We start from the raw sequence: 55,395 nt of genomic DNA, 5'->3' as shown, positions 1-55,395 counted from the left end.
CCGGGTCCGGGCCACCGGCCCCGGCAAGCGGCTCGGCTCCCTCCTGGTCAACCCGGGCGGCCCCGGCGGCTCCGCGGTCGGCTACGTCCAGGGGTACGCGGGCATCGGGTACCCGGCCCCGGTCCGGGCGCGGTACGACATCGTGGGCGTGGACCCGCGGGGCGTGGCCCGCAGCGAACCGGTCGAGTGCCTGACCGGCAAGCGGATGGACGCGTACACGCAGGTCGACCAGACGCCTGACGACGCGGCCGAGCAGCAGGCGCTCGCGGACGCCTTCAAGGAGTTCGCGGCGGCCTGCCGGCAGAAGTCGGGCAAGGTGCTCGCGCACGTGTCCACGGTGGAGGCGGCCCGCGACATGGACATCGTCCGGGCGGCCCTGGGCGACCAGAAGCTGACGTACGTGGGCGCCTCGTACGGCACCTTCCTCGGCGCCACCTACGCCGAGCTGTTCCCCGCCCGGGTCGGGCGGTTCGTCCTCGACGGGGCCATGGACCCGTCGCTGACCGCCGAGCAGCTCAACCGGGACCAGACCGCCGGCTTCGAGACCGCGATCAACACCTTCGCCGCCGACTGCGTGAAGAAGACCGACTGTCCCCTCGGCACCACCTCCACCGCGGCGGCCCTCGACACGCTCCGGCGCTTCTTCCGCGACACCGACGCCAAGCCGGTGCCGACCGGCGAGAGCCGCCCGCTCGGCGAATCGCTGGCCACCACCGGGGTGATCGCCGCGATGTACGACGAGGCCGCCTGGCCCGAGCTGCGCGAGGCCCTCACCCGGGCGATGGGCGGCGAGGGCTCCGCGCTGCTCGCCCTCGCCGACAGCTACTACGAGCGCGAGCCGGACGGCACGTACGCCAACCTGATGTCCGCCAACGCGGCCGTGAACTGCCTCGACCTGCCGCCCGCCTTCCCCGGCGGCCCGGCGGCCGTCGTCAAGGACGTGCCGGCCTTCGAGAAGGCGTCCTCCGTCTTCGGCCGCAACCTCGCCTGGGCCGCCCTCAACTGCACCTACTGGCCCACCCCGGCCACCGGGCACGCCCACCGCATCACCGCCGGGGGCGCCGCCCCCATCGTCGTCGTCGGCACCACCCGCGACCCCGCCACCCCCTACAAGTGGGCCCGCTCGCTGGCCGACCAGCTCTCCTCCGGCACCCTCCTCACCTACGAGGGCGACGGCCACACCGCGTACGGGCGCGGCAGCGACTGCATCGACACCGCCGTCAACACCTACCTCCTCGACGGCACCCCGCCGGCCGACGGGAAGCGCTGCTCATAGCCTCTTCGCCGTCCCGGAGCGGGCCGGATCCGGGGGTGGTCGGAGCACCCCCGGAACCTGTGTAGACTTGGCGACGCTGCTGCACCCACCATGGGAACGCAGGGCGCGCCGCCTTAGCTCAGTTGGCCAGAGCAACGCACTCGTAATGCGTAGGTCTCGGGTTCGAATCCCGAAGGCGGCTCTAATGGAGACCCAGGACAGACGACTTCTGTCCTGGGTCTTTTCCTTTTGCGGAGCTTCCGCCTGGCATATGACCAAGAGTTGTCAAAGAACACCGGACAGTGCCCACGTTTCCTGGTCATAGCGACCTGATCAGGAGAGTCTCGTGGGTGTACTGGCAACGTATCGAGACGTCGCGGGCTCGCTCGCGGGTGGGCGGCAAGCTTCCCGATGAGGGTGCCTGCTGTTTCCCGTGCGTCCAGGTGCGTGCCACACGATGAGCAGGCCGCCGGGGGGCGGCAGGAGGGGAGCACATCCTGTACACCATCAGCAGACCGTCGCCGAAGGCCCCGTCGGGCCCGCCGGCTAAGGCGCAGAAGGCGCAGAAGGCACCGCCGCCGCCGAAGACCGCGGCGGCGCCGGCCGAACCGGACGACCTCGCTCCGGCGGGGCGCCGGCGCTCCACGGCGAAGGACCGACGACGCACGGAGCTGCGGGACTTCCTGGTCAACCGGCGTGGCCGGCTGACGCCCGAGGACGTGGGGATCCCGAACTACGGGCGCCGGAGGACGCCCGGCTTAAGGCGGGAGGAGGTCGCCTTCCTGGCAGGGGTCAGCGCCTCCTGGTACCAGTGGCTCGAACAGGGCCGGGACATCTCGGTGTCCCCGCAGGTGCTCGACGCCATCGCACGAGCGCTCCGCCTCGAACAGGCGGAGCGCAGTTACCTCTATGTGCTGGCCGGCCTGAACCCGCCGGTGGCCCTCGGTTCCGAGCCGCTCGAACTGGATGTCATGCTGGCGCGCCTTGTGGAGAACAACTCTCCGTACCCCGCCTTCGTCGTCGACCCGTACTGGAACCTGGTCATCGCCAACGAGGCGACGTACGACATCCTCGGGTACCGCAGGACCTACCGGAACTCCCTGGTGGCCTTCTTCACCAGTTCCCGGCTGCGTGAGCGCATCGTGAACTGGAACGAGCTGGCACCGTGGATCGCGGCGCAGTACCGGTACGGAATGATCAACCGGCCGCAGGACCTGGGATACGAGATCGTCGTCGGCGAACTCATGAAGAAGAGCCCGGAGTTCGCCGAACTGTGGTCGCGGCACGACGTGCGGGCCGAGGGCGTGAACTTCAAGATCCTCGACCATCCCGAGCTGGGAGAGCTGCACTTCGATGTCGCCCGCATGCGCATCCCCCAGTTCCCCGACCTGCTGATCGTCCTCTACACGCCACGGCCCGAGCGGGAGACGGGCGTGGACACCCAGGGGATCATCCAGCGGGCGGTCAACGCCTGATAAACGCAAGTGCCGGCGGTGTGCCCCTGGGCTAGAGGGGCACACCGCCGGCACGTCTGTGTCAGCCGTTGAGCGTGGCCATCATCGGGGCCGGGTAGCGGTCGCCGACGGCGGTTCCCGGGGCGAAGACCGCGGACAGCTCCTCGGCCTCCGCGTCGCTCAGGGCGATGTCCAGCGCCGCCGTGTTCTCGTCGACGCGCTCCGGGCGGGTGGTGCCGGGGATCGGCACGACCGACTCGCCGGCGCGCAGCACCCAGGCCAGCGCGACCTGAGCGGCCGTCACGCCCCGCTCGGTGGCGATCTCCTGGAGCCGGCCGAGCAGCTTGCGGTTGGCCGCGAGGTTGTCGCCCTGGAAGCGCGGGGCGATGCGCCGGAAGTCGTTGTCGGCCAGGCTGTCGACCGAGGAGATGGCGCCCGTGAGGAAGCCGCGGCCGAGCGGGGAGTACGGCACGAAGCCGATGCCCAGCTCCGCGAGGGTCGCCAGGACCCCGTCCTCCTCGGCGTCCCGCGTCCACAGCGAGTACTCGGACTGCACCGCGGTGATCGGGTGCACCGCGTGGGCGCGCCGGATCGTCGCCGCCGAGGCCTCGCACAGGCCGAGGTAGCGTACCTTGCCCTCGGCCACCAGCTCGGCCATCGCCCCGACGGTCTCCTCGACCGGGACGTTCGGGTCGACGCGGTGCTGGTAGTAGAGGTCGATGTAGTCGGTGCCGAGCCGCTTCAGCGAGCCCTCGACGGCCCAGCGCACGGTCTCGGGGCGGCCGTCCGGGATCCGCGGCGGGGTCTCGCGGGAGTACGTGCCGAACTTGGTGGCCACGACGAACTTGTCGCGGCGGCCGGCGATCGCCCGCCCGATCAGCGTCTCGTTGGTCTCCGGGCCGTAGTGGTCCGAGGAGTCGAGGAAGTCGACCCCGAGGTCGAGGGCCCGCTCGATGGTGGCGATCGAGCGCGACTCCTCGACGGAGCCGTACCCGAAGGTCATGCCCATGCAACCGAGGCCGACCGCCGAGACGTTCAGGCCCTGGCTTCCGAGCTGCGTCCTGCGCATTGTCTTCCCTGCTTCCTGCTGTGTGTGCGTGTGGGGGGATCAGATGGTGACGGGGGTGCCGTCGAATCGGGTGAAGGAGAGGCTGCCGCCCTCGTTGAACAGCGGCTTCTGGGCGCGCATCACCTCAAGGGCGATCGTCTCGCCCAGCCGGAACGCCTCGGTGTTGTCGCTGCGGTAGTGGACGCCCGCGGAGGCACGGCCCGAACCGATGTTGGCCGCCAGCTTGTTGAGCTCGCCGCCGATGGTCAGGGAGTCCTTGTCGGCGCCGGTGTACGGCACGAGGGACGTGCCGTCCGCGCTCGGCACGACCGGGTCGGTCAGCACGTACGACTCGTTGAACCACGCCTTGAGCACGGTCGTGCACGCGCCGGCGACGGTGCCGTGGCCGCTCTGGTACGACGGGCTCATCGGCGAGCCCTCGGGGAAGGACTGGGGCAGCAGGTACGAACCGTGCTTGGCCAGGGTCCGGTCCAGCGCCTCGGACTTCAGGATCTCCTCGGGGAGCAGTCCCTCGTAGCGTCCCGGGTTGCGCCGCAGGTGCACCTCGATGCGTCCGCCGAACGCCTCGGGGCGGAGCCGCCGGTGGACGTAGAACTGCTGGTACTCGGTGTGCTTGATGGCCCGGACGGCGACCTCGGCGAGGAGCGAGACCAGGTGCGGCGTGCCGAAGGTGGGGAAGCCCATCTGGTTCTTGGATGCCAGATAGGGGTTGCCCGGGTCCTGGGCCTTCGCCTGCGGCAGCGCCAGCATGATCAGCGCGGCGTTGAGGTACGCCTGGTAGAGGACGTCGAAGTGCGTGTAGTGCGCCATGTCGCGCGGGGTCTGCACATAGCGGGTGCGGACGAAGTCCCGCTGGGTGGCGCGCGCGGCGCCGCGCTGGAGCGCGAGCCACTCCCCGAACTCGGTGCCGTAGTCCACGCCCGGCTGGACGGTGTCGTGCAGCTGCGGCACGCGCAGGGTGCCGTACTGGACGGTCTGGAGCAGGAACTGCGAGACGAACGGTCCGGTCAGGTCGGCCGGGGTGTTCCCGCGGAAGAGCGAGTGCGGGGTGACCTTGCCGTCCTGCTTGGGCATCCGGCTGTCGGAGTACGTCGACAGGTCGGCGGCCGCGGCGGCGGCCAGCGCCGAGTCCTCGAAGTCGGTGAACCGCACGTCGCGCAGCAGCGCCAGCCAGTACAGCTCGGCCATCTCGGCAGCGGCGTGGGCGCTGTTCACCCGGGGCGCGGGCGGGACGACCAGCTTGGCGTAGTCGGGCCCGGCGAGGTCGTACGCGAGACCGCCCTGCGGGCCGAGCTGCTTGCGCTCGCCCGCCATGGGGATCGCGTCGAAGTCGGCGGGGTTGCCGCTCGTGAGGGCCTTGAGCATCAGGGCGTAGGCCGGGACGTCGACCTCACCGATGTCGTTGTGCGGCAGCCCCTTCGAGTAGTTGCCGATCCGGCCGGGCAGGGACGACTCGTCGCCGTTCACCGGGTGGTCCGGCAGCGTCGTCGGATAGTCCCGCTCGGCTGCCTGCCGGCGCAGCGTACGGCCGATCCGCGTCCGCTCGCTCAGCTGCGCCTTGTCGGCGACGGCTTCCTCGGCCGCGTACGAGGGGGAGGAGAGGCCCGCCTCCGCCGCCGTGAGGCCGAGGGCGGCGGACAGGGCCGCGGTGGACCTGAGGAGGGTTCTACGGTGCATCGGTGTTCCCGTTTCTCACGTGTGCGTACGTGTCTGGGGCGCTTCAGGCCCGCTCGGTCTCGAGGCGGAAGTCCTGGGCGTCGTAGTCGCGCTTGCCGAGTTCGAGGGCGCGCTCGATGCTCATCACGGGAGTGAGGCCGAGGACGGCGGTGATCTTCTCCATGCGCTCGGGCATGGTGCCGCTGACCCGGTACAGGGGGATCCCGAAGTCCTCGACGGTCTCCAGGAGCATCCGGTCGATCGTGTCGCGGAAGCCCTTGTTCATGGGGCGGTGACCGTCCGAGGTGATCTCCAGCTCGTGCTCGAGGTGGATGAACACGTCGTAGGTCTGGCGCACGTGCGCGCGGAACGCCTTGCCGTACTCCTCGACGACCTCGCCGAAGAAGCGCATCTCGTCGGTGGTCTCGGGGGCCAGGCCGCCCTCGTTGGCGGCGGTGGCGCTGGGGTTCATGCCGTGGGCCACGCGGGCGGCACCGTAGAGCCACTCCTGGAGGGAGGAGCCGTCGGACAGGAACGTGTCGCCGAGCTTGGCCTCCTCGACCGCCCGGCCGCAGTGGCGGCGCAGCATCAGGTGCAGGAACTCGGCCGGGGTGACCTCGGCGAGCGCCTTGCCGGGTACGGCCTCCGGCAGGATCTCGCGGATCGTCCTGGCGAGGGTGCGCGGCACACCCAGGTAGTGCGAGAGGGCCATGACCGTGGAGGTCTTGCCAGCCGAGTAGGTGCCGGAAACGGAGATCTTCATGTCAGGCCTTCAGGGTGGGCTGGTCGGCAGCGAACGCGGCGGCATTCGACGGGAGTTCATGGGCGAAGGAGCACTGCATCTCGTAGCCGCCCAGGAGCGAGCTGACCGTGACGTCGCGCCACAGTCCGCCGCGCAGCGGCACGAGCCACTTCTCGGTGAAGGCGGCGTGGGCGGTCGTGGGCTCGGCCGCGAGACGGTCGGGTCCGACGGCGGTCAGGACCGTCTGCTGCATCCACAGGGTGTTGCTGTCGCTGCGGCTGATTCCGTCGAGCTCGTACAGGAGCACCTGGATGAGCTGCAGGTTCGTGACGAAGCAGTCGATGGGCGAGAGGCCGGCCGCCAGCAGGTCGCCGTCCAGGCCGTCGACGACGGCCTCGTAGCCCGGCAGGCTCCGTGTGGTGACGGTCGCGGTGGCGGTGGAGGCCTCCACGTCGGCCCGGACGTCCTCGATCGTGTGCTCGCGCAGCTTGAAGCCCTCGCCGTAGTAGCGGCGGGCGGACGAGCCGAGGATCGCGTCGAGCGAGGCGTACTCGCCGTCCTCGGAGACCTGGACGGGCGACGCGTGCTCGATCTCGTACCGGGCCGTCATCACGCCCACGTGCGCGGTGAAGGTCGACACGTGGCCGCCCTCGGCGGCGGGGTCCTTGCGGGTGCGGCGGAGCTCGGCTCCCGCGGACAGGCCGGTCAGGTCCTCCTGCGGGGTGGTGCCCGCCTTCAGGGTGATCTTCCGGACCCGGGCCCGGCGCCGCTGCCCGGCGTCGAGCCGGTGGGCGTGGACCAGGTACGCCTCGCACAGCTGGAGTCCGAGCACCAGCATGTCGACGGTGCTGACGTGCGGGAAGAGGTCGGTCGACGCCTTCTTCTTCGACCAGTCACGCGGGTAGGAGAGCGAGACGACGGCGCTGACTCCGGGCCGGTCGCCGGTGGTGACGCGGACGCCGTCGACGGCGTATTCGGCCCGTCGGTAGCCGGCCGAGAAGAAGCGGGTCTCGGAGGGGCCGAGGTAGTCCTCGACGGAGGGCAGGCGCAGCAGGGTCGGGGTGGACATGACTCAGGCCTCCTTGCGGGCTCTCAGCGCCTGCTCGTACGCCTGGACCAGGGCGCCGACGGTGCGCAGGGTCACGAAGCCCTCGCCCTCGCCGTCGCCGAAGGGGTCGACGCCGACCTTGCTCTCCAGGCGGATGATGAGCCGGGCGAAGGCGAGCGAGTTGAGGCCGAGGGCGCTCAGCTCGGTCTCGGCGGTGACGTCGCCGAGGTCGTCGGCGACGTCCTCGTCCAGGACCGCGGTGATCTCGCCGACGACCACGTTCTGTACGTCAAGGGTCAGCATGTGATTCCTCCATCGATGACGAGCCGCTGGCCGGTGACGAAACCGGCCTGCGGCGAGGCGAGAAAGAGCACGGCGTCGGCGATCTCCTCACGGTCGCCGAGACGGCCGAGCGGGGTGCGGCGCTGGATGCGCTCGCGGTACTCCGGGGTGACCACCTCGGTCATGTCCGAGTCGAAGAAGCCCGGCACGACCGTGTTGACCCGGATGCCGGCGGGGCCCAGCTCGCGGGCGAGGCTGTGGGTCAGGCCGTCCAGGCCCGCCTTCGCGGCGCTGTAGGCGGCCACGCCGCGGTAGCCGCGGACGGCGTTGACCGACGAGACGTTGATGATCTGGCCGCCGCCCGAGGCCACCATGGACCGGGCGACCGTCTGGGCCAGGGCCACGGGCGAGGTCAGGTTGGCGGTGATGAGGGCTTCGACCTGCCGTGGCGGCATCGTCACGAACAGGCCCTGGTCGAGCACGCCCGCGTTGTTCACCAGCAGGTCGACCTGGCCGAAGTGCCGGATCGCGGCCTTGGCGGCCGCCCGCACGGTGTCGGGCTGCTGCAGGTCGGCCTCGGTCCAGAAGAACCGGTCGGGCTCGGCCTTCAGGGTGTCCTCGACGAACTCGCCCGCGCTCCGGCTGAAGGTGGCGACCTTCCAGCCCTCCGCGAGCAGCCGGGTGACCAGGGTCCGGCCGAGGCCGCGGCTGCCGCCGCTGACCAGCGCCACGCCGCTCATGCCGCGCTCCTGGTCTTCTTGAAGCGGTCCGAGTGCTGCTCGGCCTCGGAGACACGGACGACGAGAGGCACCTTGTAGGCCTCCAGACGGGCGGCGCAGTGCTCCTGCACGCGGGCCGCGACGGTCTCCTCGTCCTCCGGGCGCACGAGCTTGACCGTGGCCTGGACGATCATGCCGGTCACCGCGTTGCGCCGGCCGGAGACGGTGACGTCCGCGATGTTGTCCACCTCGAGCACGGCGTTCTCGACCTCGGCCGGGTAGACCTTCTCGCCGCCCACGTTGATGATCTCCGAGCGGCGGCCGAGGATCTTCAGGTACTCGCCCTCGCACACCACCACGTCCTGGGTGTTGAAGTAGCCCTCCTCGTCGAAGGGGGCGGGGGCGTTGAGGTAGCCGAGCATGGCCATCTCGGAGCGGACCCACAGCACGTCGTCGACGATCTTGTAGTCGAAGCCGCTGCCGCTGCCGAGCTTGACCCACAGCGAGGAGTCGTCCTTCGACTTGGTCGGCAGGATGCCCAGCTCGGACAGGCCGTAGGTCTGCTTCAGGCGGACGTCGGGCAGAGCGTCGTGGAAGGCGCGCAGCGTCTGCTCGGGCATCGGCTCGGTCCCGTACGAGACCAGGCGCAGCGAGGAGGCGTCGTGCCGCCGGACGGCTCCGGAGACCAGGGCCATGGTGAGGAAGGTCGGCGTGGTGGGCAGCACCTCCACGCGGTGCGCCTCGATCGCCGCGAAGACGCTGTCCGGGGTGCGCTCGGCGACGGTGACGACCGCACCTCCGTGCACCAGGGTGTGCAGCAGGGTGTTGATGCCGCCGATGTGGTCGAGGTTGAGGAAGGAGAGCGTGCGCGCGGAGCGTCCGCCCTGGTAGCGGGCGAGGACCTTGGTGAAGTCCAGGACCGATGCCTTGCTGCGCCCCGTGGTGCCCGAGCTGAAGAGGACGAGGCCGGGCCGCTCCTCGCGGCGCAGCGCGGCGAACAGCTCGTGGCTCGCCGAGCGTCCGGTCGCGGTGATGCTCAGGCCCGCGTCGGTCCCGTCGAGGGCGATGACCGTCTCGACTTCGGCGATCTCGTGGAACTCGGCGCGCTTGGCGTCCGGCAGCGTGACCAGCGGGACGATGATCGCGCCGGCCTCGATGAGGGCGACGAGCGCGGCGCAGGCCTGCGGCGAGTACGCCGACTCCAGCGCGACGACCTGCCCGGCACGGACGCCGTGCTCGTCGAGCCGGGCTCGCCACTGCTCGACGGCGGTCAGAAGGGACCGGTAACTCGTGGTCTGACCATGGAAGATGATCGCCTCTCGGTCGCCGTGCGACCGCAGCGCCTCTGTCAGTGACTGGATCATGCCTTGATCGTGAAGCCACCCAGAACAGAGAGAAAGGTGGCCGCTGGTCCTGGTGTTACGGCCACCAGCCAGTGGCTCCGTCCAGGACCTAGGTTGAACCGACTGTTCCCTTACGACACTTCTCGATCAGGAGCGCCGCCATGCGTGCGATCAGCCAGCAGAACGTCTACGGAGGCCCTGAGGTTCTCAAGGAGATCGAACTGCCGGTGCCGAAGCCGGGGCCCGGTCAGGTCCTCGTACGCGTCCGGGCCGCGGGCATCAACCCCACCGACTGGAAGGGCCGGGCCCGGAAGGGCTGGTTCGAGCAGCCCCCGCGGGTGCTCGGCTGGGACCTCTCCGGCACGGTGGAGGAGGTGGGCTTCGGAGTGGCCCTCTTCCAGCCCGGCGACGAGGTGTTCGGCATGCTGCCGTACCCGCACGGGGTGGGCTCGCACGCCGAGTACGCCGTCGGCCCGGCCCGCGCCTTCGCCCGCAAGCCGGACGGGATCGACCACATCCAGGCGGCCGCGCTGCCGCTGGCCGCCCTCACGGCCTACCAGGCCCTGGTGGACACCGCCGACGTCCAGCCCGGACAGCACGTGCTGGTCCACGCCGCCGCCGGCGGCGTCGGTCACCTCGCCGTGCAGCTGGCCAAGCACCTCGGCGCCCGCGTCACCGGTACGGCCAGCGCCGCCAAGCACGACTTCGTGCGCTCGCTCGGCGCGGACGACGTGATCGACTACCGCGCCGGGGACTTCCGCGACGCCGTCCGGGACGTCGACACGGCGCTGGTGCCGCTGATCGACGACACCCGGATCCGCACGGTGGACGTGCTGCGCCGTGGCGGCACCCTGGTGGCGCTCCTGCCGGGCGCCACTGAGGACGAGCTCGACGCGGCCGCCCGCCGTGGCGTCCGCTACGCGGCGATGCTGGTGGAGCACGACCACACGGGCATGAAGGCCATCGCCGACCTGGCCGGCAAGGGAGTGCTGCGCGCCCATGTGCAGGAGGTCATCCCGCTGTCCGAGGCCGCCCGCGCGCACGCACTGGGCGAAGAGGGCCATGTGACGGGCAAGTTGGTGCTGGTTCCCTGACCGGTCGGGGCGCGTCCCCGGGCGTCCCGAGTGCCCGGCGACGCTACGGCGCCGGGTCGATGCCCGGCTGGCCGAAGGTGTCCGGGACCGGGAGGGTGGCCCAGTGGCCGACCGGCCAGGCGAGGACGACGGCGCGGCCGACGACGTCGCTGACCGGCACCATGCCGCCGTGCGGGTCGGTCTGGTGGTAGCGGGAGTCCAGTGAGGACTGGCGGTGGTCGCCCATCACCCAGATCTCGCCGCTGGGCACCTTGACCTTGAACTGGCCGGGGGCGTCCGGGCTGCACGGCGTGTTGCCGGGGAACACGTACGGCTCGTCGAGCGGCTTGCCGTTGACCTTCAGCGGGCCGGAGCCGGCGCACTCGACGGTGTCGCCGGCGACGCCGATGACGCGCTTGATCAGGTGCTGCTCGCCGGCCGCGGGCATCAGACCGATGAAGCCGAGGAACTTCTGGGCCGCGTTGGGCTCCGCCACCGGGCGGCCCGCGAGCCAGCCGGCCGGGTCGCGGAAGACGACGACCTCGCCCCGCTCGGGCTCGGAGCCGAACCACGGGGTGAGCTTGTCGACGAGGACGCGGTCGTCCTGCTGCAGGGTGTTCTGCATGGAGCCCGAGGGGATCAGGAACGCCTGGAGCAGGAAGGTCTTGATCAGGAAGGCCAGGGCCAGGGCGAGGGCGACCAGGACCGGCAGCTCCTGCCACAGCGGGCGCTTCTTCTTCCCGTTCTTCCTGTCGTTCTCCTGGGCTCCGGGCCCGTCGCCGCCGGACGCGGGGCCGGGCTCCTGGCCGGCTCCCTCGCCGGGCTCGCCCTCCGGGCGCTCCCGCTCGGACCGCGCGTCGATCACCACGTCCCCCACGTCCACCGCTCCTGACTCCGTCGAACCCGTGTCGACGGCGGCGAAAACTCCTGCCGTCAAACGGGACCTTATGCCGGATGATGCCGTCGAGGGCGCCCACGGGCCCACTGTCACCACGTTCGAGTGACCCGGCGGGCCCCGGTCTTTGTTTCTCACGGAGGGGAATGGCATGAGCGGGGACGGCGGGGAGTTCGAGGTCACCGAGCGGACGCGGCTGCGGCGGATGCGGGAGAAGGGCAGCCACGCGCGGGCGGACCTGGACGCGGTGCTCGGGGCGGGGTTCCTCTGTCATCTCGGGGTGGTCGTGGACGGGGCGCCGATGGTGGTGCCGACGGTGTACGGGGTCGACGGGGACCGGTTCTACGTGCACGGCTCGGTCGCGAGCCGGAGCCTGGTGCAGGCGCCCGACGGCGTGGTCTGCGTGAACGTGACGCACGTCGACGGACTGGTGCTCGCGCGGTCGGTGTTCGAGCACGGCGTGAACTACCGCAGCGCGATGATCTACGGCGTGCCGCGGATCGTCACCGACCCGGAGGAGAAGCTGCGCGGCCTGCGGGCGCTGACCGAGCAGTCCTCGCCGGGGCAGTGGGAGTACGTACGGCAGCCCAGCCGCAAGGAGCTGGCGGCGACGGCGCTCGTGGCGCTCGACCTGACCGAGGCGTCCGTGAAGATCGCGACCGGCTTCCCGGACGACGGGGACGGGCCCGACGCCGAGCTGGGGGTGTGGGCCGGGGTGCTGCCGATGGTCACGCGCTTCGGCGAGCCCGTGGCCGACCCGCTGCTCCCGGCCGGCATCGAGCCGCCCGCGCACATCGCCGAGCGGGCCGGGACGGTCTACGGGGCCTAGCCTGCGTCGTCCTTGGCCGGTGTCCTCGGGCTTCGCCGGCGTCCTGCCTGGCCGGTGTCCTCGGGCTTCGCCGGCGTCCTGCCTGGCCGGTGTCCTCGGGCTTCGCCGGCGTCCTGCCTGGCCGGTGTCCTCGGGTTCCACCGGCGTCCTGCCTAGCCGGCGTCCTCGGACTCCTTGTCCGCCGGATGTTGCTCCATCGGGGTGAGCTCCAGCCGGGCCAGGTGCTCCTCGTCCGACAGGGCGTCCACGGCCGTGATCCGGTCGTCCAGGACGGTGAAGCGGAAGGCCGTCTCCGGGCGTCCGTCCGGTGCCGCCCGCAGCAGGCCCGCCGCGCCGTCCACCAGGGCCGGCAGGGTCGCCCGTACGCGCTCGGCGAGGGCCCGGGCCACCGGCCGCGCCCCGTGCGCGGGCGCCGTGGCGGGGCCGTCCGAGCGCAGCACCACGTCCGGGTCGAGGAGGGCGCGCAGGGCCGCGTGGTCGCCGCTGCGGGCCGCGGAGCGGAAGGCCAGGACGACCTCGCGCTGGCGCGCCGGGTCCGGGGCGGGCATCTCCTCGGTGCCCTCGAGGCGGTGCCGGGCTCGGGCGGCGAGGCGGCGGGTGGCGGCGGGCGCGCGCTCGACGACCGGGGCGATGTCGTCGTACGGGATCGAGAACTCGTCGTGCAGGACGAAGGCGACCCGCTCGGAGGGCGTGAGGACGTCGAGGGCGTCCCGCTCGGCGCCCGGCGGCAGCGAGCGGTCCCACGGATCCCGGAGGACCGGGCGCCGCGCCTCGCGCGAGCGCAGCAGGTCCAGGCAGGTCCGGGCGACGTCCTGGGGCGTCGCCCCCATCCGTACCGCCTGCCGGGCCTCGCCGGGCGAGCCGAGGAGGCGGCCGGCCATGGCCGCCCGTACGTCGGCGGGCGCGGTCGTGCCGGCGTCCGGCGCGTTCACCGTGGTCCCCGTCCCGGGTCAGTCGTCGCCGTGGCCCGGGCCGCCGCTGCCGAAGCCGCCGCTGGAGATGCCGCCCCACTTGCGCTTCTCCTCGGTGGGCGGCTCGGCCTGGGTCTCGCCGCCGTCCTTCAGCTGGTACGGCATGAGCCGGTGCTCGCCGTCGGTCTGCGGCATCTCCTTGGGCTTGCGGTACTCGGACGACTCGCCGGGCAGCCCGGCGTCCTCCGGCCGGTGCGGCTGGGCCTCCGGGTCAGGCGGCGGGAGCTCCTTGTTCTTGACCCTGATGCCGTACGCGAAAGCGCCGATGAGGACGGCGACCACGATCAGACCGCCCAGGACCTGGGCGAGGCCGGACTGCCAGACACCGGCCGCCGTGGTGACCGGAGCGGATGCCACGAGGAAAGTGTTCATACGGTCATGAATACCCCTTTTCTGGCGGTATGGACAATCGCGATCCGGCTGCGCTCGCGGGATCTCGTCGGACCTCGCGGGATTCGCTGAAACGCGCTGAAACATTTCCCGGGGGTCGTCGCGTCAGTGAGGTGTGAGCGCGAAACCAGCGCACACGAGCGAACTCGTGACAGCGACGGAGGGGAGGGACATGAGACAGTCCCGCGCGGACGGGTTCCTGGAGTTCGCCTCCGCACGATCGGGGCATCTCTTCCGCTCGGCATGCCTGCTGACCAGTGGCGACACACATCTCGCCGAGGACCTGACGCAGGAGACGCTGGGCCGGATGTACGCGCTGTGGGGGCGCGCCCACCGGATCGGCAACCCGGCCGGCTACGCACAGACCGTGCTCGTACGGACCTTCCTGAGCCACCGCAGGCGCCGCTCGGCCACCGAGCGCCCCCTCGGTGAGCTCCCCGACCGGGCCCCCGACAACGGTGAGGACCCCGCCCTGCGGATCGCCCTGCTCGACGCCCTCGCCGGGCTCGCGCCCAGGGACCGGGCGGTGGTGGTGCTCCGCTACTGGGAGGACCGCAGCATCGAGGAGACGGCGCACGCCCTGCACGTCAGCTCCGCGGCGGTGCGCACCCGCTCCTCGCGCGCCCTGGCGAAGCTGCGGGAGCGGCTCGGCGGCAGCCTGGTCGAGCTCGCCGCCCGCTGACCCCCTGACCTCTTCTTTTTTCACTCACGGACCGGAACGGTGATTCCGCCATGCCTCAGCACGAGGAGCACGACGTGACGAACGGACGATTCGAGGACGAACTGGGCGCTGTCCTGCGCCGCACCGGCGAGGGCTTCGTCGCCGACGACCGCCGCGAACTCGCCGCCGGCGGCCTCGCCCGCGGCCGCCGCCGGGTGGTGCGCCGCCGCATCGCCACGGCCGGCGGCGCGCTCGCGCTCGCCGCGATCGGCGTGGGCGGGGTGTACGGGGGCTCGCTCCTCGGCGGCTCCGGCGGCTCCGGCGGCATCGAGCAGGTCTCGGTGGCCGGCCCGAAGCCCGCCACCGGTGACAGCGCACAGGGCAGCGGCCAGAAGGGCGGAGCCGTCCCCGAGATGCCGCAGATCCCGGTCGCCGAGCTCGCCGCCGTCCTCAAGGCCAACGCCCCGGCCGGCCAGTGGACGATCGACAACGAGAGCGGCACCGGCCCCGGCCTCGTCACCGGCGTCTACGACGACGGCAAGGGCAAGGCGGGCGTCTCCGTCAGCCTGGGCCGCGTGGCCCCGGGCGGCGAGGCGGGCGCGGACTTCGTGACCTGCCCGGACAAGGTCTACGTCCCGTACGACGCCTGCACCAGCCGACGGCTGCCCGGCGGCGACCGGCTGATGGTCTTCCAGGGCTACGAGTACCCGGACAAGCGGGTCCTCACCAAGAACTGGCGGGCGGTGCTGCTCACCAAGGACGGCTTCGTCGTCGACGCGAGCGAGTACAACGCGCCGACCGAGAAGGACTCGGAGATCAGCCGCGAGACCCCGCCGTTCGACGCCGCGCAGCTGAAGACCCTGGTCACGGCCGAGGGCTGGCGCCCGCTGCTCAAGCAGTTCCCGGTGCCGAAGAAGCCGCAGCGCGCTCCCGGCCAGGCCTCCGGCGACGCGATCACCGAGCCGGGCGGCGCCCAGGTCCAGGCGACCCTGATCTCCCTGCTGCCCAAGGGGCAGGGCCTGAAGGTCGTCGACAAGGGTGGCCAGGGCGGCTACGTCGTCCTCGACGACGGCAAGGGCCGCAGCCTCGTCCAGATCAACGTCCAGCCCGGCATGAACGACGTCCGCGGGGACCTCTTCTCCGGCAGCGATGTCACGACCGAGGCCGACGGCACGGTCGTGAAGCTGGCGAAGCGGCCCGGTGAGAAGGGCGGCGAGGGCGTCGTCTGGTGGAGCGCCGACACCATGGGCAAGGACGGCTTCCGGGTCGTGATCTCGGCCTTCAACTCCGGCACCCAGCACGACGCCGCCACGCGCGCCGAGCCGGCGCTGACGACGGAGCAGCTGAAGACGATCGCGCTCAGCCCGAAGTGGCGGGCGCTCGTCAGGAAGTAGCGCCCGAAGCGGCTGCTGAACGTGTGGGTCCGGGCCTCGGCGGAGGCCCGGGCCCACACCCGCGCCGCCCCCTCACGTCTCACTTCGCGTCACTTCGCGTCGGAGTACCGCTCCACGGTCGCCGTCGTGAACGGGAAGCGCACCGGCGTCTGTCCGAACGCGATCCGGCCCGCCTCGTCGCCCGCCGCCCGGATCGCCTCCGTCACCGCCCCGGCCTCCTCCGCCGGGCAGTGCACGATCACCTCGTCGTGCTGGAAGAAGACCAGCTCCGCCCGCATCCCGGCGGTGGCGCGGCGCAGCGCCGCCAGCATCAGCAGGGCCCAGTCGGCGGCGCTGCCCTGGACGACGAAGTTACGGGTGAAGCGGCCGCGGGCGCGGGCGTCGGTCGACGCGTACCCCGGGACGTATCCGTCGGGCCCGTCCGCGCCCTCGACGCCGTCTGCCCGGCCCTGCGGCAGGCCCGCCTCCCCGTCCTCGTCCGCGCCCGCCGCCCGCGGGCTGGTGCGGCCGAGCCAGGTGCGGACGAGCCGGCCCTCCTCGCCGGCCCGGGCCGCGTCGTCCACATAGGCCACCGCGCGCGGGAAACGGCGGCGCAGGGCGGCCAGGTTCTTCAGGCCGTCGCCGCTGGTCTGCCCGTAGATCGCGCCGAGCAGCGCCAGCTTGGCGTGGTCGCGGTCGCCGGAGAAGGCACGGTCGGACAGCCGGGTGTAGAGGTCGTCGGGGTGCCCCGCGACCTCCATCAGGCCCGGGTCGCGGGAGATCGCGGCCAGCACCCGCGGCTCCATCTGGTCGGCGTCCGCGACGACGAGCCGCCAGCCCTCGTCGGCGACCACGGCCTGCCGGATGACCTTGGGGATCTGCAGCGCGCCGCCGCCGTTGGTGGTCCAGCGGCCGCTGACCGTGCCGCCCGGCAGGTACTCGGGCCGGAAGCGCCCGTCCCGGACCCACTCGGCCAGCCAGGACCAGCCGTGCGCGGTCCAGATCCGGTACAGCTTCTTGTACGCGAGGAGCGGGGCGACCGCCGGATGGTCGACCTTCTCCATCTCCCAGCGCCGGGTGGACCGCACCCGGATCCCCGCCTGCGCGAAGGCCCGTACGACGTCGGCCGGCAGGTCGGGGCGGACCCGGCGGCCGAAGGCGGCCGACACCTCGTCCGCCAGTTCCGCGAGCCGGCGCGGCTCGCCGCCGCCCGCGTACCGCTCGCCGAGCAGCCCGTGCAGCACCTCCCGGTGCACGTCGGCCCGCCAGGGCAGCCCGGCGCGGTACATCTCGGCGGCGACCAGCATGCCTGCCGACTCGGCGGCCGTGAGCAGCCGCATCCGGCCCGGATGGGCGGTCCGGTCATGGCGCCGCTGCTGCTCCGCGTACACCTCCAGGAGCGCCTCGAAGGGCAGCGGGGCGGCCGCCGCCGGCTCGAAGAGCGAGTCCTGCGCGGCCGGGCCGCCGGCGGGGCGCTGGGGCGGGTCGGGCGGCACCGGCGCGTTCCGCAGCCGAGCCCAGGCGGCGGCGGCCGAGCGGGGTTCGCCGAGCCGCCCCTCGTGGCCGAGCAGCAGCTGCTCGGCGTCCTCGATGTCGTAACACCGCTCGACCCGCACGCCCGCGGCGAGCAGCCGCGGATACACCTCCCCCGTGCTCCGCCACACCCAGCGCCCGACCTGGGGCCGCGCCCGCACCGCCGCCACCAGGTCCGGCTCGCGCCGCACCGCCCCGGCGGGCAGCCCGTCGCCCCCGAGCGGCACGAGCAGCGCCCCGTCCCCCTCCGGCTCGGGCGCCACTGCCCACTTCTCGTTCACAGGTGCGAGTCTGGCACCCGCCACTGACAATCGGCCGTTGTGCCCCGCTAAGGGCCTTATGCCGCCTTGTGGAAGAGGGCGGCCGCCTCGCCGCGGGAGGCGACGCCCAGCTTGGTGAGGATCTTGGCCACGTGGAACTTCACCGTGGACTCGCTGATGTGCAGCTCCTGCGCGATCTGCCGGTTGCGGTGGCCGAGGGCCAGCTGGGTCAGCACCTGGATCTCGCGCTCACCGAGGTCGCGCAGCGGGTTCAGGGTGGTGGCGGCCGGGGCGTCCGGCAGGGCGAGCGGGACGGTGGCGGTGATCGTGGTGCCCCAGTGGGGGACCGCGTCGAGGTCCAGGCGGCCGCCGAGCACCTCCAGGCGGTCGGAGATGCTGCCCGCGCCGAGCGGGCAGGCGTCGAGCAGCCCGGGGCCGTCGTCGCGGACGGTGGCCCGGATCTCGTGCTCGGTCAGCGTCCAGCCGACGTGGACGCGGCTGACCGCGTCCTGGTCCAGGACGACCAGGAGCAGCGCGCGGACCACGGCCCGCACGCCGTGCGCCACGTCGGCCGGCAGCGTCCGGGTGGCGTCCGGACCCTCGGGCGGGCCGAGTTCGAGCCGTACCGGGGTGTGCCGGAGCATCGGACGCAGCCCGTCCGCGAGCCTCGCGAACGCCTCGAAGGCCGGCTCCTCGGCGATCGTCCGGTCCCGCCGCGCCTCGGCCCGCAGCTCGATCAGCGCCGACACCGCGAGGTCGGTCGCGGTCGCCCGGGCCGCCGCGTCGTCCATGGCCCGGCTGCGCAGCACCCCGAGCACCCCGGACAGCGCCGCCGCGTGCGCCGTGGTCAGCTCGGCGATCACCCGGGCCCGGGTGTCGGCCGCCGCCCGCGAACGGGCCAGCGCACCCGGCATCGCCTCGCTCGCGAACCGGTCGAAGTGGCTGGTCACCAGGTCCCACAGGTGCTGGGCCAGGGCGAGTTCGGCCGCACCGGCCGCTTCGGCGCCCTCGTCCCGTACGAGCACCAGGACCGAGCCGCGGTGCGTGGCGTCGCTCCGCACCGCCACCACCTCCCGCTCCGCCCCGCCGACGCTCGCCCGCCCCTGCCACGGCCGGCCGGCGCGGCCCGCGGCGAGCAGTGGCGCCAACTCGGCCGCCGTGACCGGGACATCGGGGTCGTCGGTGTGCTTGAACGGGGAGTGCGCGCAGTGCGTGGACAGTTCGGCCGCCGACCGGTGCGGGATCAGCGGGGCGAGCACCTCGGACAGTCGCGGCAGGATCCCGCCCAGCGGCTGCCGGATGATGTCGTGGGCGGCCAACAGGGCGCCGGTCGCGGTGAGTTCCATGAGAACAAGGGTAGGGGCGCGGGCCGGCGGACGGCTGTCCTTTCGGCCAGGTGCGACTGGCCGTTCGGATGGCGGGAACAAAGAGGCGCCCGGAGCAAGCTGATCACATCGAAACGACGGACGAACGGACGAGGGGCCGGCCAGGCCGATCGGCCCGGCGCGTCCGATGACTCTCTGGGGGAGCGGAATCATGGAAGCGATCGTGTACGACGAGTTCGGCGGCGCCGACGTGCTGCGTCACGAGACCGGGGTGGCCGTGCCGGAGCCCGGTCCGGGCGAGGTGCGGGTGAAGGTGGCGGCCGTCGGCGTCAACCCGGTGGACTGGAAGCGGCGTTACGGCTGGGTGGAGCAGTTCTACCCGACCACCTTCCCGGCCGTGCCGGGCCTGGAGTTCGCGGGCACGGTGGACGCGCTCGGCGAGGGCGTGACCGGACTCGCCGTCGGCGACGAGGTGTTCGGCTGGACGAAGACCGGTGCCTACGCCGAGTACGCCATCGCCGACAACATCGTCCCCAAGCCCGCCGAGCTCTCCTGGGAGACGGCCGCGAGCCTTCCGGTCGCCGGCGAGACCGCCCAGCGCGTCCTCGACCTGCTCGGTGTCCGGGCCGGCGAGACCCTGCTCCTGCACGGAGCGGCGGGCGCGGTCGGCGCGGTGGCCGCGCAGCTCGCGGTCGCGGCCGGGCTGACCGTGATCGGCACGGCCTCGGAGCGCAACCACGGCTTCCTGCGCGACCTCGGCGTGACCCCGGTGACGTACGGCGACGGACTCGCCGACCGGGTCCGCGCGGCCGCCCCGCAGGGCGTCGACGCGGTCTTCGACGCGGCCGGCCACGACACGCTGCCGGTCTCCATCGAGCTCCTCGGCGGCGAGAAGTCCCGCATCGTCACCATCGCCGCCCCCGACGCCGCCGAGCACGGCATCGTCTTCTCCGGCGTGACCGCAGAGCCGGCCACCGTCCGCGGCTGGCTGACCGACCAGGCCCGCCTGGTCGTCGAGGGCCGGCTCCGCCAGGACATCGCGGAGGTGTTCCCGCTGAAGGAGGCCGCGCGGGCCCAGGAGCTCAGCGAGACGGGTCACGTGCGCGGCAAGCTGCTCCTGGTGCCGTAGGGCGCCGGGAGGGGCGCGGCGCGGAAGGGGCCTGGGTGCTGCCGGTACGGGGGTCCGGCAGGCCCGGGCCGCTTTCGCGGTGTGGCGGGCGGCCCGCGGGGTTAGCCTCGCCAGGTGACCGAGAGCCCCGCCCTTCCCTCCGCTCCCTCCTCTCCCTGCGCCGACCGCATCAAGATCTGGTTCCGCTTCGTGCCCCGTGAGGGCTGGCTGCCGCAGGACACCGAGGGGATGTGGGCCGAGCCGGTGGGCACGGACACCGCCCGGGTGGTCAACGTGCCCTTCCTGCAGGACGGCGTGGCCGAGGGAGACGTCGTGCGGTACCGGACGGACGAGGAGGGACTGCACTGGGCCACCGGCCGGGTGGCCGCCTCCGGGAACGTCACGGTCCGTGTCCTGCCCGTGCGGTCCGGCCCGCTCGGGCCGAGCGCCCGCGCGGTGCACGAGCGGCTGCGGCCGTTCGGGCTCGGCGGGGAGTCGTTCAGCGAGGAGTTCCCGCTGGTCGCCCTGACCGTGCCGGTCGACGCCCCGATGGCGGAGATCAAGGCGCTCCTGGACCGCGGCACGGCGGACGGCTGGTGGCACTGGGAGACCGGCTGCGGGACGGACGCCTGGCACGCGGCCTGAGCCCTTCGGGCCCTCCGGCAACGGGCGGGACGGAACGGGGACCCGGCTCCGACCCCGGTCCACGTTCCGTCCCGATGTACCAGCCTCACCCCTGAGCGGGTCGGCCGCACGCGGAGAGCGGGACCGGACGGCTCGCGAGGCCGCTCACGAGGTCGCTCACGAGTTCGGTATCCACAGGCTGTGGACGGCGGGCTGTGGACAGCGCCCTCGCGATCCCTACCCCTGCCGCACGGCCGAGACGAACACCTCCAGGCCGTCCCGCGGCTCCCGACCGCCGAGCAGTTCCCGCAGGTCGCTCCGCACCCCGCTGCCGTCCAGGAAGCCGAACGCGATCGCCGCGTACGTGCTCGCCAGCATCGGCACCTGGAACGGCCGGGCCCCCGACTCCGCGATCGCGGCCCGTGCCTCCGCGAGCGTCACCGGCTCGTACGTGTACGGGGCGCCGAGCGCCGCCGCCAGTTCGGCGCCGCCGAGCGCCCGCTCGCCGACGAGTTCGTAGACGCGGCCCGCGTGGGGCGCGGGGTCGGTGGCGACGGAGGCGGCGATGTCGGCGAGGTCGGCGCGGGCGACGACGGCGAGCCGGCCGTCGCCGAGCGGACCGGTGATCCGGTGGTCGGCGCCGGGCGCGGCGATCCAGGTCAGGAACTCGGCGTAGAGCCCGTTTCGCAGGATCGTCCAGTCCAGGCCGGACCGGCGGAGCCGCCGCTCGGTCCAGCGGTGCGCCAGCGCGTACGTCAGATGGTCGCCGTCGCCGGAGAGGCTGGTGTAGACGACATGACGGACCGCGGCCCGCTCGGCGGCGGAGATCGCGGCTTCGTGGCGGGCGACGACGACGTCGTCCTCCCCGTACCCCGCCGAGATCAGCAGCAGGGTGTCGACGCCGGCGAAGGCGTCCGGGAGCGTCGCCGGGTCGTCGAAGTCGACGAGCCGGGTCCCGGGCAGTCCGGCGCGGGTGCCGAGGACGACGTCGTCGCGGCCGGCGAGCCGCTCGGCGACGAGCGAGCCGAGCGCGCCGGAGACACCGGTGACGAGCAGCATGGATTCCCCCTGGGTGGATGCGAGAAGGCGGCGAGGCGCCCACGGCCTGCGACCTGCGACCATCGTGTACGGACGGGGCACGAGCGCGTAAGGAGGCACATTGATGTCGGAGGGGCACACCGGCGTAACCACCGACCCGGTCGTCAGCTGCGCCGAGGACTGCGGTGTGCGGGACGTCCAGGACCGTCTCGGCGACAAGTGGACCGTCCACGTCGTCGTGGAACTGGCCGCCGGGCCGCGCCGGTTCAGGGAGCTGCAGCGGCTCGTCACCGGCGTCTCGCAGCGCATGCTGACCTTCACGCTGCGCCGCCTGGAGCGCGACGGTCTCGTCTCGCGGCACGTCTACCCGACGACCCCGCCGCAGGTCGAGTACGCCCTCACCGAGACCGGGCACAGCATGACGCACCTGATCAAGCAGCTGGTCGACTGGTCCCTCGACCATCGCGCGACGATCGCCCGCTCGCGCGAGGAGTTCGACGCGAGGAACCCGGCATGAGTGGCAAGAGCACCGTCGAGAACGCATTCACGGCGCTGTACGCCGACGACGAGCACGCCGTCGACACGGCGGCGTCGCTGCTCGCCGCCGACCGCGGCGCGGACGCCGAACTGGCCCGGCGCGGCGAGGAGTTCCTCCGCACCCTCTGGTCCCGGGGCTGGCAGCCGGCCGACGTCGTGCGGATGGCCCGCCGTGAACTCGCCGACGAGCACACGCGGATCCTCGTCGGTCTCGTCCGCGCCGAGACGGCCCGTTACGAGCGCCTTCCGCACCGCTGGCAGGCGCAGCTCGACGCCCTCGACGCGCTCGACGCCGCCGCCGGCCGGCCGGCGCCGGACCGCTTCTCGTACGCGACCGCCGTCCTGGAGCTGTACCGGCTGCTCGTCCGGCTGCCGCGGCTCGACGCCGTCGGGCCGGCGCCGGGGGAGGCGCTGCCGCCGGCCGTCGCCGGTGAGCCCAAGCTCCTGACCAGGATCAGGGCGCTGCTCGCGAAGGCGGAGGCGACGACGTACGCCGAGGAGGCCGAGGCGCTGACCGCGAAGGCGCAGGAGCTGATGGCCCGGCACAGCCTGGACGAGGCGACGCTGGCGGCGGGCGCGCCGTCGCCGGAGACGCCGGGGGCGGTACGGATCGGGGTCGACGCGCCGTACGAGCAGGCCAAGGCGATCCTCCTGGACGCGGTCGCGACGGCGAACCACTGCCGGGCCGTGTGGAACGAGTCCTTCGGCTTCTCGACCGTCGTCGGCTTCGAGGCCGACCTCGAACCGGTCGAGCTGCTCTACACCTCGCTCCTCGTCCAGGGCACCGCGGCGATGACCCGCGCCGAGGCGGAGCAGCGGGCCGGCGGCCGCAAGCGCACCAAGTCCTTCCGGCAGTCCTTCCTGCTCGCCTACGCCAACCGGCTCGGCGCCCGCCTCGCCGCCACCAGCCGCCGGGTCGCCGCCGAGGCCCCGACGCTCCTCCCGGCCCTCGCCTCCCGCGAGGTCGCGGTGACCGCCCGTACCGACGAGCTCTTCCCGGAGACCCGGACCAGCCGAGTGCGGGCCGCCTGGGACGAGGCGGGCTGGACGCACGGCACGTCGGCGGCGGACCGGGCCGGACTGCGGGCACCGGGAAGCCGGGGCGAGATCCGCGGATAGGGCCCCCACCAGGGCGGAATGCCGGTTTCGCCCCGCATCGCGGCTACGCTCACACCCATGAGCTGGCTCCGGGCGCTGAAGGAGACCGCCCGCTCGGGGCTCAGGGTCGAGCGGCAGCGGCTGGAGCCCGCCGTCGCGGCGCGCGGGGCGCTCGGGCTCGCGCTCGTCGTCGGGGTGTCGCTCACATGGTTCGGGCCCGCGGTGGCCGCGTCGTCCGCGTTCGGGGCGTACCAGGCGGCGATCGCGACCTTCCAGCGTTCGTACCGGCCGCGCCCCACCCTCGCGACGGCGTCCGGCGCGAGCCTCGCGGTCTCCACCTTCCTGGGCTATCTGACCGGTGCCCACATCGTCGCCTTCCTGATCCTCCTCGGGCTGTGGACGTTCCTCGCGGGGCTCTCCTGGGCCGTGGGGCCGACCGTCGGCATCATCGCCTCGTCGAACGTGGCGATCATGCTGGTGACCGTCACGCTCCCGACCTCGGTCGCCGCGGCCGCCGGCCACGCCGCGGTGATCGCGCTGGGCGGCCTCGTGCAGGCCGCGCTGATCGTCGCGCTGCCGATCCGCCGCTGGGGCGCCCAGCGGGACGCGCTCGCCGACGCGCTCGCGGCCGAGGCGGACTACGCGCGGCGGCTGTGCGAGAACCCGACCGCGCCCTTCGACCCCGTACCACTGATGACGGCCCGCAGCGCCGCCGCCGTCACCGCGCGCCAGGCCCGCCGCCGCCCCGCCGAGCTGCACGGCGCGCGCGGGCTCGCCGAGCGGATCCGCCCGGTGCTCGCCTCGCTCGCCGACCCCGCGGTCGGCGCGCCCGCCGAGGGCCCGGAGCGCGACCGGGTGCGGGAGCTGCTCGCCGCGGCCGGGGAGATCCTGGACGCCGCCGCGCACGCCATCCGGCACGGCGAACCGGTCGAGCTGCCGCCCGCCGCCCTCGCCGTGCTCCGCACCCCCGACACCGGCGCGATCCTGTCCGGCGCCCCGCGCCGCGCCGCCGTCCGGCTCGCCGCGCTGCTCGAAGACGTCGTGGAGACGGCGGAGCCGCGCACCGAGACCGAGCTCGCGAAGGAACCGGCCGTGGCCGCCGCCCGCAGCCGGCCCGGCCTGCTCCGGCTGGTGCCGGTGGCGCTCGGCACGATGCGGGCCGAGCTGCGGCACGAGTCGCCGGTCCTGCGCCACGCGATCCGGGTCACGGCGGTGGCGACCGCCGGCTACGGCCTCGGCACCGCCCTCCCGCTCGGCCACGGCTACTGGGCGCCCCTGGCCTCCGTGATGGTGATGCGCCCCGACTTCACACAGACGTACGCCCGCTCCGTCGCCCGCTTCGGCGGCACCCTCGTCGGCGTGGCCCTCGCGACGGGCATCGTCCAGGCCGCGCACCCCGGCACGTACCTCTCCGCCGCGCTCGCCGTCGGATGCGCCTTCGCCATGTACCTCCTCATGCGGACGGGCTACGCCGCCGGCCAGGTCTTCGTCGCCGCCTACGTCGTCTTCCTGCTCGGCATGGAGGGCGCGGGCGTCACCCAGACCGTCCGCGAACGCGTCCTCCTCACCCTCCTCGGCGGACTCCTCGCGATGCTGGCGTACGCCGTCTACCCGGCCTGGGAGACCCCGCGGCTGCGCGGCCGGCTCGCCGACTGGCTGAAGGCGGACGGGCGGTACGCGGCCGCCGTCGTCGCCCACTACGCCGAACCGGCCGGCCCCGCCGCCTCCGACGTCCGCGAGGCGCTGCTCGCCACCCGTGCCGCCCGGATCGCCTGGCAGGACGGCGTGGCCCGGGCCACCCACGAGCCGGTGCGCCACCGGGGCCTGTCCCGCGCGGCGGCGGACGACGCCGAACACGCGCTCGCCCAGTTCAGCCGCGTCGCCATGCTCCTGGAGGCCCACCTCCCCGAACGCGGCGCCGAGGCCGTCCCGGCCGCCGCCGCCCTCGCGGAGGCGCTGCGCCGCGCGACGGAACGCGGCGCGAAGGCCGTACGGGAACGCAGGGCGCCGCGCTGGGACGAGCTGCGCGAGACGGTCGCGGCCTGGGCGCGGGGGGAGGGGGCGCCGGACCACTTCCTGCTGCGGAAGGGGGCGGTGCTGCTGCTCGACGCGCTCGACGGGCTGACGGAGGCGCTCGGGCACTGAGGGGCCACCGAGATCGCCGGCCGTCCGTGTCATCCATGCGGGCCGTGGCGGGAGTTGGAAGAGGTGAGGGGCCCTCACCGGAATTCCAGACCCCAGGAGCACTCGTATGAAGAAGCAGTTCGTGGCCGCCGCCGTGGTCGCGGTCGCCACGTTGACCGCCACGCCGGCCCTCGCGGCCACCTCCGTCACGCATGCCGCGGCCTTCGCCACGCATGCCGCCCCCGCCGCCCGGTCCGTGACCGTGGCGCCCGCTCCCGCCGTCCAGGTCGTCCGGTCCGGCGAGCGCGTCGATGCCGGCGGCGGCTGGACGGTGTGGCTGACGCCCGAGGGCAAGCACTGGACCGGCCCGGACGGCTTCGAGAACTTCCGCAGCGTCGTCGACGGCAACATCGACCCGTCCCAGCCCGGCGTCAGCCACCAGTCCGAGGGCGACGCCACCCGCACCTTCCACTCCGGGCTCTACTACGGAACCAGGAAGGCCGGGAAGGTCGTCCTGACCGGTGCGGACGGCCGCAAGACCGCCGCGACCCTCCTCGAACTGCCGGGCCGCCCCGGCTGGGGCGTCTGGTACGTCACCCTGCCCGCCCACCGGGACGGCACGTCCGACGGCGTCCGCGTCACGCTGTACGACCGCGACGGGCGCCTGCTGGCCGAGCTCCCGCCGTTCTGACGCACGTGTACGCGACTCCGGGCACCCGCACGGCCCGGGACGGACAGGCAGGGCCCGGCACGGGGCGGGCCCTGCCCCTGTCCACCAAAACGAGCACGAGGTCCGTCACCGTGGCGCACGCACCCGCCTCCCACGCCGGCGGCGACAGCGACGACGGCTTCGCCGAGTTCGCCGTCGCCGCCTGGCCGCGCCTGGTGCGCACGGCGCAGCTCCTGACGGGCGACTTCCACGAGGCCGAGGACCTGGTGCAGACGACCCTCGCCAAGGTGTACGGGCGCTGGCGGCGCGTCCCGCGCGAGGAGATCGACCTGTACGTGCGGCGCGCGCTGGTGAACAACAACCTCAGCCGGTTACGCCGCAAGCGGGTCGCGCACCTGCTGACCCCGGTCCTCCCGGAGCCGCTGCGGCACGCGTACGCGGGGCACGCCGACGCGGTGGAACAACGCACCGCGCTGATGGGCGCGTTGGCGGACCTGCCGGCACGGCAGCGGGCGGTGATGGTGCTGCGCTACTGGGAGGACCTGAGCGAGCAGGAGATCGCGACGGTCCTCGACTGCTCGATCGGTACGGTCAAGACGCACGCCCGGCGCGGTCTCGCGGCCCTGCGGAACCACCCGGGCCTCACCACCCCCACGAACCCCACAGCCCCCACCGGAGTGCGACGATGAAGGACGACGAGCTCCGCGACCTGTTCGCGCACGCCGTGCGGGACGTCACCCCGGGCCCGGTGCCGCTGGCGGCCGTCCGGCGCCGGGGGCGGGCGCTGCGGCGCCGCCGCACGGTGACGGTCGCGGCGCTCGCGGTGCTGGCGGTCTCGGGCGTCACGACCGTGACGGCCCTGTTCCTGCCGGGTCCCGACCGCCCGGTCGAGCGCCGGGCGGCGGCCGCCTCGCCCTCGCCCGCCCCGGTCAGGGCCACCCCGTCCGCCACGCCCGTCCGGGTCGTACGGCCCGGGGAGCGGGTGGCCGCGGGCCGGGGCTGGACGGTGTGGCTGACGTCCGAGGGCAAGTTCTGGAAGGGGCCCGACGGCATCGAGAACTCCCGCAGCGTCACGGACGGCAACCTGGACACGGCCCGTCCGGGCATCTCGTACCAGTCCGAGGGCAACGCCTCCGGCGCCTTCCACTCCGGCCTCTACTACGGCACCCGCGACGCCGGCCGGGTCGAACTCCGCGGCCCGGACGGCCGCACGACCACCGCGGCCCTGCTCGAACTCCCGGGCCGCCCGGGCTGGGGCGTCTGGTACGTCCACAGCGCCGTCACCGGCCCGACCGTCGTGCTCTACGACCGGAAGGGCGCCCGCCTCGCCGACCTCCCCGGAACACCGACCGGTCGGTAACACGTTGAGTCGCGTAGTCGCTACGCCACCCCTCGTGCACGTGCATCTGCCCGTGCGTCTGCTCATGCAGAGGCATATGAACACAGCTATGATCCGAGGAAGTTGACACCTGCACCAATGACTCGGGGAGCTACCAGTGCACCACGCGCACCACGCGTACAACGGCATGGCGGCCACGGAGCTTCGCGGTGTCGTGTGGCAGAAGAGCCGGGCCAGCAACTCCCAGGGCGCCTGCGTGGAGTTCGCGAAGCTGCCGGGCGGAAACGTCGCCGTGCGCAACTCGCGCCACCCCGACGGCCCCGCGCTCGTCTACACGCCCGCCGAGATAGAGGCGATGCTCGCGGGCGTGAAGGCCGGGGAGTTCGACCACCTGGTGTGAGAGGAAACGTACGAGAGGGCCCCGGTGGCGATCGCCACCGGGGCCCTCTCCGTATGTCCGGGTGTCCGCGCGCTACTCCGGGCCCAGCCGGAACAGCGCCCACACCACCTTGCCGTGCAGCGTCCCCGCGAGCGGGTGCCAGCCCCAGCTGTCGCTGAACGACTCGACCAGGAACAGGCCGCGGCCCGACTCGGCCGCGAAGTCCTCGCCGCCCTCGCGGGCCTCCGGGCTCTCCCGGCTGGGGTCGCGCACGGCGCACACCAGGCGCGAGGCCCAGCGCATGAGGTGCAGCCGCACGGGCGGGTTCTGGCCGTCTTCCGGCGCCGGCTCGGGGCCGGACGGCACGGCGTGCCGCAGCGCGTTCGTGACCAGCTCGGACACCACCAGCGCCACGTCGTCGAAGCGCTCGTCGAGGTCCCAGTTGCGGAGCGTCTGGCTGGTGAACTTCCGGGCGCCGCGCACCGCTTCGTAACGCGGCGGGAGCGCGCAGGAGGCCGAGTTGGAGACGCTCGCGGGATCGATCGGCGGAAGCCCCTGCCTTAACGGCTCGAGCATGGTCGATGTGTTCGTCCCCATGCGAGGCACTCCCGGGAATCGCGACGTGTGGTGCGACAACTGGTGCGACAACGGTGCGGCAACACGAGCGAGTACGCGGCTGCGCGGGCACCATGGTTCCGAATGCGCCGAAGGGATGCAAGGGCAGATGCACGTGCATGCGCCGGACCTGTCCTGCCACGTGCCGATTCTGTGCATAAGTCGTCCACCCCTTCTGCTGAAGCTGCCCGGAACCGGTCCCCTATCCGTAATCGAATGTGTACGCGCTGAAGCGTTTAGTGGCAGAATCCGGGGCTCAGCGGGGACTCGGCGCGGACTCGGCGGGGACTCCACGGGGGCTCGACAGCGAAAAGGGCATCAGGGCAGCACCGTGAAGGGGAGGCTGGAGCCGTGACGGCAGGCGAATCGAGCGGGGCGAGCGGGAGCGTGGTGCGCCGCATCCTGCTGGGCTCCCAGTTGAGGCGACTGCGCGAATCGCGCGGCATCACCCGGGAAGCCGCCGGCTATTCGATCCGGGCGTCCGAATCCAAGATCAGCCGTATGGAGTTGGGAAGGGTGAGCTTCAAGGCCAGGGACGTCGAGGATCTGCTCACGCTCTACGGAGTCACCGAGGACAGCGAGCGCGGCGCGCTGCTCGGACTGGCCCGCGAGGCCAACCTGGCCGGCTGGTGGCACAGTTACGGCGACGTCCTGCCGGGCTGGTTCCAGACGTACATCGGTCTGGAGGGCGCCGCCTCCCTCATCCGCATCTACGAAGTCCAGTTCGTCCACGGCCTGTTGCAGACCGAGGCGTACGCCCACGCCGTCGTCACCCGCGGCATGCCCGACGCCCCGCACGCCGAGATCGAGCGCCGGGTCGCGCTCCGCCTGGAGCGCCAGAAGGTCCTCGTCTCCGAGAACGCCCCCCACGTCCACGCCGTCCTCGACGAGGCCTCGCTGCGCCGCCCGTACGGCGACCGGGCCGTGATGCAGGGCCAGTTGCGGCACCTCATCGAGATCTCCGAGCATCCCAACGTCACGCTCCAGGTCATGCCCTTCAGCTTCGGCGGCCACGCGGGCGAGAGCGGCGCCTTCACGATGCTCAGCTTCCCCGAGTCCGATCTGTCCGACGTCGTCTACCTGGAGCAGCTGACCGGCGCCCTCTACCTCGACAAGCGCGAGGAGGTCGCCCAGTACGGCCGGGTGCTCGAGCGGCTCGCCGAGGACAGCCCGGATCCCGCGGAAAGCCGTGATCTTCTCCGAGGACTCCTCCAACTCTCCTGATACGTCAGTACGATGACGGCACATCAGTGAGACGGCTGTGACTGTGGCTGCGTAGAGCCGCGTACGGCTACGTACCGCGGCGGAGCCGTCTCTTGCCGATTTGCCGACGTCCGCCACCGCGGGCGGGTAAGGGGTCTCGTTCCATGACGACGCCGACGTCCTACTTCACCGAACTGGCGCACCAGTACATCGACGGCGAGTGGAAGCCGGGCAGCGGCTCGTGGGACATCATCGACTTCAACCCGTACACCGGGGAGAAGCTGGCCGCGATCACCGTCGCCACCGCCGACGAGGTCGACCACGCCTACCGGGCCGCCGAGCGCGCCCAGGCCGAGTGGGCCGAGACCAACCCGTACACCCGCCGGCTCGTCTTCGAGCGGGCGCTGCGGATCGTCGAGGACCGCGAGCAGGAGCTCGCCGAGGTCATCGTCGCCGAGCTGGGCGGCACCCGCCTCAAGGCGGCCTTCGAGCTGCACCTCGCCAAGGAGTTCCTGCGCGAGGCGATCCAGCTGGCGCTGCGCCCCGAGGGCCGCATCCTGCCCTCGCCCGTCGACGGCAAGGAGAACCGCGTCTACCGCCTGCCGGTCGGCGTCGTCGGCGTCATCTCGCCGTTCAACTTCCCCTTCCTCCTCTCCCTCAAGTCGGTCGCCCCGGCGCTCGCCCTCGGCAACGCCGTCGTCCTCAAGCCGCACCAGAACACCCCGATCTGCGGCGGCACCCTCGTCGCCAAGGTCCTGGAGGAGGCCGGCTTGCCGGCCGGGCTGCTCAACGTCGTCGTCACCGACATCGCCGAGATCGGCGACGCGCTGCTCACCCACCCGGTCCCGAAGGTCATCTCCTTCACCGGCTCCGACCGCACCGGCCGCCACGTCGCCACCGTCTGCGCCCAGCACTTCAAGCACGCCGTGCTCGAACTCGGCGGCAACAGCGCCCTGATCGTCCTCGACGACGCCGACGTCGACTACGCCGTCGACGCGGCCGTCTTCAGCCGCTTCGTGCACCAGGGGCAGGTCTGCATGGCCGCCAACCGGATCCTGGTGGACCGCAGCGTCGCGGAGGAGTTCACCGAGAAGTTCGTCGCCAAGGTGAAGACCCTGCGGGTCGGCGACCCGGCCGACCCGGCCACCCACATCGGCCCGCTCATCAACCACCAGCAGGCCGAGGCGGTCGCCGCGGTCGTCGAGGAGACCGTCGCCGGCGGCGCGACCGCGCTGCTGCGCGGCTCGGTCGAGGGCAGCCTGGTCTCCCCGACCGTGCTCACCGGCATCGCCGCCGACGCGCCCGTCCTCAGCCAGGAGATCTTCGGCCCGGTGGCCCTGGTCCTCCCGTTCGACGGCGAGGACGAGGCCGTACGGATCGCCAACGACACCCCGTACGGGCTCAGCGGCGCCGTGCACACCGGCGACATCGAGCGCGGTGTCCGGGTCGCCAAGCGCATCCACACCGGCATGATCCACATCAACGACGGCACCGTGCACGACGAGCCGATCGTGCCCTTCGGCGGCGAGAAGCGATCGGGCATCGGGCGGCTGAACGGCGAGGCGATGATCGAGGCGTTCACGACGCAGAAGTGGATCTCGATCCAGCACGGCCGCAGCCGGTTCCCGTTCTAGCCATTCGGAGTCCCCCGGACGCATTAGGACAGCATCTGACCTAGTGGCTCCGTAAGTTGGTCGGTGTCGGGGAAACCCGGCACCGACCAACTTACGGAGGGTGGACAACATGGTGGCTCTTGTTCCCGCGGAGCAGCCCGGCGACGAGCGCGGCGCGTTCCTCAACTTCCTGCGGGCCCAGCGCGAGGCGATCGTCCGCGCGTCCCTCGGCCTCACCGAGGAGCAGGCGGCGAGCCGCCCCAGCGCCAGCGAGCTCAGCCTGTCCGGCCTGATCAAGCACGTCGCCGAGGCCGAGCTCAACTGGCTGTTCATGGCCCGGCAGCAGCCGAACCCGCGCCGGCGCGACGAGTCGACCTGGCACGAGAGCTTCAAGCTCGTGGGCGACGAGACCGTCGAGGAGACGGTCGCCTTCATGGCGGACGTGGCGAAGCAGACGGAGGAGTTCGTCCGGACCGTGCCCAGCCTGGACGACACCTTCCCGCTGCCCGAGGCGCCCTGGTTCCCGAAGGAAGGGCGGGTCTCGATCCGCTGGATGCTGCTGCACCTGGTCCAGGAGCTGGGCCGGCACGCCGGCCACGCGGACATCATCCGGGAGTCCCTGGACGGCAAGGGCTCCTTCGAGCTGATCGAGCTGGAGAAGAAGTCCTCCTAGCCGGTCCGTGACCCGGGCCCCCTAGGCTCGGGGCATGTCAGCGATCCGACTCCTCGTCCTCGGCGCGGTCAAGCAGCACGGCCGCGCCCATGGCTACCAGGTGCGCAACGACCTGGAGTACTGGGGCGCGCACGAGTGGTCCCACGCCAAGCCCGGCTCGATCTACCACGCGCTCAAGCAGATGGCGAAGCAGGGACTGCTGCGGGCCTTCGAGAGCGCGCCGAGCACGGCCGGCGGGCCGCCGCGCGTCGAGTACGAGATCACGGACGCCGGCCGCGAGGAGTACCTGCGGCTGCTGCGCGTGGCCCTGTCCTCGTACGAGCAGGGTCTGGACGTGCGCGCGGCCGGCATCGGCTTCATGGTCGACCTGCCGCGCGCGGAGGTCGTGGAGCTGCTGCGGGCCCGGGTGCGCGCCCTGGACGAGTGGCAGGCCCGGGTCACCGGTTACTACACCCCGGAGGGCGGGCTCGAGCAGCTCGGCCACATCGGCGAGCTCATGCGCCTCTGGGTGTTCTCGGCGGACGCGGGCCGGGCCTGGGCGACCGGGCTGATCGAGCGGCTTGAGGCGGGGGCGTACGTGTTCGCGGGCGAGGGCGGGGAGCCGTTCGTCGGCGTCCTCGCGGACGGCCAGGAGAACCCGTACGCCTGACGCGTGCGCTCCTCAGTGGTGGAAGGAGGTCGCGGCCTCCTTGTCGTGGGTGAACGGGCGCGGCTGGCGGCGCAGTTCGGGGAGCAGCAGCTGCAGGTCCTCGACGAGGAGGTGTGCCAGGTCGGCGGAGAAGCCGTTGCGGCAGACGATCCGCAGCACCGACAGGTCCTCCCGGTTCTTCGGGAAGGTGTACGCGGGGACCAGCCAGCCGTGTTCGCGCAGCCGCCGTGAGACGTCGAAGACGTCGAAGGCGGTCACGTCGTCGGCGGTGGTGAAGGCGAAGACGGGCAGCTGGTCGCCGTGGGTGAGGAGCCGGAAGTCGCCCATGGCCTCGATCCGTTCGGCGAGGCCGCGGGCCACGTCCCGGCTGGTCTGCTGGACCGTCCGGTAGCCCTCCCGGCCGAGCCGCAGGAAGCTGTAGTACTGGGCGACGACCTGGGCGCCGGGGCGGGAGAAGTTGAGGGCGAAGGTGGGCATGTCGCCGCCCAGGTAGTTGACCCGGAAGACCAGCTCCTCGGGGAGTTCGGCGGGCGAGCGCCACAGCGCCCAGCCGACGCCCGGGTACACCAGGCCGTACTTGTGGCCGGAGGTGTTGATCGAGGAGACCCGGGGCAGCCGGAAGTCCCACACCAGCTGGTCGTCGAGGAAGGGCGCGACCATGGCGCCGGAGGCGCCGTCGACGTGCACGGGGACGTCGAGGCCGGTGCGTTCCTGGAGTTCGTCGAGGGCGGCGCAGATCTCGGCGACGGGCTCGTAGGAGCCGTCGAAGGTCGAGCCGAGGACGGCGACGACGCCGATGGTGTTCTCGTCGCAGAGCGCGGCGGCGGAGGCCGCGTCCAGGTGGAAGCGCTCGCCGTCCATGGGGACGAGCCGGGGTTCGACCTCCCAGAAGTTGCAGAACTTCTCCCAGCACACCTGCACGTTGACGCCCATGACCAGGTTGGGGCGGGCCCCCGGGTAGCGGTCGGCGTTCCGCTTCGTCCAGCGGCGCTTGAGGGCCATGCCGGCGAGCATGCAGGCCTCGCTGGAGCCGGTGGTGGAGCAGCCGACCGCGGTCGCCGGGTCCGGTGCGTTCCACAGGTGGGCGAGCATCGAGACGCAGCGGCGCTCCAACTCGGCCGTGCGCGGGTACTCGTCCTTGTCGATCATGTTCTTGTCCCGGCACTCGCCCATCAGCACCCCGGCCTGCGGCTCCATCCAGGTGGTGACGAAGGTGGCCAGGTTGAGCCGGGAGTTGCCGTCCAGCATCAGCTCGTCGTGCACCAGCTGGTAGGCGCTCATCGGCGGCAGCGGCCCGTCGGGCAGCCGGTGGATCGGCGGGGCCTCCGTCATGCCGCCGACCGGGTTGGCCTCGCCGTAGAACGGGTTGAAGGCGAGGCGGCGGAAGGGTTCGGTCTCCTTCTCGTCGGGACCCTTGTGCAGCGCCACGGTGGATTCCTTCCTCGGGGGGCTTGGGTTCAGTGCACGGCGTTGCCGTGCTGGTCGAGTTCCATCTCCGGGCGGCCGGTGACGACCAGCCAGGCGGGCAGGGAGGCAAGGACGAGCAGCGCGACCATCGGTTGCGAGGCGGCGATGACGGCCGCGACGAAGAGGCTCACCCAGCCCTGGCGGGTGTGGGCGAGCAGGATGCCGAGGACGGCCGAGGCGACGGCGACCGTGGGGTGGATCTCGGGGACGAGCGCCTGGGCGAGCAGTCCGAACGAGGCTCCGATGAAGACGGCGGGGAAGACCCGGCCGCCGACGAAGCCGCACGAGGCGGCGACGAGCAGGGCTGCCGACTTCACCAGGGCCAGCTTGGCCAGTTCGCCCGAGTCGTAGGAGCCGATCGACTGGACGAGCTCCTTGGTCTCCGTCAGTCCCTTGAAGAGGGTCAGCTGTCCGCCGAGCGCGCCGAGCAGGCCGAGCACGAGACCGCCGAGCGGCAGCATCAGCATGGGGTGCCTCAGGCGCTGGAACGCCCGGTGGACATGGGGGAAGGCGTAGCCGGAGAGCAGTCCGAAGACGGCGGCGAGGGTGGCGACCACGAGGGCGGCGAGGAGGTCCTCGTAACCGGGGTCGTCCAGCGGGGGCAGTCCCATGTCGAAACTGGGATGGGAGAAGAGCTGGGTGGTCATGGCGCCGGCACCGGCGGCGAGCAGCGGGGCGAACAGGCGGTCCCACAGCGCGACGCCGGACGGCTGGGAGGGCTGGGGCGGCTGGGGCGACTGGGACGGCCGGGTGGCCAGCGCCTCGGAGAGGACGAGCGCGGCGGCCACCGGGGTGCCGAACAGGGCCCCGAAGGTGCCGGCGGTGGCCAGGGAGACCCAGAAGACGCCCGGTACGGCAGGCCGGAGCGTCTTGCCCGCCCAGAAGGTGAGGGCGATGGCGGCGGCGATGGTCGGGTACTCCGGGCCGAGACTGACGCCGCCGGCCAGCCCGAGGGTGCTGGCGGCCAGCAGGCCGGGGACCACGCCCGGCGGGACCGGCGGCCCGCCGAGCCCGCCCTCGGCCGGGTCGGGGCCCGCGTGCCCGTACACCTTCCAGACGACGAGGCCGACCGCGATGCCGGTCGCGGTGAGCATGGCGATGATCCAGAGCGAGGAGTACCGGCCGATGCCCAGCGCGTCCGGAAGGGTGTGCCAGAGCAGGTGCTCGAGCTGGTCGGCGATTCCGCTGATCCCGAGGAACAGCAGGGCCGAGCCCACCCCCACCACGAGGGCGGGCATGATCTGGGGCAGCAGGACCTGCAGCGGCGCCTCGCGGGCGGAAGTCTCGGTGGCCACGAGCCCCACCATAAGTGGGCAAATGCCGCATGACATCCCGAGATTCGGGGCGTCCGAAGAACCGGGCCCGGGCCGGACTTGCACCTCACGTCGCGTCAGGACCCAGGCTGGAGCGCGACCGACGAAGGAAGAGGGGGAGCCGGATGGGCTACGCCGTGGGACGGGTCGCCGGGTTCGCCGGGGTCACGGTGCGCACCCTGCACCACTACGACGCGATCGGGCTGCTCTCACCGAGCGGCCGCAACGCGGCGGGCCACCGCCGCTACGACGACGCCGACCTCGACCGGCTCCAGCAGATCCTGTTCTACCGGGAGCTCGGCTTCCCCCTCGAAGAGGTCGCCGTCCTCCTCGACGACCCGGCCGCCGACCCGCAGGAGCACCTGCGGCGCCAGCACCGGCTGCTCACGGCGCGGATCGGGGAACTGCAGCGGATGGCGGCGGCCGTCGAACACGCCATGGAGGCGAGACGCATGGGCATCAACCTCACGCCCGAGGAGAAGTTCGAGGTGTTCGGCGACAAGGACCCCGAGCGGTACGCGGAGGAGTCCGAGCGCCGCTGGGGCGGCACCCACACCCACGCCGCGACGCAGGCCCGCGTCGCCGGCTACACCAAGGACGACTGGCAGCGGATGAAGGACGAGATCGACGCCTGGGGCGCCGCCTACGGCGCCCTGATGGACACCGGCGCGGCCCCGGACTCCACGGCCGCCATGGACCTCGCCGAGGCCCACCGCGCCCACATCACCCACTGGTTCTTCGACTGCCACCCGAAGATCCACCAGGGCCTCGCCGAGAGCTACGTCTCCGACGAGAACTACCGCGCCTTCTACGACTCGCTCCACGAGGGCCTGGCCGAGCACCTGCGCGCGGCCGTCCACGCGAACGCCCGCCGGCTCGCGCAGACCTCGGCAGAACCGCGGACCTCGCGGACCTCGGAGACCTCGAAGCCCTCGTAAACGCTGTCAGGCGCGCGGCGCGATGACCGCGGCCGTGCCGTACGCGCACACCTCCGTGCCCACGTCGGCGGCCTCCGTGACGTCGAACCTGAACATCAGGACCGCGTTCGCGCCGCGCGCCCGCGCCTGCTCCACCAGCCGCTCCATCGCCTGGTTCCGGGTCTCCACCAGGGTCTTCGTCAGACCCTTCAGCTCCCCACCCACCAGCGACTTCAGCCCGGCGCCGATCTGGCTGCCGATGTGCCGCGAGCGGACGGTCAGGCCGAAGACCTCGCCGATCACCTGCTTCACCTCGAAGCCCGGCACGTCGTTGGTCGTGACCACCAGCACATCCGACTGGCCCGACTGGCCGCCGCCGTAATCCTCGATGCCCATGCGCATCCACCTCCTGATTCCTGATGATCAGCCTGGCGCGGGCGGCGGCGGCGCGCATCCGGGACGGACCCGGACGGGCCCCCGAGAAGTCCGGGCCCCGACCCGTAAGGGCCCCCGCCGGGGGAGCGTGGAACCCGGGGCGTTCACTCCACGTTGATAGCTTGGGGCGGCCGTCCCGTACGACAATCCCCTTGCACGCCCCCCGCCCCCACCGACCGCAGGAGCCCGGAACCCCGTGAACACGCTTGCCCTCGGACCGAGCTGGCTGGATCCGGACTACCTGATCCAGACCTTCGGCCTGATCGGTGTCCTCGTCATCGTCTTCGCCGAGTCCGGCCTGCTCATCGGCTTCTTCCTGCCCGGTGACTCGCTGCTCTTCACCACCGGCCTCCTGGTCACCACCAACAAGCTGGACTACCCGCTGTGGGCGGTGTGCGCGCTCGTGGTCCTGGCGGCCGTGCTCGGCGACCAGGTGGGCTACCTCTTCGGCCGCAAGGTCGGCCCGTCCCTCTTCAAGCGCCCCGACTCCAAGCTCTTCAAGCAGGAGAACGTGGAGAAGGCGCACGCCTTCTTCGAGAAGCACGGCCCCAAGTCGCTGATCCTGGCCCGCTTCGTGCCGATCGTCCGCACCTTCACGCCGATCATCGCCGGCGTCAGCCGGATGAACTACCGCTCCTTCATCACCTTCAACGTCATCGGCGGCCTCCTGTGGGGCGCCGGCGTGACGCTGCTCGGCTCCGCGCTCGGCAAGATCGAGTTCGTCCACAAGCACATCGAGCTGATCCTCGTCGCGATCGTGCTCATCTCCGTGATCCCGGTCGCCATCGAGCTGCTGCGCGCCCGCGCCCAGTCCAAGAAGAACCCGGACCAGAACGCCCACGGCGACCACGACGCCCCCGGCACCCCGGCCCGCGGCCGCCACGCCAAGCGGTAGGAGCGCCCGCTCCAAGCCGGCTGGAAGCCGCGCGTACGCTTGTCAGCCCGCCGGGCCGCCGCGCGCGGCGCCTGAGGCTCCGATCCCGTCAGAGGTCTCGCGCGGCGCCTGAGGCTCCGGTCTCGCCAGAGGCCGCGCCCGGCGCCCGCGGCCCCCGGGTCCCGCCGGAAGGCCGCGCGCGGCGCCTTGGGCTCCGGTCTCGCCAGAGGCCGCGCCCGGCGCCCGCGGCCCCCGGGTCCCGCCGGAAGGCCGCGCGCGGCGCCTTGGGCTCCGGTCCCGTCCGAGGTCTCGCACGGCGCCTGCGGCCCCCGGGTCCCGCCGGAAGGCCGCGCCCGCCGCCCGCAGCCCCCGGCCCCGCTAGAAGCCGCGCGTGCGCTTGGCGGCCCGCCGGGCCGCCGCCGCGCGCGGCGCCTGCATGAAGAGGCGGGCGAGCTCGCCACCGAGGTTCACGCCGATCGCGATCGCCAGCGCCAGCGCCGCCGCCTTCGCCAGCGAGGCGAAGCCCTGGTCCAGGTTGTTCTGGGCGATCGCCAGCACACCGAAGTACGTCGCCGAACCGGGCAGCAGCGGACCGATCGCCGCCGTCACGTACGGCAGCGACGACGTGTGGTGATAGCGCGCCGCCAGCTGCCCGAAGAGGCCCACCAGACCGGCCGCCACCGCCGTCGCCATCACCGCCGACCCGCCCGCCGTCACCGCGATCGACGCGTACACCACCCACGCCACCCCGCCGTTCAGCGTCGCGAACAGCACCGTCGCCCGCGACTGCTGCAACAGGACCGCGAAGGTCGCGCACAGCACCATCGACGCGGCGAGCTGCACCCACGGCCGCTCCACCGCCCGCAGCGCCCCCTCCGGGTTCAGCTCCGCCCCGAACTGCACCGCCAGGTACAGCACCGACAGCACGCCCACCACGATCGCCACGAAGAAGTAGCCGACCTCGAGCAGCCGGGCCGAGGCCGTGATGTAGAAGCCGGTCAGCCCGTCCTGCACCGCCGCCACCAGCGCCCGCCCCGGAATCAGCGCGAACAGGCCACCGGTGATCACCGCCGACGGCCGCAGCTCGGTGTGCGCGACCGACAGCGCCACACCCACCGCCGCCGGCGGCATCGCCGCCACCAGGAACTGGTAGAACTCCGGCAGCCCGCGCCCCGCGAACAGCCACGCCAGCCGGTCGCCCAGCATCGCGCCCAGCGCCGCCACGAAGAACACCGTCGGCCCGCCGCCCAGCAGCACCGAGGCCGCGCCCGCGAGCACGCCCGCCGCCAGCGTCAGCGCCCAGCCCGGATACGGATGCCGGTTGCGGCGAATCTCCGCGAGCCGCCGGTACGCCTCCTCCGGCGCCACCTCGTGGTCCGGGTCGTTGATGTCCGCGACCAGCTGGTACACCGCGGCCAGCCGCGTGTAGTCGGTGCCCCGCCGCCGCACCGTACGGTTCGCCGTCACCGGGTCGTCCACCAGCGACGGCTGGTACGTGACCGACAACAGCGTGAAGGTCACCGTCGGCTCGCAGCGGTCGAGCCCGTACGACCGGCAGATCGCGAACATCGCCGCCTCGACGTCCTCCGCGCCCTCCCCGCCCGCGAGCAGCAGCTCGCCGATACGCAGCGTCAGGTCGAGCACGCGCGGCACCGGCGGCCCCGACTCGCCCGCCTTCCGCGGCGCCTCCGGCACCGGCCGCTCGGCCAGCGGCAGCCGCAGCATGGTCCGCATCCGGTCCTGCCAGGGCGCGTCGTCCGGCAGCATCACCTGCGGTATCCCGTACGCCGGAGTGAAGGCCGGCGGCGAGCTCTTCGCCGAGTACGTCGACGGCGGAGCGAAGGCGGAACCTTCCTGCTCCGGCGCCGGCTCGGCCGCCAGGCCGTCCGGCAGCGCGAACTCCGAGGTCGGATGCTCCTCCTCCGGCGGCTCGGGCGGCGCCACCCCGGCCGGCGGGACGAACGCGCTGCGCGCCTCGTCCGACTGCGGCTTCCGGTCCTCCGGGGCCTCCTCGGGCCCGTTCGGCTGCGCCACCACTGTCCTCGCCCCTCGTCCTCGCTCGTCCCGACCCGAACAATCAAGCCAAGTATGAATGCGCGAAGGGCGGTGCACCTCGGTAGGTGCACCGCCCTTCACAGGCTCGTCAGAGCGGGGACTCAGTGAGCGCCCTGCTCCTTGAAGCGCTGGTACGACTTCTCGATCTCGGCCTCGGCCTCGGCGCGACCGACCCAGTCGGCGCCCTCGACCGACTTGCCCGGCTCCAGGTCCTTGTAGACCTCGAAGAAGTGCTGGATCTCCAGGCGGTCGAACTCGGCCACGTGGTGGATGTCGCGCAGGTGCTCCATGCGCGGGTCCGTCGCCGGGACGCACAGCAGCTTGTCGTCGCCGCCGGCCTCGTCCGTCATGCGGAACATGCCGATGGCGCGGCACTTGATGAGGCAGCCCGGGAACGTCGGCTCGTCAAGGATGACCAGCGCGTCCAGCGGGTCGCCGTCCTCGCCGAGGGTGTTCTCGACGTAGCCGTAGTCCGTCGGGTAGGCGGTCGAGGTGAAGAGACGGCGGTCCAGGCGGATCCGACCGGTCTCGTGGTCGACCTCGTACTTGTTCCGCGATCCCTTGGGGATCTCGATGAGAACGTCGAACTCCACGGGTGGATCTCCTCCTGAATCAACACATGTCAATGCTCGCGACGACGCGCGGTGGTTAAGTGTCTCTCACGCACGCTCTTGATCGCGAAAGGGGCTGGTCATCACATGCCGGAGCCGAGAACCTGGCAGGTCGTGGCGGGCTCCGCCGTGCTCGGTCTGGCCCTGGCCGCCGGAGCGGTGGCCGTGGCCGGCCCGTGGGACTCCGGTCAGCGTAAGGCCGAGCGGGCCCGCGCGGTCACCGCCGACGCCCGAGGTGGCGCACATCACGCGGGCGCCCCCGGCGACGCCGCCCCGCACCGCCCGGCCCCCGCCCCCAGCGCCTCCGGCGTCCTGCGCGCCCTCAGCCCCGCGGAAGCGGCGAGGACGACCACCCGCACGGGCGACGACCTCGCCGCCGTCCTCGTACCCCTGCTCGCCGACCCCGGCCTCGGCCCGCTGCGCACCGCCTCCGTCGTCGACACCGAGACCGGCCGCCAGCTCTACGGAGAAGGCGCCGGCACCCCCATGACGCCCGCCTCCGTCGTCAAGATCGCCACCACCGCCGCCGCGCTCTCCGCCCTCGGCCCCGACCACCGCATCACGACCCGCACGGTCGCCACGCCGGACGGCCGTACCGTCACCCTCGTCGGCGGCGGCGACCCCACCCTCGACCGGGCCCGCCTGAAGGCCCTCGCCGACGCCACCGCCCGCGCCCTCAAGGCCCGCGGCACCGGCTCCGCCACCACACCCGTACGGCTGGCCTACGACACCAGCCTCTACCAGGGCCCCGCCCTGCACCCCATCGGCCCCAACGAGAACATCGCCCCGCTCAGCGCCCTCATGACCGAAGAGGGCCGCCTCGACCACAGCCACAGCGGCCCCGCACCGCGCACCGCCGACCCGGCCGGCGACACCGCCGCCGCCTTCGCCCGCCTCCTGAAGAAGGCCGGCGTCACCCTCCAGGGCGACCCCACGCCCGGCAAGGCCCCCGGCGGCCCCCAGGCCGCCCTCCTCGCCCGCACCGACTCCGCGCCCCTCGCCGACCTCGTCGAACGCACCCTCACCCACAGCGACAACGACCTCGCCGAGGCCCTCGCCCACCAGACCGCCCTCGCCCACAAGCAGCCCGCCAGCCTCGCCGGCGGAGACAAGGCCGTCCACGACGAACTCGCCCGGCTCGGCCTCCCGCTGGCCGGCACCCGGTTCGCCGACGGCAGCGGCCTCGACCGGCGCGACCGCGTCTCCGCCGCCCTGCTCACCGGCATCCTCACCCGCGCGGCCGACCCCGCCCACCCCGAACTGCGGCCCGTCCTCACCGGACTGCCCGTCGGCGGCTTCAGCGGCACCCTCGCCGGCCGCTTCGACGACGGCCCCGCCGCCGTCGGCGCCGGCCTCATCCGCGCCAAGACCGGCACCCTCACCGGCGTCAACACCCTCGCCGGCACCGTCGTCACCACCGACGGCCGCCTCCTCGCCTTCGCCTTCCTCGCCGGCCGTACGAGCTCCCCCGACGCCGCCCAGGCCGCCCTCGACCGGCTCGGCGCCGCCCTGGCCCCGCCCCGCTGAGCCCCCCTCCCACCCTCCTCGCCGTCCCAGCCCGAGCCGACCCGGACCCGCCCCGGACCCGCCCCGGACCCGCCCCGGACCCGTCGCTGACCCGTCCCTGACCCGGGCGAATACTCGCCCGAACCCTCACCGAACGGGCGCCGAGAACGTACGGTTGACGCATGACGAGCATCGGTGGTGCAGGGACATCGGGGATGGTCGACTGGAATCTCGCCGTCGCGACGGCGACCCGGCTGGTCCGCCCGGGCCCGGAGGTGAGCCGGGAGGAGGCACGCGACGTCGTCGCCGAGCTCCGCAGACACGCCAGGGCCGCCGAGGAACACGTCCGCGCCTACACCCGGATGATCCCCGAAGGCCACGACGCCGACGACACACCCGTCCTCGTCGTCGACCGCGCCGGCTGGATCAAGGCCAACGTCGCCGGCTTCCGCGAACTCCTCACCCCACTCCTCGACAAGATGAAGGAACGCCGCTCCACCACCACCGGCGGCACCATGCTCAACGTCGTCGGCGGCAAGGTCACCGGCGTCGAACTCGGCATGCTGCTCTCCTTCCTGGCCTCCCGCATCCTCGGCCAGTACGAGACCTTCGCCCCCGCCACCCGCGAACTCCCCGCCGGCACCACCGGCGGCGGCCGCCTCCTCCTCGTCGCCCCCAACATCGTCCACGTCGAACGCGAACTCGAGGTCGACCCGCACGACTTCCGGCTCTGGGTCTGCCTCCACGAAGAAACCCACCGCACCCAGTTCACCGCCGTCCCCTGGCTCCGCGACCACCTCCAGGGCGAGATCCAGTCCTTCCTCGCCGCCACCGACATCGACCCCTCCACCGTCGTCGAACGACTCCGCGAAGCCGCCCAGGCCCTCGCCGGCGGCAACCGCCCCGAAGGCGAACAGGGCGAACCCGGACCCAGCATCGTCGAACTCGTCCAGACCCCCGAACAACGCGAGATCCTCGGCCGCCTCACCGCCGTCATGTCCCTCCTCGAAGGCCACGCCGACCACGTCATGGACGGCGTCGGACCCGACGTCGTGCCCTCCGTCGCCGAGATCCGCGAGAAGTTCCAGCAGCGCCGCGCCCGCGGCGCCTCCCGCCTCGACCTCGCCCTGCGCCGACTCCTCGGCCTCGACGCCAAGCTCCGCCAGTACCGCGACGGCGAACGCTTCGTCCGCGCCGTCGTCGACCAGGTCGGCATGGACGGCTTCAACCGCGTCTGGACCTCCCCCAACACCCTCCCCACCAAGGCCGAGATCGCCAATCCGGCCGACTGGGTGGCGAGGGTGCACCGTAAGGCAGACTCATGAGACGGATGTGTCGCACGACGGAAGAACACCCCACCAATCACCCGTCCGAGGGACCGTAGACGGCGGGTGGGGCGTGCAATGCTCGGGTAACGGCCAGGTTCTGTCACCATCGACGCACTCTGAGTGACCGAACCCCCACTTCCGACCGTTAAGACTCCGACCGAGGCACCCCACTCTCTCCACGAAGGGCACCGGACATGGGTCCCCATCCTGCGGTCGCGGCGATACGCCTGGCGGTCCGCCGCGTACTCCACGACGTCCTCACCGAACACACCCCCCAGCACCCCGCCGAGCACCCCGACGAGCGCTCCCCCCAGCGCCCCGGCACACCCACCGGCACCCAGCCCCTGGTGCTCGTCGCCTGCTCCGGCGGCGCCGACTCCATGGCACTCGCCTCCGCACTCGCCTTCGAAGCCCGCAAGCTCCCCCTGCGCGCCGGCGGCATCACCGTCGACCACGGCCTCCAGCACGGCTCCGACCAACGCGCCCGCGAAGTCGCCGACCGCATGACCGCCCTCGGCCTCGACCCCGTCGAAGCCGTCGCCGTCACCGTCGGACGCGACGGCGGACCCGAAGCCGCCGCCCGCGACGCCCGCTACGCCGCCCTCGACGCCGCCGCCGAACGCCACGGCGCCACCGCCGTCCTCCTCGGCCACACCCGCGACGACCAGGCCGAGACCGTCCTCCTCGGCCTCGCCCGCGGCTCCGGCATCCGCAGCCTCTCCGGCATGGCCGCCGTCTCCGGCACCGCCGGCCGCTACCGCCGCCCCTTCCTGGAGCTCGACCGCCAGACCGTACGCAAGGCCTGCATCGCCCAGGAACTCGCCGTCTGGGACGACCCCCACAACGCCGACCCCGCCTACACCCGCAGCCGGCTCCGCCACGAAGGCCTCCCCGCCCTCGAGAAAGCCCTCGGCAAAGGCGTCGTCGAAGCCCTCGCCCGAACGGCCCAGCTCTCCCGCGACGACGCCGACGCCCTCGACGCCTGGGCCGCCGACGTCGAGACCGCCGTACGCGACGAAGCCGGCCGCCTCGAATGCGCCAAGCTCTTCGGCCTGCCCCCCGCCGTACGCCGCCGCGTCCTGCGCCGCGCCGTCATCGCCGAGGGCGCCCCGGCCGGCTCCCTCTTCGCCCGCCACATCGAAGAAGTCGACCGGCTCGTCACCGGCTGGCGCGGCCAGGGAGCCATCAACCTGCCCGGACGCGTCGAGGCACTGCGGCAGGGTGGCAGACTGGTCATTCGGCAAGGCTGACCGCAAAGTCGCAAGCTGCAACGAAAGTGACCCGGGTGAACGAGAAGGACATGGGCACCGACCTCCAGTCGGTGCTCATCACCAAGGAAGAGATCGACGCGAAGCTCGCCGAGCTCGCCGCGAAGATCGACGCGGAGTACGCGGGCAAGGACCTGCTCATCGTGGGCGTCCTCAAGGGCGCCGTGATGGTGATGGCGGACCTGGCACGCGCCCTGTCCAACCCCGTCACCATGGACTGGATGGCCGTCTCCTCCTACGGCGCCGGCACCCAGTCCTCCGGCGTGGTCCGCATCCTCAAGGACCTCGACACCGACATCAAGGGCCGCCACGTCCTGATCGTCGAGGACATCATCGACTCGGGCCTGACCCTGTCGTGGCTCCTGTCCAACCTCGGCTCCCGCGAGCCGGCCTCCCTCGAGGTCGTCACCCTCCTGCGCAAGCCGGAGGCCGCCAAGGTCGCCATCGACGTCAAGTGGATCGGCTTCGACATCCCCAACGAGTTCGTCGTGGGATACGGCCTGGACTACGCCGAGAAGTACCGCAATCTCCCCTTCGTCGGCACCCTCGCCCCGCACGTCTACGGCGGCTGAGGACCTCTTTTCCGCAGGGGAACCCGCGCCGCTCTCCCTCCGTTGAACCAAGCAGAAGCGAGGGAGGACGGCCGCGGGCGCCCATGCTGGGGTACCGTCCGAAGAACAGCTTTTTCACACCGCAGCTACTCACAGCAGCACTCACCTACGGGCAGGAGGGACGGGGCGACTAGCGCGCCCCGTATGGATGGACGTGAAGCGATACTTCCGTGGGCCGGTCATGTGGATCGTGCTGGCCGTCCTCGCCGTGGTCGTGCTGATGCAGGTTGTCGGCTCGTCCGAGGGCTACAAGACGGTGGACACCGGCAAGGTCGTCCAGGCGATCGACAAGAACCAGGTCAAATCCGCACAGCTCACCACCGGTGACGAGCAGGTCGTCAAGATCACGCTTGTCGACGGCCAGAAGATCGACAAGAGCGGCAAGGTCCAGGCCAGCTACATCGGCACCCAGGGCGCCGACCTGGCCGACAAGCTGCAGGAGAAGTTCGAGGCGGGACAGATCGAGGGCGGCTACACCGTCTCCCCGACCAAGCAGTCCCCCTTCATCTCGGTCCTGCTCTCCCTGCTGCCCTTCGTCCTCATCGTGGTCGTCTTCCTCTTCCTGATGAACCAGATGCAGGGCGGCGGCTCCCGCGTCATGAACTTCGGGAAGTCCAAGGCCAAGCTCATCACCAAGGACACCCCCAAGACGACCTTCGCCGACGTCGCGGGCTCGGACGAGGCCGTCGAGGAACTCCACGAGATCAAGGAATTCCTCCAGGAGCCGGCCAAGTTCCAGGCCGTCGGCGCCAAGATCCCCAAGGGCGTGCTGCTCTACGGCCCGCCCGGAACCGGCAAGACCCTCCTCGCCCGCGCCGTCGCCGGCGAGGCCGGAGTGCCGTTCTACTCGATCTCCGGCTCCGACTTCGTCGAGATGTTCGTCGGCGTCGGCGCCAGCCGCGTCCGCGACCTCTTCGAGCAGGCCAAGGCCAACGCCCCGGCCATCGTCTTCGTCGACGAGATCGACGCGGTCGGCCGCCACCGCGGCGCCGGCCTCGGCGGCGGACACGACGAGCGCGAGCAGACCCTCAACCAGCTGCTCGTCGAGATGGACGGCTTCGACGTGAAGGGCGGCGTCATCCTGATCGCCGCCACCAACCGGCCCGACATCCTCGACCCCGCCCTCCTGCGCCCCGGCCGATTCGACCGGCAGATCGCCGTCGACCGCCCGGACATGCAGGGCCGCCTGGAGATCCTCAAGGTCCACCAGAAGGGCAAGCCGGTCGCCCCGGACGTCGACCTCGGCGCCGTCGCCCGCCGCACCCCCGGCTTCACCGGTGCCGACCTCTCCAACGTCCTCAACGAGGCGGCGCTCCTCACCGCCCGCTCGGACAAGAAGCTGATCGACAACAAGGCGCTCGACGAGGCCATCGACCGCGTCGTCGCCGGTCCGCAGAAGCGGACCCGGATCATGTCGGACAAGGAAAAGAAGATCACCGCGTACCACGAGGGCGGCCACGCCCTGGTCGCGGCGGCCTCGCCGAACTCCGACCCGGTCCACAAGATCACCATCCTGTCCCGCGGCCGGGCCCTCGGCTACACCATGGTCCTGCCCGACGAGGACAAGTACTCGACCACCCGCAACGAGATGCTCGACCAGCTCGCCTACATGCTGGGCGGGCGCGCCGCCGAGGAACTGGTCTTCCACGACCCGACCACCGGCGCCGCCAACGACATCGAGAAGGCCACCGCCACGGCCCGCGCGATGGTCACCCAGTACGGCATGACCGAGCGGCTCGGCGCCATCAAGTTCGGCGGCGACAACACCGAGCCCTTCCTCGGCCGCGAGATGGCGCATCAGCGCGACTACTCGGAAGAGGTCGCCGCGCTGGTCGACGAAGAGGTCAAGAAGCTCATCGAGACCGCGCACAACGAGGCGTGGGAGATCCTCGTCGAGAACCGTGACGTCCTCGACAACCTGGTCCTGGCGCTCCTCGAGAAGGAGACCCTGGGCAAGGAGGAGATCGCCGAGATCTTCGCCCCCATCGTCAAGCGCCCGGCCCGCCCGGCCTGGACCGGCTCGGCCCGCCGCACCCCGTCCACCCGCCCGCCGGTCCTCTCCCCGAAGGAGCTGGCCCTGACCAACAGCGCCAACGGCTCCTCGGCCGCCACGACCCCGGTCGACACCACCAAGTCGCTCGAGATCGCCCCGGAGGACACCCCGGAGCCGTAGGCTCCACGGATCCCGGACGGGTACCGGAATGGAAGCCGCGCCCCCACAGGTTCTAGCCTGTGGGGGCGCGGCTCTTTTCGCGCCAAGTCAGACAGACGGAACGAGGCACAGATGACCGACCCGGTGACGCTGGACGGCGAGGGCACGATCGGCGTTTTCGACGAGAAGCGCGCCGAGAACGCCGTACGGGAGCTCCTCATCGCGGTCGGTGAGGACCCGGACCGCGAGGGACTGAGGGAGACGCCTGCACGCGTTGCACGTGCATATCGCGAACTCCTGTCGGGGATGCGTCAGGAGCCAGAGGATGTCCTGACCACGACTTTTGACCTCGGGCACGACGAAATGGTCCTCGTGAAGGATATTGAGCTCGTTAGCTTCTGCGAACATCATTTGCTCCCGTTCCATGGTGTAGCGCACGTGGGCTACATCCCTGCGGAGAGCGGCAAGATCACGGGCCTGTCCAAGCTGGCCCGACTCGTCGACGTCTTTGCACGGCGTCCGCAGGTGCAGGAGCGGCTGACGACCCAGGTCGCCGATTCGCTGATGAAGATCCTCGACGCGCGGGGTGCGATCGTCGTGATCGAGGCCGAGCACATGTGCATGTCGCTGCGCGGCATCCGTAAGCCGGGCGCGAAGACGACGACCTCGGCGGTACGTGGCCAACTTCGTGACGCTACTACACGTGCCGAGGCTATGTCCCTGATATTGGCCCGTTAGTAGCGGACTGTCTGCTGTGCTCCATACCGTCCCGATCAGTGGAGTTGATCGCTGATCAAGGGGGCGGTATGGGGTACGGACCGACCAGCAAGATGCTGGTCAATCTGGTGGACGGCTGCGCGCAGGCCAAGAACGTGGTTCCGGGCAGCGCGATGTGGACGCTGGACGGCGACCGGACGGCGCAGACCACGGTCACACGGGTGACGGCGGTCAAGGGACGTGAGGCCGTCGATGTGGTCACGGACCACATGACCTTCACCGCCAGTCCGGATCTGCTGCTGGCCACGTCGGACGGCTGGCTGCCCGCGTGGGACGCGTCGGGGGCGATGATCGCCTGGACACCGGCGCGCAAGCTGTGCCGGGAGCGGTTCACTATTCGGCCGGGGCACGAGTTCGGGTACTTCGTGGGCGCCACCTGTGCCGACGGCACGGTCGGCAAGAACTACGTATCGCTGGTCGTGAACGAGGAGGAGTTCGCGGCCCGGTATGCGGCCGCTCTGGCGGCCTGCACAGGGCTCCCTGCACGGCTGGAAGCCGTGACCCGGCCCTCCGGTTATCTGAAGCGGGACCTGCCGGGCTTTCGGGTCCGTGTGGTCTCCTCGTTGCTCTCCGATGCGATGAGGCACTACGTGGGCGGAGACGCCCACCACATGCGGCAGCGCTTTCCGCGGGTGGTGCTTCGTGACATCGATACGTTCAGTGGGTTCCTCGACGGATACATCGAAGGCGATGGCCACCGCCTCAAGCAGTGGCGGGGGCGCGTGATCGCGAGCGCCAACGTCCCGTTCCTGGCCGAGATCGCCCCGATCATCGGAGCGCAGTTCACCCCGGCGACAAAGAGCATTTCCAAACTCTGCGTGTCGGACCGTTGGCAGAGCCGCGGCACCTTCACCCCCGAGCACCACCCCACCGCCCCGCCCGAGTCCTCCTGGGTCCGGGTCCGCGAGGTCCGCCCCCGCCCCGCCCTCGGTGCCAAGCCCTTCACCTTCTACAGCTACCGGCTGTCCCCGCACCCCACGTTCCTGGTGAACGGGCATCTGGTGCGCGAGCCCTGGTAAGAGGCGGGCAGCGGTCAGGAGACCGGGGCGTGGCCCTGGCCGTTGTGGTGGTCGGTGTCTTCGGGGAGTTTGCAGACGCGTTCGAGGAAGAGGGCTGCGGCGATGACGGCGATGCCTGCGAGGACCGCGAAGCCGGCGTAGATGGCCTGGTCACGGCGGGCGGGGATGTCGAGGGAGCCGAGGAGGAAGACGCCGGTGCCGCCGTACATGCCGGCGACGAGGGCGGCGACGAGGGCGCTGGCCTGGCCGAAGACGACGGCGCGGGCGGCCATGAGGGGTTCGACGCCCTTGGCGCCGGGGCGGCGCTCGCGCTGGGCCTTGAGGCGGGCGCGCAGCGAGAGGGCCGTGGCGGCGAGGACGGCGGCGATGACCGCGAGCACGATGGGGGCGGCGAGCGGCACGCTGGGGAGCGTGCCGAGCGCGTCCCAGAGGCGGGCGGCGCCCCAGGAGAGGACGCCCGCGGCGAGGAACAGTCCGGCGAGCACCTTGAGCCGCAGTTGTTTCACCGGGTGTCCTTCGTCGCGTGTGGGTGGGCGGTCTCCGTCGAGACTAACGACTACTCGGGCAGCCGGAGTTCCAGGTCGGCCCGTGCCGTGAGGCCGTCGCGGCCGAGGGCGGCGAGCAGGTCGGCGACGGCGCCGTGGCCGGGGAGGGCGGCCTCGGGGTCGATGTCGTGCCAGGGGGCGAGGACGAAGGCGCGCTGGTGGGCGCGGGGGTGGGGGAGGGTGAGGACGGGGTCGTCGGAGATGACGTCGGCGTACGTGATGATGTCGACGTCGATGGTGCGGGCGCCCCAGCGCTCCTCGCGGATGCGGAGGAAGGCTTCTTCGACGGCGTGGGCCCGCTCCAGGAGGGAGGAGGGCGGCAGCGTGGTCTTCACGAGGACGACGGCGTTGAGGTACGAGGGCTGGGTGCCGGGGTCGACGCCCCAGGGCTCGGTCTCGTAGACGGGGGAGACGGCCTTGACGCGGAGGCCGGGGGTGTCGCCGAGGGCGTCTACGGCGCCCTGGAGGTTTTCCAGGCGGTTGCCGAGGTTGGCGCCGAGGGCGAGGACGGCCCATTTGGGGTTGGAGAGGGTGGTGTCGGCCGCGTCGACGGCCGCGGTGACCGCGGCGGGGACGGGCTGCACGGTGGGGTCGCTGTGCTGGGGCTTCATGCGCGGCTCCGGGTGATGGTGATGGTCACGTCGTCGAAGGGGACGGTGATGGGCGCGTCCGGCTTGTGGACGACGACTTCGACCTCCTGGACGCCGGCGTGCTTGAGGCACTGTTGGGCGATGCGCTCGGCGAGCGTTTCGATGAGGTCGACGGGCTCGCCCTGGACGACGTCGACGACCTCTTCGGCGACGACGCCGTAGTGGACGGTCTTCGTCAGGTCGTCGGAGGCGGCGGCGGCGCGGGTGTCGAGGCCGAGGGTGAGGTCGACGATGAAGGTCTGGCCTTCCTCGCGTTCCTTGGGGAAGACGCCGTGGTGTCCTCGGGCCTTGAGGCCGCGCAGCGCGACACGATCCACGCGAATCACTCCTGCTGTCGTAGTTCGGGTGGCCACGCAGCCGGATGCGGACGGCCGGGTGTCCGTCATCGAATCTACCTGCGGGGTCTGACAGCCGGGTCGGCGCCCGGGGGGTGTGCCGGGGGCGGGTGGCTCAGTCGGTGTTGTCGTTGTCGTCGCCGTCGTTGTTCTCGGGGATGACGGGGGAGCCGTGGTGGGACCACACCTTCCACCCCTCCGACGTGCGGCGGAACACGTTCGTGGCGACGACGAGCTGGCCGACGAGGGGGCCGAGCTCGGCGCCGTCCTCGGCGGGTCCGCCGCTGAGGATGTTCTCGGTGCACGTGACGACCGCCACGTCGTCGGCGAGCGAGATCTCGACGTCGGTGAGGAAGAACTGGATGTAGTCGGTGTTCGCCATGATCAGGGCGTACGAGCGGAGGACGTCGCCGCGGCCGCTGAGGACGGGCCAGCCGGGGTGGACGCAGGAGACGGGGGTGGCGCCGTCGTCGAGCCAGAGTTCGGTGATGGTGTCGAAGTCGCCCTGTTCCATCGCTTCGTAGAAGGCGGTGTTGGCGGCTTCGACGGCGGCCCGGTCGGTGTCGCGGGGGTGGGGGCCGGGGCGGGAGGCGGTCACCTGGCTCCTTCGACGGCTCTGGCGACTCGTACGGCGTCGGCGGTGGCGCGGACCTCGTGGACGCGGACGGCCCAGGCGCCTGCGTGGGCGGCGAGGGCGGAGACGGCGGCGGTGGCGGCGTCGCGTTCGCGGGCGGGGGGCGGGGTGGCGCCGGGTTCGCGGGTGAGGACGTGGCCGAGGAAGCGTTTGCGGGAGGCGGCGACGAGGAGTGGCCGGCCGAGGGCGCGGAGCTCGGGGAGGTGGGCGACGAGTGCGAGGTCGTGGGGGGCGAGTTTGGCGAAGCCGAGGCCGGGGTCGACGACGAGGCGTTCGGGGGCCATGCCGCCGTCGATGACGGCTTCCATGCGGGTGCGGAGTTCGCGGACGACTTCGCCGACGACGTCGTCGTAGACGGCGAGGCTGTTCATGTTGTCGCTGAAGCCGCGCCAGTGCATGACGACGAAGGGGACTTCGGCGGCGGCGACGGCGGGGACCATCTGTGGGTCGGCGAGGCCGCCGCTGACGTCGTTGACGAGGTGGGCGCCGGCGGCGACGGCCTGGGCGGCGACGGTGGCGCGCATGGTGTCGACGGAGACGGTGACGCCTTCGGCGGCGAGGCCGCGGACGACGGGGATGACGCGGCGGAGTTCCTCGTCCTCGTCGACGCGGCTGGCGCCGGGGCGGGTGGACTCGCCGCCGACGTCGACGAGGTCGGCGCCTTCGGCGACGAGGTCGAGGCCGTGTTTGACGGCGGCCGTGGTGTCGAACCAGCGGCCGCCGTCGGAGAAGGAGTCGGGGGTCACGTTGACCACGCCCATGACCGCGCAGCGGTCCCACTCCGGCAGGCCGAGCGCCGTGCCCCGGTCGATCGTCGTACTCATGTCTCCAGCGTAGGGCCCGGCCGCCCCGCCGGGCCCTACGGGCTCAGGCGGTGGTCAGGCGGCGGTCAGGCGGCGTGGGCCTCGTGCTCCGTCTGGGCGGGGACGATGTGGCCGCAGGGGTGGGGTTCGGCGGTGCGCCGGCGGCGGCTGAAGGGCCGGGGCAGGGAGAGGTTCACGAAGCCCTCGGCCTGCATGGCGGCGAAGCCGATGCGGGGCAGGTCGCCGCTCTTGCGGTAGACGACGAAGCGGGGTTCCCAGCGGGGCTGGAACTTGGCGTTGAACTTGTAGAGCGACTCGATCTGGAACCAGCGGGAGAGGAAGACGAGCAGTCCGCGCCACATCCGCAGGACGGGGCCTGCGCCGATCTTCTCGCCGCGGGCGAGGGCGGCGCGGAACATGGCGAAGTTGAGGGAGATCCGCTCGATGCCGAGGCGGGGGGCGTTCTGCAGGGCGGCGACGATGAGGAGCTCGTTCATGCCGGGGTCGGCGCTGCGGTCGCGGCGCATGAGTTCCAGGGACATGCCGTCCTTGCCCCACGGGACGAAGTGGATGATCGCCTTCAGGTCGCCGTAGGGGGAGTGGGTGCCGGTGGGATCACCGGGGTCCTCTTTGTGGGCGGTCGCTATCACTGCTTCGCCGTCGCCGGGGCCGCCGATGCGGCCGAGGGCCATGGAGAAGCCGCGCTCGGTGTCGGTGCCGCGCCAGTCCTCGGCGGCGCGGCGGACCCGCTCCAGTTCGCCGTCGCTGAGGTCGCTGACGCGGCGGACCTTGGTGGTGTAGCCGTTGCGTTCGATGCGCTTGACCATCTGGCGGACGTTGCGCATGGCGCGGCCGGAGAGGGAGAAGTCGGCGACGTCGACGATGGCCTCGTCGCCGAGTTCGAGGGCGTCGAGTCCGGTCTCGCGGGTCCAGACCTGGCCGCCGGTCTCGGAGCAGCCCATGACGGCGGGGGTCCAGGAGTGGGCCTTGGCCTCGTCCATGAAGCGTTCGATGGCGCCGGGCCAGGCCTCGACGTCGCCGATGGGGTCGCCGCTGGCGAGCATGACGCCGGAGACGACGCGGTAGCAGACGGCGGCCTTGCCGCTGGGGGAGAAGACGACGCCCTTGTCGCGGCGGAGCGCGAAGTGGCCGAGGGAGTCGCGGGCGCCGTGCTTGGCGAGCAGGTCGCGCAGTCGGGCCTCGTCGTCCTCGGTGAGCCGGGCGGCGGGGTGTTCGGGCCGGAAGGCGAGGTAGATGGTGGTGAGGGCGGTCAGCATGCCGAGGGCGCCGAGCTGGTAGCCGACGGTCCAGCCGGTGTTGCCCGCGTAGTCGACGGGGCCTTCGGCGCCGAACAGGCCGTAGAGGACGTGTTCGAGGCGGTCGGTGAGGCTGGGGCTGCCGATGACGCGGCGCGGGTGGGCGCTGACGATGACGAGGCCGAGGGCGATGGAGCCGGCGCCCATGAGGACGAAGTTGGCGAGGGCTCGCCAGCGGCTGCGCGGGTCGGGCAGGGCGGCGAACTGGTCGCGGTGCACGCCGAGCAGGGTGAGCAGCACCAGGGAGAGCACGGCGCCGGTGACGGAGTGGCGCCAGGTGAGCTGGGCGGCGGCGCCGAGGGGCAGCAGGACGACGGCGGCGCGCCAGGCGCGGCGCTTGTTGCGCTTGAGGCCGTGGGCGAGCAGCAGCAGCAGGACGCCGGCGCTGAGGGAGAGGGCCGCGGAGAGCGGTCCGAGGGTGCCGGGGAGGACCTCGGCGGCGGCGTGCATCTTGCTGGCGCGGAACCGCGGGAGGACTCCTGCGGCGACGTCGACCAGGCCGATCACCGTGCAGGCCGTGCCGACGAGGGCCGGGACCCTCTCGGGTCGGGGTCCGCGCAGAATCCGGCGTACACGATCCGGAACCGATCCGGACTTGTCCCCATCTACCGTGACAGACATCGCTTCCCGTGCTTCCCGTGGTTCCGCGAGAGATCGTTGATCCGGAGGGCCGCGCGGCTGGTATCGGGCCGTTCCGGAGGTTTGCGCCTTCTAGGACGGAGCAGCGATGGGGCGGGTTCACTGCCCGCAGGAGAAATCTCAGGGAATTATCAGGGAAGAAAGCTCGGGCGTCTCATGGGTCTCACCAGCAACTCTGTTCTCGCGGTGGCGGTCGTCGCGGCCGTGGCGCTGTTCGGTGCCACGATCTGGCTGTGGCCGCGGCTGGCGCGTGGCGGCTGGCGTTCCGTTCTGGGGCGGGTCGGTGTGCTGCTCGCCACCCAGTTGGCCCTGTTCGCCTCGGTCGGCCTGCTGGTGAACAACACCTTCCAGTTCTACGGCTCGTGGGCGGACCTGTTCGGCCAGGAGCAGGACATGGGTGTGGTGCTCGATCACTCGGGCGGCTCCAAGGACGTGAAGGTGCTGGGGACGCAGGCGATCGACGGTGTGCCGGGCGGCGGCCGGCCGACGATCGGCGGGCAGATACAGAAGGTGGTGATAGCCGGTGCGAAGTCGAAGATCGAGTCGCCCGCGTACGTCTATCTGCCGCCGGAGTACTTCCAGCCCCGGTACGCGAAGGCCACGTTCCCGGCGGCCGTGGTGCTCACCGGCTATCCGGGGACGGCGGAGAACCTGCTGAAGGGTCTGCGGTATCCGAAGACGGCGTACCAGCAGGCCAGGGCGGGCAGGATGCAGCCGATGATCCTGGTGATGCTGCGTCCGACGGTGGCGCCGCCGCGGGACACGGAGTGCGTGGACATCCCGGGCGGCCCGCAGACCGAGACGTTCTTCGCCGAGGATCTGCCGAAGGCGGTCTCGGGCACCTACCGGGTGGGCACGAAGGCCCGGAACTGGGGCTTCATGGGGAACTCGACGGGCGGCTACTGCGCCCTGAAGATCGTGATGCACCACCCGGAGCGGTTCTCGGCGGCCGCGGGCTTCTCCGCCTACTACAAGGCGGCGGACGACGTGACGACCGGCGACCTGTTCCAGGGCGACGAGGCCGCGCGGCAGCGGGCGAACCTGCTGTGGAGCCTGGACCACCTGCCGCAGGGCGACGCGTCGTTCCTGGTGACGTCGTCCAAGCACGGCGAGGGGAACCTGAAGGGGACGATGGCCTTCATCAAGAAGGTGAAGGCCCCGGCGCAGATCTCCTCGATCATCCTGGACAGCGGTGGCCACAACTTCAACACCTGGAACCGGGAGATCCCGCCGGGCCTGGTGTGGATGAGCGGGAAGCTCAGCGCGAGCTGAGGTCCGCCGGGCCGAGCTCCGCCGGGCCGAGTTCCCTCGACGCCCGGCGCAGGGCCCGGTGGACGCCGTCGGCGGTGAGCGAGCCGAGCAGCCGGGCCGGGTCGCCGGGTGCGTGCACCGCGATCCGGCCGGCGTCGTCCTGGAGGAGGGCGGCGAGCGCTTCCTGGAGGGACGAGTCCAGGGGGAGCGCCGTCGGCGGTACGGGCTCGGGTACGGGGTCGAGCTCGGCCTCGGCCAGTGCGGTGACGGCGAGCCGGCGCAGCGCGCGGTCCGCGCCGACGAAGTCGGCCACGTACGGGGTGGCGGGGGCGCCGAGCACG

55 protein-coding genes and 1 tRNA gene (2 of these 56 only partly in view) are annotated in these 55,395 nt (G+C 72.2%); 30 read left to right on the top strand and 26 right to left on the bottom strand.

The window, feature by feature from the left end; all coding sequences use genetic code 11:
* From ACIRSU_RS19900 to ACIRSU_RS19890, 3 genes are all read left to right on the top strand, one after another.
* Positions 1–1,276: the 3' portion of an alpha/beta hydrolase gene (locus ACIRSU_RS19900; RefSeq protein WP_403793826.1), read on the top strand. It extends 263 nt beyond the left edge of the window; only the last 1,276 of its 1,539 coding nucleotides appear in the window; the start codon falls outside the window, past its left edge; the stop codon is at positions 1,274–1,276.
* Positions 1,277–1,383: 107 nt separating this feature from the next.
* Positions 1,384–1,457 (top strand) — tRNA-Thr (locus tag ACIRSU_RS19895).
* A gap of 517 nt (positions 1,458–1,974) precedes the next feature.
* Positions 1,975–2,730, top strand: coding sequence for a helix-turn-helix transcriptional regulator (locus ACIRSU_RS19890; RefSeq protein ID WP_403793825.1), 756 nt, complete (start codon positions 1,975–1,977; stop codon positions 2,728–2,730).
* A 61-nt stretch (positions 2,731–2,791) separates the two neighbouring features.
* Here the strand turns inward: ACIRSU_RS19890 and ACIRSU_RS19885 are convergent, their stop codons facing one another.
* The 7 genes from ACIRSU_RS19885 to ACIRSU_RS19855 are packed head-to-tail and all read right to left on the bottom strand — an operon-like array spanning position 2,792 to position 9,589.
* Entirely contained in the window at positions 2,792–3,778 is a 987-nt protein-coding gene (locus ACIRSU_RS19885; protein WP_403793823.1) for an aldo/keto reductase, read from the bottom strand.
* Between the two features lie 39 nt (positions 3,779–3,817).
* Positions 3,818–5,455, bottom strand: a complete 1,638-nt coding sequence (locus ACIRSU_RS19880) for a vanadium-dependent haloperoxidase (RefSeq protein ID WP_403793821.1) — start codon at positions 5,453–5,455, stop codon at positions 3,818–3,820.
* A gap of 43 nt (positions 5,456–5,498) precedes the next feature.
* A complete protein-coding gene (locus ACIRSU_RS19875; protein WP_403793819.1) occupies positions 5,499–6,197 on the bottom strand; it encodes an AAA family ATPase in 699 nt (232 codons plus the stop codon).
* A 1-nt stretch (position 6,198) separates the two neighbouring features.
* Positions 6,199–7,245 carry an AvrD family protein gene (locus ACIRSU_RS19870; RefSeq protein WP_403793817.1) on the bottom strand — a complete coding sequence of 349 codons (1,047 nt, stop codon included), beginning with the start codon at positions 7,243–7,245 and terminating at the stop codon, positions 6,199–6,201.
* 3 nt (positions 7,246–7,248) lie between these two features.
* Positions 7,249–7,527 (bottom strand): acyl carrier protein, encoded by a 279-nt coding sequence (locus ACIRSU_RS19865; protein WP_403793815.1) that lies wholly within the window; start codon positions 7,525–7,527, stop codon positions 7,249–7,251.
* A complete protein-coding gene (locus ACIRSU_RS19860; RefSeq protein ID WP_403793813.1) occupies positions 7,521–8,246 on the bottom strand; it encodes an SDR family NAD(P)-dependent oxidoreductase in 726 nt (241 codons plus the stop codon). Before ACIRSU_RS19860 ends, ACIRSU_RS19865 begins: the two co-directional genes overlap by 7 nt.
* Positions 8,243–9,589, bottom strand: coding sequence for a class I adenylate-forming enzyme family protein (locus ACIRSU_RS19855; RefSeq protein WP_403793811.1), 1,347 nt, complete (start codon positions 9,587–9,589; stop codon positions 8,243–8,245). Before ACIRSU_RS19855 ends, ACIRSU_RS19860 begins: the two co-directional genes overlap by 4 nt.
* Positions 9,590–9,729: 140 nt before the next feature.
* On the opposite strand from ACIRSU_RS19855, the gene ACIRSU_RS19850 reads away from it, so the two are divergent.
* Positions 9,730–10,662 carry an NADP-dependent oxidoreductase gene (locus ACIRSU_RS19850; RefSeq protein ID WP_403793809.1) on the top strand — a complete coding sequence of 311 codons (933 nt, stop codon included), beginning with the start codon at positions 9,730–9,732 and terminating at the stop codon, positions 10,660–10,662.
* 43 nt (positions 10,663–10,705) lie between these two features.
* Here the strand turns inward: ACIRSU_RS19850 and lepB are convergent, their stop codons facing one another.
* The gene (gene lepB, locus ACIRSU_RS19845; protein WP_403794875.1) at positions 10,706–11,518 is read right to left on the bottom strand and encodes a signal peptidase I; all 813 of its coding nucleotides are present in this window, start codon (positions 11,516–11,518) and stop codon (positions 10,706–10,708) included.
* 169 nt (positions 11,519–11,687) lie between these two features.
* On the opposite strand from lepB, the gene ACIRSU_RS19840 reads away from it, so the two are divergent.
* A complete protein-coding gene (locus ACIRSU_RS19840) occupies positions 11,688–12,365 on the top strand; it encodes a pyridoxamine 5'-phosphate oxidase family protein (protein ID WP_403793808.1) in 678 nt (225 codons plus the stop codon).
* A gap of 152 nt (positions 12,366–12,517) precedes the next feature.
* Here ACIRSU_RS19840 and ACIRSU_RS19835 read toward each other — a convergent pair whose 3' ends face one another.
* Both ACIRSU_RS19835 and ACIRSU_RS19830 read right to left on the bottom strand, forming a co-directional pair.
* On the bottom strand, positions 12,518–13,297 hold the full coding sequence (locus ACIRSU_RS19835) for an RNA polymerase subunit sigma-70 (protein WP_403793806.1): 780 nt from the start codon (positions 13,295–13,297) through the stop codon (positions 12,518–12,520).
* A gap of 18 nt (positions 13,298–13,315) precedes the next feature.
* Positions 13,316–13,708, bottom strand: a complete 393-nt coding sequence (locus tag ACIRSU_RS19830) for a DUF6479 family protein (protein ID WP_403793804.1) — start codon at positions 13,706–13,708, stop codon at positions 13,316–13,318.
* A 190-nt stretch (positions 13,709–13,898) separates the two neighbouring features.
* Between ACIRSU_RS19830 and ACIRSU_RS19825 the strand changes: the two genes are divergently transcribed.
* Entirely contained in the window at positions 13,899–14,408 is a 510-nt protein-coding gene (locus ACIRSU_RS19825) for a SigE family RNA polymerase sigma factor (protein WP_403793803.1), read from the top strand.
* Between the two features lie 74 nt (positions 14,409–14,482).
* Positions 14,483–15,781 carry a hypothetical protein gene (locus tag ACIRSU_RS19820; protein ID WP_403793801.1) on the top strand — a complete coding sequence of 433 codons (1,299 nt, stop codon included), beginning with the start codon at positions 14,483–14,485 and terminating at the stop codon, positions 15,779–15,781.
* Between the two features lie 89 nt (positions 15,782–15,870).
* Here the strand turns inward: ACIRSU_RS19820 and ACIRSU_RS19815 are convergent, their stop codons facing one another.
* Together ACIRSU_RS19815 and ACIRSU_RS19810 are read right to left on the bottom strand one after the other, a co-directional pair.
* Positions 15,871–17,574: a bifunctional 3'-5' exonuclease/DNA polymerase gene (locus ACIRSU_RS19815; protein WP_403793799.1), complete on the bottom strand. Its 1,704-nt coding sequence runs from the start codon at positions 17,572–17,574 to the stop codon at positions 15,871–15,873.
* Positions 17,575–17,630: 56 nt separating this feature from the next.
* Positions 17,631–18,899, bottom strand: a complete 1,269-nt coding sequence (locus ACIRSU_RS19810) for a LuxR C-terminal-related transcriptional regulator (RefSeq protein ID WP_403793797.1) — start codon at positions 18,897–18,899, stop codon at positions 17,631–17,633.
* Between the two features lie 190 nt (positions 18,900–19,089).
* Here ACIRSU_RS19810 and ACIRSU_RS19805 point away from each other — a divergent pair, with 190 nt between their 5' ends.
* Entirely contained in the window at positions 19,090–20,007 is a 918-nt protein-coding gene (locus tag ACIRSU_RS19805) for an NADP-dependent oxidoreductase (RefSeq protein WP_403793796.1), read from the top strand.
* A gap of 114 nt (positions 20,008–20,121) precedes the next feature.
* Entirely contained in the window at positions 20,122–20,631 is a 510-nt protein-coding gene (locus ACIRSU_RS19800; protein ID WP_403793794.1) for a DUF4265 domain-containing protein, read from the top strand.
* A gap of 216 nt (positions 20,632–20,847) precedes the next feature.
* Here the strand turns inward: ACIRSU_RS19800 and ACIRSU_RS19795 are convergent, their stop codons facing one another.
* The gene (locus ACIRSU_RS19795) at positions 20,848–21,669 is read right to left on the bottom strand and encodes an NAD(P)H-binding protein (protein ID WP_403793792.1); all 822 of its coding nucleotides are present in this window, start codon (positions 21,667–21,669) and stop codon (positions 20,848–20,850) included.
* Between the two features lie 103 nt (positions 21,670–21,772).
* On the opposite strand from ACIRSU_RS19795, the gene ACIRSU_RS19790 reads away from it, so the two are divergent.
* The 7 genes from ACIRSU_RS19790 (at position 21,773) to ACIRSU_RS19760 (ending at position 27,816) form a co-directional block, all read left to right on the top strand.
* Entirely contained in the window at positions 21,773–22,165 is a 393-nt protein-coding gene (locus ACIRSU_RS19790) for a winged helix-turn-helix transcriptional regulator (protein ID WP_403793790.1), read from the top strand.
* Entirely contained in the window at positions 22,162–23,304 is a 1,143-nt protein-coding gene (locus tag ACIRSU_RS19785) for a DUF2786 domain-containing protein (protein ID WP_403793789.1), read from the top strand. The genes ACIRSU_RS19790 and ACIRSU_RS19785 overlap by 4 nt, the downstream gene beginning before the upstream one ends.
* Before the next feature lie 57 nt (positions 23,305–23,361).
* Positions 23,362–25,428, top strand: a complete 2,067-nt coding sequence (locus tag ACIRSU_RS19780) for an FUSC family protein (RefSeq protein ID WP_403793787.1) — start codon at positions 23,362–23,364, stop codon at positions 25,426–25,428.
* Between the two features lie 106 nt (positions 25,429–25,534).
* On the top strand, positions 25,535–26,098 hold the full coding sequence (locus tag ACIRSU_RS19775; RefSeq protein ID WP_403793785.1) for a hypothetical protein: 564 nt from the start codon (positions 25,535–25,537) through the stop codon (positions 26,096–26,098).
* Between the two features lie 110 nt (positions 26,099–26,208).
* A complete protein-coding gene (locus tag ACIRSU_RS19770; RefSeq protein WP_403793783.1) occupies positions 26,209–26,766 on the top strand; it encodes a SigE family RNA polymerase sigma factor in 558 nt (185 codons plus the stop codon).
* Positions 26,763–27,437 carry a hypothetical protein gene (locus ACIRSU_RS19765; protein WP_403793781.1) on the top strand — a complete coding sequence of 225 codons (675 nt, stop codon included), beginning with the start codon at positions 26,763–26,765 and terminating at the stop codon, positions 27,435–27,437. Before ACIRSU_RS19770 ends, ACIRSU_RS19765 begins: the two co-directional genes overlap by 4 nt.
* Before the next feature lie 166 nt (positions 27,438–27,603).
* Complete coding sequence (locus ACIRSU_RS19760; RefSeq protein ID WP_403794872.1) at positions 27,604–27,816, top strand: DUF397 domain-containing protein; 213 nt, start codon at positions 27,604–27,606, stop codon at positions 27,814–27,816.
* A 72-nt stretch (positions 27,817–27,888) separates the two neighbouring features.
* Here the strand turns inward: ACIRSU_RS19760 and ACIRSU_RS19755 are convergent, their stop codons facing one another.
* On the bottom strand, positions 27,889–28,392 hold the full coding sequence (locus tag ACIRSU_RS19755) for an ATP-binding protein (protein ID WP_403793779.1): 504 nt from the start codon (positions 28,390–28,392) through the stop codon (positions 27,889–27,891).
* Between the two features lie 369 nt (positions 28,393–28,761).
* Between ACIRSU_RS19755 and ACIRSU_RS19750 the strand changes: the two genes are divergently transcribed.
* The 4 genes from ACIRSU_RS19750 to ACIRSU_RS19735 all read left to right on the top strand — a co-directional run bounded on the left by ACIRSU_RS19750 (position 28,762) and on the right by ACIRSU_RS19735 (position 32,548).
* Positions 28,762–29,634, top strand: a complete 873-nt coding sequence (locus ACIRSU_RS19750) for a helix-turn-helix domain-containing protein (RefSeq protein WP_403793777.1) — start codon at positions 28,762–28,764, stop codon at positions 29,632–29,634.
* A gap of 143 nt (positions 29,635–29,777) precedes the next feature.
* The gene (locus ACIRSU_RS19745) at positions 29,778–31,247 is read left to right on the top strand and encodes an aldehyde dehydrogenase family protein (protein ID WP_403793775.1); all 1,470 of its coding nucleotides are present in this window, start codon (positions 29,778–29,780) and stop codon (positions 31,245–31,247) included.
* A gap of 109 nt (positions 31,248–31,356) precedes the next feature.
* The gene (locus ACIRSU_RS19740) at positions 31,357–31,899 is read left to right on the top strand and encodes a DinB family protein (protein WP_403793773.1); all 543 of its coding nucleotides are present in this window, start codon (positions 31,357–31,359) and stop codon (positions 31,897–31,899) included.
* A 34-nt stretch (positions 31,900–31,933) separates the two neighbouring features.
* Positions 31,934–32,548: a PadR family transcriptional regulator gene (locus ACIRSU_RS19735; RefSeq protein WP_403793771.1), complete on the top strand. Its 615-nt coding sequence runs from the start codon at positions 31,934–31,936 to the stop codon at positions 32,546–32,548.
* Between the two features lie 12 nt (positions 32,549–32,560).
* Here ACIRSU_RS19735 and ACIRSU_RS19730 read toward each other — a convergent pair whose 3' ends face one another.
* Both ACIRSU_RS19730 and ACIRSU_RS19725 read right to left on the bottom strand, forming a co-directional pair.
* On the bottom strand, positions 32,561–33,976 hold the full coding sequence (locus ACIRSU_RS19730) for a glutamate decarboxylase (protein WP_403793769.1): 1,416 nt from the start codon (positions 33,974–33,976) through the stop codon (positions 32,561–32,563).
* Positions 33,977–34,005: 29 nt separating this feature from the next.
* Positions 34,006–35,310 carry an ion channel protein gene (locus ACIRSU_RS19725; protein WP_403793767.1) on the bottom strand — a complete coding sequence of 435 codons (1,305 nt, stop codon included), beginning with the start codon at positions 35,308–35,310 and terminating at the stop codon, positions 34,006–34,008.
* Between the two features lie 143 nt (positions 35,311–35,453).
* Between ACIRSU_RS19725 and ACIRSU_RS19720 the strand changes: the two genes are divergently transcribed.
* Entirely contained in the window at positions 35,454–36,266 is an 813-nt protein-coding gene (locus tag ACIRSU_RS19720; RefSeq protein ID WP_403793766.1) for a MerR family transcriptional regulator, read from the top strand.
* 6 nt (positions 36,267–36,272) lie between these two features.
* On the opposite strand, the gene ACIRSU_RS19715 is transcribed toward ACIRSU_RS19720, so the two are convergent.
* Positions 36,273–36,641 (bottom strand): YbjQ family protein, encoded by a 369-nt coding sequence (locus ACIRSU_RS19715; protein ID WP_403793764.1) that lies wholly within the window; start codon positions 36,639–36,641, stop codon positions 36,273–36,275.
* 235 nt (positions 36,642–36,876) lie between these two features.
* On the opposite strand from ACIRSU_RS19715, the gene ACIRSU_RS19710 reads away from it, so the two are divergent.
* A complete protein-coding gene (locus ACIRSU_RS19710) occupies positions 36,877–37,575 on the top strand; it encodes a DedA family protein (protein ID WP_403793762.1) in 699 nt (232 codons plus the stop codon).
* A gap of 357 nt (positions 37,576–37,932) precedes the next feature.
* Here ACIRSU_RS19710 and ACIRSU_RS19705 read toward each other — a convergent pair whose 3' ends face one another.
* A complete protein-coding gene (locus ACIRSU_RS19705; RefSeq protein WP_403793761.1) occupies positions 37,933–39,591 on the bottom strand; it encodes a threonine/serine exporter ThrE family protein in 1,659 nt (552 codons plus the stop codon).
* 119 nt (positions 39,592–39,710) lie between these two features.
* Positions 39,711–40,202, bottom strand: a complete 492-nt coding sequence (locus ACIRSU_RS19700) for an inorganic diphosphatase (RefSeq protein WP_403793759.1) — start codon at positions 40,200–40,202, stop codon at positions 39,711–39,713.
* 105 nt (positions 40,203–40,307) lie between these two features.
* On the opposite strand from ACIRSU_RS19700, the gene dacB reads away from it, so the two are divergent.
* The 7 genes from dacB to ACIRSU_RS19665 all read left to right on the top strand — a co-directional run bounded on the left by dacB (position 40,308) and on the right by ACIRSU_RS19665 (position 48,881).
* Entirely contained in the window at positions 40,308–41,747 is a 1,440-nt protein-coding gene (gene dacB / locus ACIRSU_RS19695; RefSeq protein ID WP_403793757.1) for a D-alanyl-D-alanine carboxypeptidase/D-alanyl-D-alanine-endopeptidase, read from the top strand.
* Positions 41,748–41,908: 161 nt separating this feature from the next.
* Positions 41,909–43,051, top strand: coding sequence for a zinc-dependent metalloprotease (locus tag ACIRSU_RS19690; RefSeq protein ID WP_403793755.1), 1,143 nt, complete (start codon positions 41,909–41,911; stop codon positions 43,049–43,051).
* Between the two features lie 197 nt (positions 43,052–43,248).
* Positions 43,249–44,304, top strand: a complete 1,056-nt coding sequence (tilS, locus tag ACIRSU_RS19685) for a tRNA lysidine(34) synthetase TilS (protein ID WP_403793753.1) — start codon at positions 43,249–43,251, stop codon at positions 44,302–44,304.
* A gap of 50 nt (positions 44,305–44,354) precedes the next feature.
* Positions 44,355–44,894 carry a hypoxanthine phosphoribosyltransferase gene (hpt, locus tag ACIRSU_RS19680; RefSeq protein ID WP_403794870.1) on the top strand — a complete coding sequence of 180 codons (540 nt, stop codon included), beginning with the start codon at positions 44,355–44,357 and terminating at the stop codon, positions 44,892–44,894.
* Between the two features lie 187 nt (positions 44,895–45,081).
* Positions 45,082–47,106, top strand: a complete 2,025-nt coding sequence (gene ftsH / locus ACIRSU_RS19675; protein WP_403793751.1) for an ATP-dependent zinc metalloprotease FtsH — start codon at positions 45,082–45,084, stop codon at positions 47,104–47,106.
* A gap of 111 nt (positions 47,107–47,217) precedes the next feature.
* Positions 47,218–47,823: a GTP cyclohydrolase I FolE gene (gene folE, locus ACIRSU_RS19670; RefSeq protein ID WP_403793749.1), complete on the top strand. Its 606-nt coding sequence runs from the start codon at positions 47,218–47,220 to the stop codon at positions 47,821–47,823.
* A gap of 38 nt (positions 47,824–47,861) precedes the next feature.
* Positions 47,862–48,881: a hypothetical protein gene (locus tag ACIRSU_RS19665; RefSeq protein ID WP_403793747.1), complete on the top strand. Its 1,020-nt coding sequence runs from the start codon at positions 47,862–47,864 to the stop codon at positions 48,879–48,881.
* A 14-nt stretch (positions 48,882–48,895) separates the two neighbouring features.
* Here the strand turns inward: ACIRSU_RS19665 and ACIRSU_RS19660 are convergent, their stop codons facing one another.
* The 6 genes from ACIRSU_RS19660 to ACIRSU_RS19635 all read right to left on the bottom strand — a co-directional run bounded on the left by ACIRSU_RS19660 (position 48,896) and on the right by ACIRSU_RS19635 (position 53,785).
* A complete protein-coding gene (locus ACIRSU_RS19660) occupies positions 48,896–49,387 on the bottom strand; it encodes a DUF3180 domain-containing protein (protein ID WP_403793745.1) in 492 nt (163 codons plus the stop codon).
* A 50-nt stretch (positions 49,388–49,437) separates the two neighbouring features.
* Positions 49,438–50,037, bottom strand: a complete 600-nt coding sequence (gene folK / locus ACIRSU_RS19655; protein WP_403793743.1) for a 2-amino-4-hydroxy-6-hydroxymethyldihydropteridine diphosphokinase — start codon at positions 50,035–50,037, stop codon at positions 49,438–49,440.
* Positions 50,034–50,393 (bottom strand): dihydroneopterin aldolase, encoded by a 360-nt coding sequence (gene folB / locus ACIRSU_RS19650; RefSeq protein ID WP_403793742.1) that lies wholly within the window; start codon positions 50,391–50,393, stop codon positions 50,034–50,036. The genes folK and folB overlap by 4 nt, the downstream gene beginning before the upstream one ends.
* 133 nt (positions 50,394–50,526) lie before the next feature.
* Positions 50,527–51,009, bottom strand: a complete 483-nt coding sequence (locus ACIRSU_RS19645; RefSeq protein ID WP_403793740.1) for a nuclear transport factor 2 family protein — start codon at positions 51,007–51,009, stop codon at positions 50,527–50,529.
* Positions 51,006–51,869, bottom strand: a complete 864-nt coding sequence (gene folP / locus ACIRSU_RS19640) for a dihydropteroate synthase (RefSeq protein WP_403793738.1) — start codon at positions 51,867–51,869, stop codon at positions 51,006–51,008. The genes ACIRSU_RS19645 and folP overlap by 4 nt, the downstream gene beginning before the upstream one ends.
* A gap of 65 nt (positions 51,870–51,934) precedes the next feature.
* A complete protein-coding gene (locus tag ACIRSU_RS19635) occupies positions 51,935–53,785 on the bottom strand; it encodes a phosphatidylglycerol lysyltransferase domain-containing protein (RefSeq protein WP_403793736.1) in 1,851 nt (616 codons plus the stop codon).
* A gap of 174 nt (positions 53,786–53,959) precedes the next feature.
* Between ACIRSU_RS19635 and ACIRSU_RS19630 the strand changes: the two genes are divergently transcribed.
* Positions 53,960–55,075 carry an alpha/beta hydrolase gene (locus tag ACIRSU_RS19630; protein WP_403793734.1) on the top strand — a complete coding sequence of 372 codons (1,116 nt, stop codon included), beginning with the start codon at positions 53,960–53,962 and terminating at the stop codon, positions 55,073–55,075.
* On the opposite strand, the gene ACIRSU_RS19625 is transcribed toward ACIRSU_RS19630, so the two are convergent.
* On the bottom strand, positions 55,062–55,395 hold the 3' end of the coding sequence (locus tag ACIRSU_RS19625) for an ABC transporter ATP-binding protein (protein WP_403793732.1). The gene runs 668 nt beyond the window's last position; only the last 334 of its 1,002 coding nucleotides appear in the window; its start codon lies beyond the right edge, outside the window; the stop codon is at positions 55,062–55,064. The genes ACIRSU_RS19630 and ACIRSU_RS19625 overlap by 14 nt on opposite strands.

The organism is Streptomyces sp. NPDC101160 (genome assembly GCF_044768205.1).
Lineage (GTDB): Bacteria > Actinomycetota > Actinomycetes > Streptomycetales > Streptomycetaceae > Streptomyces.
Note: the sequence above shows the minus strand (reverse complement) of the source record. Positions and strands in the feature narration are given on the sequence as shown.

Excerpts from the sequence above, each read along its gene's own strand:
- ACIRSU_RS19885 (WP_403793823.1), bottom strand. The coding sequence starts at position 3,778 with ATGCGCAGGACGCAGCTCGGAAGCCAGGGCCTGAACGTCTCGGCGGTC.
- ACIRSU_RS19880 (WP_403793821.1), bottom strand. The coding sequence starts at position 5,455 with ATGCACCGTAGAACCCTCCTCAGGTCCACCGCGGCCCTGTCCGCCGCC.
- ACIRSU_RS19875 (WP_403793819.1), bottom strand. The coding sequence starts at position 6,197 with ATGAAGATCTCCGTTTCCGGCACCTACTCGGCTGGCAAGACCTCCACG.
- ACIRSU_RS19870 (WP_403793817.1), bottom strand. The coding sequence starts at position 7,245 with ATGTCCACCCCGACCCTGCTGCGCCTGCCCTCCGTCGAGGACTACCTC.
- ACIRSU_RS19865 (WP_403793815.1), bottom strand. The coding sequence starts at position 7,527 with ATGCTGACCCTTGACGTACAGAACGTGGTCGTCGGCGAGATCACCGCG.
- ACIRSU_RS19860 (WP_403793813.1), bottom strand. The coding sequence starts at position 8,246 with ATGAGCGGCGTGGCGCTGGTCAGCGGCGGCAGCCGCGGCCTCGGCCGG.
- ACIRSU_RS19855 (WP_403793811.1), bottom strand. The coding sequence starts at position 9,589 with ATGATCCAGTCACTGACAGAGGCGCTGCGGTCGCACGGCGACCGAGAG.
- ACIRSU_RS19850 (WP_403793809.1), top strand. The coding sequence starts at position 9,730 with ATGCGTGCGATCAGCCAGCAGAACGTCTACGGAGGCCCTGAGGTTCTC.
- ACIRSU_RS19840 (WP_403793808.1), top strand. The coding sequence starts at position 11,688 with ATGAGCGGGGACGGCGGGGAGTTCGAGGTCACCGAGCGGACGCGGCTG.
- ACIRSU_RS19830 (WP_403793804.1), bottom strand. The coding sequence starts at position 13,708 with ATGAACACTTTCCTCGTGGCATCCGCTCCGGTCACCACGGCGGCCGGT.
- ACIRSU_RS19825 (WP_403793803.1), top strand. The coding sequence starts at position 13,899 with ATGAGACAGTCCCGCGCGGACGGGTTCCTGGAGTTCGCCTCCGCACGA.
- ACIRSU_RS19810 (WP_403793797.1), bottom strand. The coding sequence starts at position 18,899 with ATGGAACTCACCGCGACCGGCGCCCTGTTGGCCGCCCACGACATCATC.
- ACIRSU_RS19805 (WP_403793796.1), top strand. The coding sequence starts at position 19,090 with ATGGAAGCGATCGTGTACGACGAGTTCGGCGGCGCCGACGTGCTGCGT.
- ACIRSU_RS19795 (WP_403793792.1), bottom strand. The coding sequence starts at position 21,669 with ATGCTGCTCGTCACCGGTGTCTCCGGCGCGCTCGGCTCGCTCGTCGCC.
- ACIRSU_RS19790 (WP_403793790.1), top strand. The coding sequence starts at position 21,773 with ATGTCGGAGGGGCACACCGGCGTAACCACCGACCCGGTCGTCAGCTGC.
- ACIRSU_RS19785 (WP_403793789.1), top strand. The coding sequence starts at position 22,162 with ATGAGTGGCAAGAGCACCGTCGAGAACGCATTCACGGCGCTGTACGCC.
- ACIRSU_RS19780 (WP_403793787.1), top strand. The coding sequence starts at position 23,362 with ATGAGCTGGCTCCGGGCGCTGAAGGAGACCGCCCGCTCGGGGCTCAGG.
- ACIRSU_RS19775 (WP_403793785.1), top strand. The coding sequence starts at position 25,535 with ATGAAGAAGCAGTTCGTGGCCGCCGCCGTGGTCGCGGTCGCCACGTTG.
- ACIRSU_RS19765 (WP_403793781.1), top strand. The coding sequence starts at position 26,763 with ATGAAGGACGACGAGCTCCGCGACCTGTTCGCGCACGCCGTGCGGGAC.
- ACIRSU_RS19760 (WP_403794872.1), top strand. The coding sequence starts at position 27,604 with ATGGCGGCCACGGAGCTTCGCGGTGTCGTGTGGCAGAAGAGCCGGGCC.
- ACIRSU_RS19755 (WP_403793779.1), bottom strand. The coding sequence starts at position 28,392 with ATGGGGACGAACACATCGACCATGCTCGAGCCGTTAAGGCAGGGGCTT.
- ACIRSU_RS19745 (WP_403793775.1), top strand. The coding sequence starts at position 29,778 with ATGACGACGCCGACGTCCTACTTCACCGAACTGGCGCACCAGTACATC.
- ACIRSU_RS19740 (WP_403793773.1), top strand. The coding sequence starts at position 31,357 with ATGGTGGCTCTTGTTCCCGCGGAGCAGCCCGGCGACGAGCGCGGCGCG.
- ACIRSU_RS19735 (WP_403793771.1), top strand. The coding sequence starts at position 31,934 with ATGTCAGCGATCCGACTCCTCGTCCTCGGCGCGGTCAAGCAGCACGGC.
- ACIRSU_RS19720 (WP_403793766.1), top strand. The coding sequence starts at position 35,454 with ATGGGCTACGCCGTGGGACGGGTCGCCGGGTTCGCCGGGGTCACGGTG.
- ACIRSU_RS19715 (WP_403793764.1), bottom strand. The coding sequence starts at position 36,641 with ATGGGCATCGAGGATTACGGCGGCGGCCAGTCGGGCCAGTCGGATGTG.
- dacB (WP_403793757.1), top strand. The coding sequence starts at position 40,308 with ATGCCGGAGCCGAGAACCTGGCAGGTCGTGGCGGGCTCCGCCGTGCTC.
- ACIRSU_RS19690 (WP_403793755.1), top strand. The coding sequence starts at position 41,909 with ATGACGAGCATCGGTGGTGCAGGGACATCGGGGATGGTCGACTGGAAT.
- tilS (WP_403793753.1), top strand. The coding sequence starts at position 43,249 with ATGGGTCCCCATCCTGCGGTCGCGGCGATACGCCTGGCGGTCCGCCGC.
- hpt (WP_403794870.1), top strand. The coding sequence starts at position 44,355 with ATGGGCACCGACCTCCAGTCGGTGCTCATCACCAAGGAAGAGATCGAC.
- ftsH (WP_403793751.1), top strand. The coding sequence starts at position 45,082 with ATGGACGTGAAGCGATACTTCCGTGGGCCGGTCATGTGGATCGTGCTG.
- folE (WP_403793749.1), top strand. The coding sequence starts at position 47,218 with ATGACCGACCCGGTGACGCTGGACGGCGAGGGCACGATCGGCGTTTTC.
- folK (WP_403793743.1), bottom strand. The coding sequence starts at position 50,037 with ATGAAGCCCCAGCACAGCGACCCCACCGTGCAGCCCGTCCCCGCCGCG.
- folP (WP_403793738.1), bottom strand. The coding sequence starts at position 51,869 with ATGAGTACGACGATCGACCGGGGCACGGCGCTCGGCCTGCCGGAGTGG.
- ACIRSU_RS19635 (WP_403793736.1), bottom strand. The coding sequence starts at position 53,785 with ATGTCTGTCACGGTAGATGGGGACAAGTCCGGATCGGTTCCGGATCGT.
- ACIRSU_RS19630 (WP_403793734.1), top strand. The coding sequence starts at position 53,960 with ATGGGTCTCACCAGCAACTCTGTTCTCGCGGTGGCGGTCGTCGCGGCC.